The following is a 57167-nucleotide window of genomic DNA, read 5'->3' as shown; positions in this document are numbered from 1 at the left end:
GTGGCGTTGAGGGCGGTGACACGGCCGCTGTGCGTACCGGTCGTGGAGCCGTCCCGGATGACGGTGGTGCCCACACTCGGGGTGGCCGCGCGCGTGATGTCCACGCCGTTCGCGGTGCCGGGGCGGCTGACGGACCCGCTGTAGCGCACGAGACCGTAGTCGTTGCCGGGGAAGCTGGAGCCGGCGGTCGAGCCGATGACCGTGGTGCGGCCGGAGTTGGAGTACCAGGTGCCCGCGCCGTCGGTGCAGTGACCGGCAGTCAGGAAGTACTCGGTGCCGTTGCTGGCACGGACGTTGAAGCCGAGCGAGCAGCGCCAGCTACTCGCATAGATGGCGTCGCCGCCCTGGATGAGCTTGCTGAACTTGCCGGGGACGCGCTTGATCGTGAGCGCGTCGGCGTTGGCGCCGGCCTGCTGCTTGATCTTCGCTATCTCGGACTGGGTGACCGTGCTGTCGACGGTCACGAGCACACGGTCGGTCTTGCTGTCGACGGCCCAGGCGGTACCCGGGACGTCGGCCTTCAGCAAGGAACCGCTGGCGCTCTTGAGTTCGGCGGCGCTGAAGGTGGTGGGGGTGTCGGAGGCGTTCGCGCTGGGGATCGCGATCGCTGCGGCGGCGACGAGGCCGGTGGAAACGGCGATCAGCCGGGTCCGTCTCGAAATGCCACTGCGGGGGGTGGTGCGCTTGATCCTCACTTTTCGTTCCTCCACAAAGGAAGTCGGGGGCCCTCGTGGGGTTGCGGGCCCGTGAGGCGCAGTCAGAGACCAGCTGCCCGGATTCCGAACATGCCGTGCCCCTGACAAGCGCTGAGGGGGAGTATTCGGCCGAACGGCCGGTCGGCGCAAGAGTGCCTTTCGGACTTCAACCTTCGGAAGTTCCTTACGAAGTCGCCCCGCGGTCGGCTTCCGGGGCCCCGCCCACGCCTCACACCAGCGTGTGCTTCCCCGCCGCGACCTCGACCTCCAGCGTGTTCCCGGCGACGGAAAGGTCCAGACGAAGGGGCCGGCGCGGGGGCGGCGTTCGTCATCCTGACCGTGCGGCCGGTGCCGTACGGCGTGAAGCGCCCCGGCACCGCCCGGCGGGGGTCGTACGCGTGCCCCCGAGACCGCGGAACACCCGGCGCGCGTCGGGCTTTGGGGCGCAGTCGCACACGCCCCCGCCCCCTCGCGCACCAGCACGACCAGCCATGGCTCGCCGTGCGCAGGCCGAACACCGCTCACGGGGCCCGGGCCGGCCGCGAGCCGTACCTCACCGACGAAGAGCTGTCCGTCCACGGTGTACGCCCGCCTCCGGGGCGCTCAGCCGACAGCGCCGCCGTCGGCCCGCCAGGACCCGGGGATGTCCGGAAGTCGACCGTCCGGATAATCCTCGGGCCTGGGGGCGCCGACGAGCGCGAGCGGTTCGTACGGCGCCTGCATCGACGCGACGCGCCGCTCGGGCCACCACCGCCCGGCCCTGCGATGCGTCCGTCGTCACACGGGCGGCCCTGCCACACGGGGGCGGGTCAGCCGTCGCAGGGGCAGCAGCAGTCGCACCCGTCGCAATCGCAGTCCCGGCAGGCACCTTCGCGCTTCTTCCGGGACCACGGCCCCTCGTACTCCTTGGCGCAGCACAGCTTGCAGGTGCAGCACAGCAGCCAGAACATCCCGCAGCCGGCCCAGAACCCACGTCGGCGGGGCGGCTGCGGCACCGGCGCGCCGCCGCCGAAACCACCCCCGCCGAACCCACCCCCGCCGAACCCACCGCCACCGAACCCGTCTCCGCCGTACGCCCCTCCCCCACCGGCGTACGGATCTCCGCCGCCGCCCGCGTACGGGTGCTGCGGGGAGCCGTAGGGCCCCGGCGGCTGCTGTCCGTGAGGTCCTTGCCGTCCGTAGGGCCCGCCGCCCTGGTGGGAGGCACACACCGGCACCGTGCCGAAGGCCCGGTCCACCGAGCGCCGCAGTTCGTGCACGAGCAGCAGATGGACGAGCTGCCCGTCGGCGAACTCGACGTCGCGCAACGCCAGCCGGACGCCGTGCACCGCGTCGTCGGCGATCCGGCGGACCTCCGCGAGCGAGGTGCCGGTCGCGGCGACCGGGTTCCAAGCGCCTGACGCGGCGTCAGCGTGCCGGTCCTCCACGGCGTCCAGCAGATGTGCGAGGCGCCCGAAGAGCCGACCCGCCTCGGCGAGCGGCTGGGCGTTTTGCGGCCGGCCGGCGAGGATCGCCGTGTGCGCGAAGGCGGCGGCGGTCGCGGTCTCGGTCGGTTCGGTGACCGTCAGGAGCGGCGTCCCGGGGCCGGCCAGCGTCTCGATCCCGGCCTGCCGGTCCACCGCGTCGACCAGGAGGGCGGTGTCGAATCCCACGGCGGCGGCGGTCCGGGCGCCGGCCGTGTCCCAGCTCGCGGCCACCCGGCGCGCGGCACGCGCCACCGGCCTGTGGGCCAACAGCCCGTCACCGTCGGTGACGTGGTCGCGCACCTTCGCCGAGGCCAGCACCAGGGAGACGGCCGCCGCCAGCCGGGCCCCTTCGCCGTGCGCGACGGAGGCGGTGCGCATGCCGCGCAGCGGGCACGGTCCGGCCGTTCGGCGCCCGACACCGTCACTCTCCGTCTGAGCCTCCGTCAACACCGAAATGAGGAGTCCGTCATAGTTCGTCACTATCCGCGCGAACTGTCCATGGTCACCGCGCAGTGCGAGGCAGAGTCCGCACAAATGCGCCATCCACTGGCTTGTGAGCTTCTCTCCGAGCCGGTGTCTACAGGGCCTGACGATTCCGAACACAACGCTCCCCCGAGCTTGGTAACGATGCTGAGCTGCGGCAGCGTATCGGTCCGCCATTCACCCGTACGCCCCGGCCGTCACCCGTACGCCGAGAAGAATCATATTTCACTCACAGTCAGCAGCCGTTTGGGAAACGGCCCTTGGGACACACGGACTCTCGACGGATTCGCTGTGCACCAGTACCGTCACAAACCCCCCGTGCGGCGTCTATCCACTTGGCGCGCCATCCGCATCATGGACGACCATAGGGATGCGGAAAGCAGAAAGACCGCTGTGAGAGGAGGCGTCCATGGGATCGGTACGCAAGGCAAGTGCCTGGCTTGGCCTCGTCGACGACAACGAAGACGAGCGTTACTACGACGACGACTACTCCGACGGGACCGAGCCCGGGGAGGCCTGGGTCACTGATCCGCGCGTCAAGGTGGCCTCGGACGTCGCCGAGGAGAAGGGCCGTCGCATCGGCACGGTGACCCCGGACAGCTTCCGGGACGCACGCGCCATCGGCGAGCTGTTCCGCGAGGGCGTGCCGGTCATCATGAACCTCACGGCCATGGAGGCCTCCGACGCCAAGCGCGTGGTCGACTTCGCGGCCGGGCTGATCTTCGGCCTGCGCGGTTCGATCGAGAGAGTGTCGACCCGCGTGTTCCTGCTGACCCCGGCCAACACCGAGATCGTCAACGGCGACCCGGCCGCGCACCGCGCGGACGGCTTCTTCAACCAGAGCTGAGGCAGGGCCGCTCACCGGCCCTGCCCCCGCGCAGGGTTACCGGACCGGCCTACCGGAAGGCGTCGAGTCCGGTGAGCGCCTTGCCCAGCACGAGCTGGTGCATCTCGACGGTGCCCTCATAGGTGAGCACCGACTCGAGGTTGGTGGCGTGCCGCATCACGGGATATTCCAGCGAGATCCCGTTGGCGCCGAGAATGGTCCGGGCCGTGCGGCAGATCTCGATCGCTTCCCGGACGTTGTTGAGCTTGCCGAAGCTGACCTGCTCGGGACGCAGGCGGCCGGCGTCCATACGCCGCCCCAGATGATGGGCGAGCAGAATCCCCTTGTGCAGTTCGACCGCCATGTCGGCGAGTTTGGCCTGGGTGAGCTGGAAGCCGCCGATGGGCCGCCCGAACTGCTCCCGTGACTTCGCGTAGTCGACCGCTGCCTCGAAACTGCTGCGGGCCGCGCCCATGGCGCCCCACACGATTCCGTAGCGGGCGTGGGAGAGACAGCTGAGGGGCCCGCGCAGGCCGGTGACCTCCGGGAGGACGGCATCGGCGGGCAGCCGGACGTCGTCGAGCACGAGCTCACTGGTGACCGAGGCCCTGAGCGACCACTTGTGTGTGATCTCGGGTGCGGAGAATCCGGCACTGTCGGTGGGCACCGCGAAGCCGCGGATGCCGTCGTCGGTCTGTGCCCACACGACCGCGACTCCGGCGACCGATCCGTTGGTGATCCACATCTTGCGGCCGTTGAGAATCCAGTCGGAGCCGTCGCGCTTGGCGTACGTCCGCATGGAGGCCGGGTCGGAACCGTGGTCGGGCTCGGTCAGCCCGAAGCAGCCGATGACCTCGCCGGCGGCCATGCGCGGCAGCCACTGCTGCTTCTGGTCCTCGCTGCCGAACCGGTGAATGGCGTACATGGCGAGGGAGCCCTGCACGGAGACGAGGGAACGGATGCCGGAATCGGCGGCCTCCAGCTCCAGGCAGGCGAGTCCGTACTGCACCGCGGACGCCCCGGCGCAGCCGTACCCCTCCAGGGACATGCCGAGGGCGCCGATGCCGCCGAGCTCCTTGGCCAGCTCCCGGATGCCCGGCAACTCCCCCTTCTCGTACCACTCGGCGACATGGGGCAGCACCCGGTCGGCGGCCCAGGCCCGCACCGTGTCCCTGATGCCGAGGTCCTCCGGCTCCAGCAGGTCGTCCAGGCCGAGGGGATCGGCGGGATCGAAGGGAGGCAGCTTGGAAGAACCGGACATGATCGACACCCTCCGAGACTCTTTAACTAGCACCGCTCACCAGACGCTACGACGCCGGCACACCCCGGCACCACCCGTAGCCGCACAACGGAAGCGGGGCTGCTACACCGAGACGCGTGAGTCCGCCGCGTCCCTGGGGGCGGGCAGGTCCACCGGGCCCGGCTCGCACTGCATGACCCGCGGCAGCCGCAAGGCCATCACCGCACCGAGCAGCAGCAGTCCTGCGCTCACCAGCAACGTCACATGCAGCCCGTGCACGAACGCGTCCCGGGCGGCATGCCGCAACGCGGCACCGGCGGACCCGCCCAGCCGCGCGGACACCTCGTACGCCTCCCCCAGCGAATGCCCCGCGGACGCGGCCGCCGAGGCCGGGACACCCGCAACGCCCGACAGCCCGGGCGCGTAGGCCGCGTTCATCACCGTGCCGAGCAGCGCGATCCCGATCCCGGCTCCGAGCTGGTACGACGTCTCCCCGATCGCCGCCGCCCCACCGGCCTGCTCCTGCGGCGCCTCGCTCAGCATCGACTCGTACGCCCCGAACAGCGTCGTCTCCAGCCCGAAGCCGAGCAGCACGAACCCGCTCAGCATCAGCGCGCACTCGTCCGTCCGGCCCAGTGCCGTCAGCAGCACCACCGCGAACGCCGTGAGGCAGAAGCCGGTGCACACCATCCGCCGCGGCCCGAACCGCCGCAGCATCCGCGCCCCGGCCAGCCCGGCCGCCATCGCCGCGAACGTCAGCGGCAGCAGCCGCAGCCCGGTCTCCAGCGGCGACAGCCCGAGCACCAGCTGCAGGTACTGCGCCGCGATCAGTTCCAGGCCGACCAGCGCGAGCATCGCCAGCACGATGCACCCGACGGATGTGCTGAACGCGGGCCGGGCGAACATCTTGAGGTCCACCAGCGGATAGGTCCGCCGCCGCTGCCGCCGGACGAAGCCGGCCAGCAGTACCGCGCCCACCGCCAACGGCAGCACGGTGAGCAGGCTTCCCACCGACTCCCCGCTGCCGAGCCGCTTGACACCCATCACGACACCGAACAGTCCGGCCGCCGCCATCAGCGCACCCACGACGTCCCACGGGCCCTCGCGGTCGCCCTTCGACTCGGGCAGCAGCAGTCGTCCCACCGGAAGGCTGACCAGCATCAACGGGATGTTGATGAGGAAGACCGACCCCCACCAGAAGTGCTCCAGCAGGAAGCCGCCGAGCAGGGGCCCGACCGCCGCGCCCACCGCGGCCACGGCGCTCCAGACGCCGATCGCGAGTGCCCGCTCGCGCCGGTCCGGGAAGACCTGCCGCAGGATCGACAGGGTCGCGGGCATGATCATCGCGCCGCCCACGCCGAGCAGCGCCCGCGCCACGATCAGCACCTCGGCGCTCTGAGCCAGGGCGGCGAGGCCCGACGCCACCCCGAACAGTGTGTAGCCGAGGAGCAGGACTCTCCGGCGGCCGATGCGGTCGCCCAGGGTGCCGAACAGGATCAGCAGCGAGGCGCAGACCAGTGGGTAGACGTCGACGATCCAGAGCAGCTCCATCCCGCCGGGCTTCAGGTCCTCGGTGACGGCGGGGGCCGCCACGTGCAGCACGGTTGCGTCGACGGCGACCAGCAGCAGGCTGACGCAGAGGACGACGAGAACCACCCAGCGGTCGGCACCGGCCCCGGCCGCCCGACGGCGCAGCACAGCGGCGGCCGTGGTCGTCCCGGACATGTACGTACCTCCCAGATGTTCCCTCGCGATCGGCGGGCTCACGGGGTGGGGGACGCCCCCCGCGACTCGGCCGGAGAGGAGCGGTGGTCTCCGGCCCGCGCAAACGTAAAGCGAGTGACACGTCAGCGTACGCGAGTCCCCGCCGGAGGCCAGTGGCGGACCTCTCACACCGAGAGCGGACGGATGTGGTGTACGCCACTGCCCCCGACCTCGTCGACGCCCCGGGCGGCCGGACGGTTGCGCCCCGGGTCGATAATCGGGCCCGTGACCGATCTTGAGACGCGGGTGGCCCCGTCCCACGCCGGGGCGCTGCGCCGGGCGGCCCCGGCGCTCGCCGGGTACGCGGCCGTCCGCGCCCTGGGCCTGCTCGCCCTGTTCCTGTGGAGCGCGGCGCGGGACAAGAGCGCGTACACGCTGCTGACGGCCCGCTGGGACGCGCTCTGGTACGTCAGGGTCGCCGAGCTCGGCTACGGCTACGAGGTGCGCCTGGCGAACGGGGACGTGCACTCGAACCTGGCGTTCTTCCCGCTGCTGCCCTGGCTGGAGCGGCTGGTGGCGGCGGTGTCGCCGCTGTCGCACGCGGACGGGGGATTCCTGGTCAGCCTGTGCGCCTCGCTCGCCGCCGCCTGGGGCGTCTTCGCCGTGGCGGACCATGTGTACGGCCGCCGGGCCGGGGTGTGCGCGGTGCTGCTGTGGGCCGTCCTGCCGGTGGGGATCGTGCAGTCGATGGCGTACAGCGAGTCGTTGTTCACGGCACTCGCGGCCTGGTCGCTGTACGCGGTCCTGACCGGCCGCTGGGTGACGGCGGGCGCGCTGGCCCTGTCGGCGGGGCTGACGCGTCCGGTGGGCCTGGCCGTGGTGGCGGCGGTGTGGGTGGCGGCGGTGGCCTCCTTCGTGTGGGACAGAGGTGCGGCCCAGCCGAGCGGCGCGCAGAGCTCTCCGCGCGCCGGCGCGCCCGGGACTCGCGCCCGGCGCTTCCTCGGCATGTTCCTGGCCCCCCTCGGCGCCGCCGGCTACGTGCTCTGGGTCGGGCATCACACCGGCAGGGGCCCCCTGGGCTATCTCGACGTCCAGGCCGGGTGGCGCAACGGCTTCGACGGCGGTTATGCCTTCGGCCGGTTCGTCGTCGAGAAGTTCACGTCGTTCCCGTCGGCCCTGGCCGGTGTGGGGCTGGTCCTGGGGGTCGCGTCAGTCGTCTGGCTGTATGTGACCGGAGTACGTCAGCGCCAGCCGCTGCCGCTGCTGGTCTACACGGGGATCGTGACGGCGCTCGCCCTGTGCGCGTCGAGCTACTTCGGCTCGAAACCGCGTCTGCTGATGCCCGCCTTCCCTCTGCTGCTGCCCCTCGCGCTGGCCCTGGCGAAGACTCGAACGCGCAGGTCAGCAGCGATACTCGGGGCCATGGGGGTGGCCTCGGCGGTGTACGGGGCGTTCTGGCTGAACGGCACCGGACCGCCCTGACCCGCTGTGAGCGCCAGGGGAATTCCGCACCATGCCCGGGTGAACGAATTCAAAAGCACAATAAAACCCGCATCCGGAATGATCAAAGGAATTGAAGGCCGCAGCCCGCGGCGATAGCAGATTCGGTGGCAATAAACCTCCTCCTGAGAGGAATCCCACATCACATCGTCATCACAAAGCCGTTGATTCGCACGGGATCTGAGCTCACTCGCTGTAACGTCGATTGGGTGCGTACCGAACCGAAGCTCACCCGTCTGGACCGGGTGTTCGCCCGGCTGGACCGTGAGCCGGAACGACCGGCCCACATCGATGTGCCGAAGATGAGCAGGCACCGCATCGTGCTCTTCGCGGCGACCCTGGCCTTCTACGGGGCGATCGTGTGGGCCGTGGTGATCACGTCCTGGCTGGTCCGGCTCGACTGGCAGGTCATGTTCTTCCGCCCGTACCAGCAGTGGTCGGAGATCCACTGGTTCGTCGACTACTACGTGGTCCTCGGACAGCGCGGCCCGACCGCCGTGATGGTCGCGGCCTGGCTGGGCTGGCGCTCCTGGCGGCAGCACACCCTGCGACCGCTGCTCGCCCTCGGCGTCTCGCTGCTGCTGCTGAACATCACGGTCGGGGCCGCCAAGTACGGCATGGGCCGCCTGGGGCCGCACTACGCGACCACCATCGGCTCGAACGAGATGTGGCTCGGCGGCGATATATTTCCGAGCGGTCACACCGCCAACGCCGTGGTGACCTGGGGAATCCTGGCCTACCTGGCCTCGAGCGCGAGAGCGCAGCGCTGGCTGTCCGCCGTGTCCGCGGTGACCTCGCTCGGCGTCGGGATGGCCACCGTCTACCTCGGCACGCACTGGCTGAGCGACGTGCTGCTGGGCTGGACCGCGGGCCTGCTGATCCTGCTCGGCCTGCCGTGGTTCGAGCCGCTGATCGCCCGCGCCGAGGCCTGGATCTTCGACCTGCGCGACCGCCTGCGGGCCCGCGGGCGAGGCACCTCGGCCGTCACGGCCGGCGCGCCGCCCGTGGCGGTCACGCCGCTGCCCGAGCGGGAGGACGTCGCGGCCCGCTCCCCCCGGACGCCGATCTACCTGGCTCCGGGCCCGCACACGACCCGCTCCGAGCGCACTCCGGTCACCCCCGCCGGCAGTCGCCGCCCGCCGCACCCGGAGCGCCATCCGCGCGGTTCGACCCCGTCGGCCCGGCCCCTGACCGGCGGCTGAACCGGGACGGTACGCACCCCGTCCGGCCGCGCGAGGGCCCCGGTTCCGGGCGGAACCGGGGCCCTCGCCCTGTCTCAGCCCTTCCAGGCCCGCGCCACCCGGCCGCCCCTGACCTCGAAGTTCAGCCGGCCCACGCGGTACTCCATCGTGATGATCGCCCCCGGCGGCAGCGAGCGCACCGTCGGCCAGCCCCGCTCACGCGCGAGGTGTTCGGCCCGGTCGGCCTCCAGGCCGACATAGGTGTCCGGGCTGTCGTCGGGTTCCGCGGAAGGTGTCGGTTTGGGTGCCATGCCGCCACGCTATGTCCTGCCCGGCGACCGTGGAAGTCCGGCCCGTCCGGTCACTGTCCGCCCCCGGTCACGCTTCTGTCACAAGATCACGACAGGCGTTTCGGGCACAGCCCGTCACACGGACGAGCGGTTCCGTACGCCTTCCGCAGGCATTCGATCGTCATTTCCGCGTGTCACATGAGCTCATGGAAAAACCCTGCGGAAAGTGCCGGGAGAAGTGCCTTGGAACTCCTTCCCTTTCCGCTTCCGTACCCGCCCGGCGGAGCCGGCGCGCTTCGGGAAATGCATGGCTTCGGCGCGAAGAGGCCGGTACGCCCCCTGTCGGAGCGCGCGGTGACGCGAGCATCATGGCGTGAGCTCGCGGGTTCGTGAGGCGCGGGCTGCGGCGGGCCCGGTACGCGATGAGCGAAGGGGCGAGCGAGCGATGGGGACGCAGACCGTACAGGCGGTGGCACCGCCCGCGCCGCGCACGCGGCACGGCCGGGTGGTGGTCGACTGGCTGACGACGACGGACCACAAGAAGATCGGCCATCTCTACCTGATCACGGCGTTCCTGTTCTTCCTGGCCGGTGGGGTGATGGCGCTGCTGATGCGCGCCGAGCTGGCCCGTCCCGGCCTTCAGATCATCGACAACGAGCAGTTCAACCAGGCGTTCACGATGCACGGCACGATCATGCTGCTGCTGTTCGCCACCCCGACCTTCGCGGGCTTCGCGAACGAGCTGATGCCGTTGCAGATCGGCGCGCCCGACGTCGCCTTCCCGCGGCTGAACATGTTCTCGTACTGGCTGTTCCTGTTCGGCGGGCTGATCGTGCTCGGCTCGCTGCTGGTCCCCTCCGGGCCGGCGGACTTCGGCTGGACCGCCTATGCCCCGCTCAACAGCGCGGAGCGCACGCCGGGCGTCGGGGCCGACCTGTGGATCATGGGGCTGGCGCTGTCGGGCTTCGGCACGATCCTCGGCGCGGTCAACTTCATCACCACGATCATCGGGATGCGCGCCCCGGGCATGACGATGTTCCGGATGCCGATCTTCGTGTGGAACACCCTGTTCACGTCCATCCTGATCCTGATGGCGTTCCCGGTGCTGGCGGCGGCGCTGCTGGTGCTGGAGGCCGACCGGCGGTTCGGCTCGCAGGTGTTCGACGCGGCCAACGGCGGGGCGATCCTGTGGCAGCACCTGTTCTGGTTCTTCGGCCACCCCGAGGTCTACATCATCGCGCTGCCGTTCTTCGGCATCATCACGGAGATCATCCCGGTCTTCAGCCGCAAGCCGTTGTTCGGCTACCTGACGCTGGTCGGGGCGACGATGGCGATCACCGGCCTGTCGATGATCGTGTGGGCGCACCACATGTTCGCCACCGGCGCGGTGCTGCTGCCGTTCTTCTCCTTCATGAGCTTCCTGATCGCGGTTCCGACGGGCGTGAAGATCTTCAACTGGGCCGGCACCATGCTGAAGGGCTCGCTGTCGTTCGAGACGCCGATGCTGTGGGCGGCGGGCTTCCTGGTGACGTTCCTGTTCGGCGGGCTGACCGGGGTGATCCTGGCGTCGCCGCCGCTGGACTTCCATGTGACGGACACGTACTTCGTGGTCGCGCACTTCCACTACGTCGTCTTCGGCACGGTCGTCTTCGCGATCTTCGCGGGCTTCTACTTCTGGTGGCCCAAGTTCACCGGGAAGATGCTCGACGAACGGCTCGGCAAGATCCAGTTCTGGACGCTGTTCGTCGGCTTCCACACCACGTTCCTGGTGCAGCACTGGCTGGGCGCCGAGGGCATGCCCCGCCGGTACGCCGACTACCTCGCCGCGGACGGCTTCACCGCGCTCAACACGGTGTCGACGATCGGCGCCTTCCTGCTCGGCATGTCGACGCTGCCGTTCCTCTACAACGTGTGGAAGACCGCGAAGTACGGCGAGAAGGTCGCGGTCGACGACCCCTGGGGCTTCGGCCGTTCCCTGGAGTGGGCGACCTCCTGCCCGCCGCCGCGGCACAACTTCACGACGCTGCCCCGGATCCGCTCCGAGTCGCCGGCGTTCGACCTGCACCATCCGCAGTACGCGGCGGTGACTGCGCAGCCCGAGCCAGAGCGCCATCAAGCCGGTCCCGGGTCCTCCTGATCGCCTCGACCAGCCCGTCCGGCTCCAGCACCTCGAACTCGAAGCCCAGCATCACCACGTGGATGACCATCACGTCGAGGCTGCCGGCACCGCAGCGCAGCAGGCAGGTGTCCTCGGTCTCGGCCTCCAGCACCCCGGCGGAGGGCGAGATGCGCTGGAGCGCCTCCTCCAGGGGCGCCAGCAGCCGCACGACGGCGTGGGTGGCGTACGCGCGCGTGGAGACGCCCTGGGAGACATAGGCGGCCAGGTCCTCGGCGGGCGGGTCGCGCGGTACGAAGCGCGGGCCGTGCGGGGGCTTGGGCGTGACGCGGTCCACGCGGAACGTGCGCCAGTCGTCCCGGTCGAGGTCCCAGGCGACGAGGTACCAGCGGCGCTCGGTGCACACCAGGCGGTGCGGTTCGACACTGCGGCGCGTGGCGGTGCCGTCGTGGCCGCGGTACTCGAAGCGCAGTCGCTCGGCGTCCCGGCACAGGTGGGCGAGTTCGGTGAGCACGGCCGGGTCGACCGAGGAGGGCAGCGTGCTGCGCAGCATCGGCACGGTGACGGCGTTCAGGGCGCTCACCCGGTGGCGCAGCCGGTGCGGCAGCACCTGCTCCAGTTTGGCGAGGGCCCGGACCGAGGTCTCGCCGATGCCGTCGATGCCCTGGCCGGCGGCCGTGCGCAGTCCGACCGCCACGGCGACGGCCTCTTCGTCGTCCAGGAGCAGGGGCGGCAGTTCGGCGCCCGCGCCCAGCTGGTACCCGCCGCCGGTGCCGGGGCTGGCGTTGACCGGGTAGCCGAGTTCGCGCAGCCGGTCCACGTCCCGGCGCAGGGTGCGGGCGCTGATGCCGAGCCGGCCGGCCAGTTCGGGGCCGGACCACTCGCGATGGGCCTGGAGCAGGGACAGCAGACGCAGCAGACGGGCCGAGGTCTCCAACATGGGGCGAGTCTGTCAGGCCTTGCGGACAGTCGCTGTCCTCAAGGCCGGTAGGCCAGTTGCGGGACGGTGAAGCAGGTGCGGTTCATGTCCCCCTGGCCGACCCAGCCCTTCCCGTCCTGCCAGCGGGCCACCGACAGGCAGGACCTGCTGCTCCTGGGCGGTTCGGCCAGCCGTTCGAAGCGGACGGGGAGCAGCAGCCCCTCGGCGGTGTAGCCCTGGTCGCGGTTCATGAAGTCGTCGACGCACGCGCGCGTGATGCCCGTCCGCGCGCAGGACCTCGCCGCGTCGGTGAACCAGCGCGCGGCCGCCCACCCCTCGAGCTGCCACTGGGAGTGCGTCTTCAGGTCCTTGGTCGCCTCGCGGAACTCCCGTACGGCCGGGTGGCCGGTGTCCTCGAAGTTGCGGCTGGCGCCGGTCGCCCAGAGGGCGTTGCGGCAGCGCGGGGCGTCCTTGTAGTCGTCGGCGACGGTGGACGTCCAGTTCTGCACGTTGGTCACCTTGGCGGTGACGGCGGCGCCGGCCTCGTCCATGGCCCGGCAGAGCCGGGCGTTGCCGTGCCCGTCGAGGGCGTCGAACACCAGGTCGGCTCCCTGCTCCTTCAGGTCGGCGGCGACGGCACGGAAGTTGGGCAGGGCGAAGTCGACCTGCTCGGTGACGACCTGGTAGCCCTCGGCGCGCAGGCCCCGCTCGACGAGCCGGGCGTAGGCGGCCGAGGCGGACTGGTTGTAGGAGACGACGGCGGCGGTGCGGGCGCCGTGCTCGCGTTTGAAGTAGCGGTAGACCTCGGTGCCGCCGTACAGCGTGCCGTTCCAGCCGGGGGTGCCGTCGCGGGGGGCGAGGCTGCCGTAGATGCCGTAGAGGTGGGGGTAGGTGTCATAGGCGCTGCCGAGGGGCTGGCCGCCGATGTCCGGCACGCGCGCGCGGGAGACACGGGAGGCACCCGCGTAGTCGAGGGCGGTGGTGGCGACCAGGGCGACGACCTCGTCCTCCTCGACGAGCCGGTGCACGCACTCGTTGTTGCCGACGCCGCTGCCGCCGTCGTCGCACCGGCGCACCTCGACCCGGCGTCCGTCGATGCCTCCGAGCGCGTTGAGCCGGTCGAAGAAGGCCCGGGCGCCGTCGCGCGGGCCGGTGAAGGCGCCGCCACCGACCGGGCTGGTGGCGCTGGTGATGATCCCGACCCGCAGGGGCGCGGCATCGCGGGGCGCGGGGGTGCGGCCGTCGTGCTCGAAGTCGCTCTCCGGGAGCCGGCTGCCGCAGGCCGCGTTCAGGGCGAGCAGCAGCGCCGCGGCCAGGGCCTCAGCAGCCCGGGACCGGTGACGCATTGCCGCTCAGTTGCACCAGCGCGCACAGCGTCTTCGCGGACACCTTCCAGGTGCCGTCCTGCTCGACGGCGCTTCCGGAGGCGTCGGGCAGGGCGGTGGCGCCCCGCAGGGTCAGCGTGTACGTCACGTCCGCCTCGGTGGCCGAGGTGAACTCGACCTTGGTGACCTTCGCCTGGACCTGCCCGCCGCGCTCGTCACCGCTGAAGGCCCGCAGGACCGGGCCCATCCGGTCGCCGTTCTGCAGGACGGCCTGCTTCTCCTCGGTCGAGGTCTTCGGGTCGAAGAACCTCTGCCAGTTCTGTTTGATCTCCGCCTCCGCGGCGGCCCGGTCCGCGGGCGCGGTGGCCGGGGCGCTCGTGGTGCGCTCGGCGGTCGGTGCGGGAGGCGTGGACGCGCTGCCGCCGCCGCTGTCGTCGCTGCAGGCCGCCAGGGCCGGGGCGAGGGCCAGGACCAGGGCGGCGGCGATCACCGTGCCCCGTCCCGCGGCGTGTGGACCCCCCGTCGCGTTCCCCCTCTTGAGGTCGCTGCCGAGAACCATCTGGCTCACCACCGGGTGTCGGTCCGGGCCATGTGCGCCCGGTGCTTTCAGGGTCAGCTTCCACAAGGCATAGTGCAAGCGATCGGCGGACTTGAACAGGCAGCCAGGCGCGTGCACAGCGAATCCGACGTGTGGGAGCCAGCGATGCGGACCAGTCGACTGCGGAGCGCGCATCCCGTCCTGTGGGCCGGCTGGGCCGCGCTGGCCGCCGGCGCGGTGCTGTGCGTCGTCGGCTGGTACGGCGTCTCCGGCGAGCGTTACGCCGAACGGCAGCTGCCCTACCTGGCGTCCTGCACGATTCCCGGCGCCGCGCTGCTCGTCGCCGGGGCGGTGCTGCTGGCCCATGGACGGGGTGCGATCGCCGCCGCGCGCGTGGAGGAGCTGTACGGCCTGCTGGTGGCGGCCGGGCCGGACGAGAGGGAGGAGACCGGCCGGGCCGTGCTCGCGCCGCTCGCGGTCAGCGGCGATCTGCTGATGACACCGGGCGGCACGCTGTGGCACCGCGCGGACTGCCCGCTGGTGGCGGGGAAGGCGGAGGCGGTCCCGGTGGACTCCACGCGGGTGGCGAGCGGTGAGCTGGGCCCCTGCCCGATCTGCGAGCCGGCCGAAGAAACCGACTGATGTCGTCGCTGACGTACGACCTCACCCTCGCGGGGCTCTCCGTCGGCAGCGCGGCGGCGCTGACCGGGATCGGCCTGATCGTGACCTACCGCGCGACGGGCGTGCTCAACTTCGCGCACGGCGCGATCGCCATGGTGTGCGCGTACGCGCTGCGGCAGTGCGTGGTCGAGTGGGGCTGGCCCTTGTGGCTCGGGGCGGCCGTGACGCTGCTGGTACTGGCTCCCGGGCTGGGGGTGGTCCTGGAGCGGTACGTCTTCCGGCCTCTGGCGGTCCTGGGCGGGGATCCGGCGCAGACGCTGGTGGCATCCATCGGGGTGTTCGTGCTGCTGGTGGGCGGGGCGGCGCTGGTGTGGGGGCAGGGGGCGCGCGACGACGTCCCGGTGCTGGTGCCGGACGAGCCGTGGGGGCAGCTGGCGGTGGTGCTGGTGCTGGCCGCCGGAGTCACGGCGGTGGTCCGCCGGACGCGGTTCGGGCGGGAGTTGCGGGCCGTCGTCGACGACCGGCGACTCGCCGTGCTGGGCGGTGTCGACGCGGACCGGGTCGCGGCGACGGGCTGGGCGTTCGGCGCGCTCACGGCGGGCCTGACGGGCGTGCTGCTGGCGCCGTACGTGCGGCTCGACCCGTACGGTCTCCCGCTGCTCGTGATGGAGGTCGTGGCGGTCGCGGTGGCCGCGCGGATGCGGTACCTGCCGGTGGCGGTGGTGGCGGCGCTGGGCATCGGGGTGGCGCAGAGCCAGCTGACGCGGCTGCACCCGTCGGGCTGGGCCGAGCCCCTGGTCCGGGCGGCGGGCACGAACCTGTTCGTCGTCGCGCTGCTGGTCGCGGCGCTGGTGCTGCCGGGCGTCGGGGAGCGGGACGCGCTGCCGCGCACGGCATCGGCGCGGGTGCCGACGCCGCCGGGCGCCCGGATCGTGGTCCTCGTGCTGTTCCTGCTGCCGCTGGGCTTCGCCGGCCGGGACCTGCACACCTCCGTCCAGGTGCCTGCGCTGGCCGTGATCTTGCTGTCTTTGGTGGTGGTCACCGGCCGCGGCGGTCAGATCTCGCTGGGGCAGGCGGCGTATGCGGGGCTGGGCGCCCTGTTCACGGCGCTGCTGGCGGCGGGCCGCTTCCCGGGACTGCCCGCCCTGCCGGAACTGGCGGCACTCGCGGTGTCGGTGGTTGTGGTGGCGCCGCTCGGCCTGCTGACGGGCTGGCCGGCGATCCGCCGCCGGGGCCTGGCGCTGGCGCTGGCGACGTTCGCCGTGGGCGTGGGGGTGAGCCGCTTCGTCTTCGCCCAGCCGTACGCCACCTCGGGCCTGTCCCTGGACCGTCCGGCGGGCTTCGACGGGGACCGGGCGTACTACGTCCTGGAGCTCCTCTTGCTGGGGGTCGCGCTGCTGGCGACGCACGCCCTGCGCCGGGGACGGACGGGCCGGGCCCTCGCCGCCCTGCGGGACCACGAGGCGGGCGCGCAGGCGGCGGGCGTCCGGGTGCCGTCCCTGAAGCTGCTGGCCTTCGTCGCGGGTGCCGCGCTGGCGGCACTGGGCGGCGGCATGCTCGGCATGGGCCTGCGCGCCTTCGACGCCGCCGCCTACGATCCCGTGCGCGGCCTGCTGTGGTTCGCCGCGGTGGTCGTGCTGGGCGCCGACAGCACCCTCGGCGCCCTCGCCGCCGCGGCCCTCCTGGTCGGGCTGGACGCGGGTACCCGCGGCGGCGTCGCGGCGGCCCTGATCGGCGTCCTTGCGATCCTGGTGGGCCGCTTGCCGGGCGGACCGTACGCGGCTCTGCGCACCGCGGCGGAACGCCTGCGGCCGCGCCGCACACTGGCCCTGACGCCGGTGGGGGCCCGGGCCCGCGGATTGCTGCGCCCCGCGGAGCCGCGGGCGGACCGGACGGCACCCGTACCGGTGGGGGCGACCGGCGTGGCGCGGGGCACCGGGCGGGCCTTCGGTGTGAGCGGCACGCGGTACCGAACGGCCGCACCCGAGGCCGCCGCCGAACCCGGTGCGGCGGGCACTCGACCCTCCGCCGCCAAGGCCGCGCCCGTCCTGACCGCCCGCCACCTCCACGCCCACTACGGCGGCTTCACCGCCCTCGACGGGGTCGACCTGGACCTCTCCCCCGGCCGGATCACCGCGGTCGTCGGACCCAATGGAGCAGGGAAGAGCACCCTGTTCCACTGTCTGGCCGGGACACTGCGGCCTTCGCGCGGCACGGTGCGTCTTTGCGGGCGGGACATCACCACGCTCCCCTCCCACGCCCGCACCCGGCTCGGTGTCGCGCGGACCTTCCAGCAGCTGGCCGTTTTCCCCTCGCTGACCGTCGCCGAGAACGTCCGGGTGGGCGCCGAGCAGGGCCGGCTGACCGACCCGGGGGCCGTGGAGCGCACCCTCAGGCTGCTCGGACTCGACGGGCCGGTGCGCGCACGGCCCGCCGCCGGGCTGCCCACCGGGACGCTGCGCCGCGTCGAACTGGCCCGGGTCCTCGCGGGCAGCCCCCGCGTCCTGCTCCTGGACGAACCCGCCGCCGGTCTCGACACCGCCGAGGTGACCGCCCTGGCCCGGGTCCTGAAGGCCCTGGCAGGCGACGGCACGGCCCTCCTGGTCGTGGAGCACAACCTGGATCTGGTGGCGGGTCTCGCCGATGTCGTGCAGGTGATGGCCGCGGGCCGGATCGTCGCCTCCGGCCCGCCGGGCCAGGTCCTCGACGCCCTGGGAACGGGGGCCGGCCGATGACGATCGTCTCCCTGCGCGAGGCCCGGGTGCGCTACGGCCCCCTGGAGGCGCTGCACGGCGTCACCCTGGCGGCTCCCGGCCCGGGCCTCACCGTGCTGCTGGGCCGCAACGGCTCCGGCCGCTCGACCGCCTTGCGTGCCCTGGCCGGAACCGTTCCCCTGTCGGGCGGCGCGGTCGTGTGGGACGGCACGGACGTGACCCGCCTGCCGGCGTACCGACGAGCCCGGCGAGGGCTGTGCCTGGTGCCGGAGCGGCGGGCCGTGTTCGGGTCGCTCACCGTGCGCGAGAACCTCGAACTCGCCGCGCGCGACCACGCCACGGCGCTCGACGCCTACCCGCAGCTGCGGCCCCTGCTGGAGCGGCGGGCGGGCACTCTCTCCGGCGGGGAGCAGCGCATGCTCGCCCTCTCCCGGGTGTTGCTGACCCGCGCGCGCGTGGTGCTCGTCGACGAGCCCGCCCAGGGCATGTCGCCCTCGATCGCGGCCCGGACGTACGAGCTGCTGGGCGCGCTGGACGCGTGTGTGGTGGTCGCCGAGCAGCGACTGCCGCCCGCTTGGCGGGACCGTCCCGCGATCGTCTACGAACTGCGCCGCGGGATCGTCGTGTTCGCCGGGGAGGCGGGCGAGTTCACGGGGTGATCCAGGACGGTGGACCCCCGTCCGGTCGGCCGACCGGACGGGGTGCGTGTCCCGGCGGGGGGGGGCAGCGGCGGCTCAGATCTCCAGACGCAGGCCGGGCACGATCACGTCGGGATCCTCGCCGATGGCGGCCCTGTTGGCGGCGTAGAGGCGCTGCCAGGTGGTGCCGTACCGGGCGGCGACGTCGCTCAGCGTGTCGCCCCGGCGAACGGTGTAGCCGCCGCGGGACGCGCCGCGGTCCGCGTGCTCCGTGGAACGCGCCGGCGCCTTCGACGGCTTCGCCGGGGCCGGCGTGGCGGAGGTGACCGGGTCGGCGGCGGGTGCGCCGCCGCTCGCCCCGGCGCGTGCCGAGCAGGTCGGCCAGGCGCCCCAGCCCTGGGCACGCTGGACCTTGGTGGCGACGGCGATCTGCTGGGACCTGCTCGCCCGGTCGGCGGTGGGCGCGTAGGCCGTGCCGCCGTAGGCGTTCCAGGTGGAGGCGGCGAACTGGAGTCCGCCGTAGTAGCCGTTGCCGGTGTTGATGTGCCAGTCGCCGCCGCTCTCGCACTGGGCGATGCGGTCCCACACTCCGCTGTCGGCCGCCGCGGCGTTTCCGGTCGCGGCGAGCAGTCCGAGGGGCGCGAGCAGTGCCGCCCCGGCGAGGACCGCCGTCGTACGCACCCGGGTCTTCCGGGCGTCGAAGCGAGTGGTATCGGCGCATTCGGACATGTAGGTCCCTCTCGAAACACCCGGGGGTCCCCCAGGCGGAACGCCACTCCCGCGCCATGGGGCGCGTGGGTCGCGCTCGCCCCGTCCACCGGTGCGGTGCGGTGCCCGGTTCCTGGGAACCGGGCGGCCGGCGGACGTCACCCGAGCGGTGCTCGTTGCACACGGCGGAGGAATCTAAGGAGCCGACGGCCCGGCATCAAGCAGTCGCCTGTCGGAGCAGGCCAGTTCACCGATACCTTGGGTAACGGCGATTTCCGGACACCCACTTCATTCGCGGATTTCCGGATTTGTCAACCAACCGCCCCCTCGCCCTGTGACCCACTTCACTCTCCCAACTCCCTTCGGGCGGCGGGGAGTTGACGATGAGTGCGCGATTCCGCGCCGAGCGTGACCCTGCGCGCTGGATGGTTCGATTCCGTTCACCCCGGGGCGTGACTCCCGCCACAGATCGCCCGTTGTCTTCTTCATGAGCCGGGACCTACCCGGACCGCGGGCCGGGAGCCACCCGGCTTTGCCACGCACCGCATCCCGAGGGAGCCACCCGTGCCGCGCATGCTCGACGTCAGCGACGAGGTACGCGCCGAGATCGGCGACGAAGAAGCCGACCGCCTGCTCGCCGGAGAGACCGCCCCGGGCAGTTACGACTGCACGTCCTGCCGCACTCCGGGCGACTCCGAACAGGAACGCACCAGCACCGTGCTGTTCATCGGGGACGAGACCGCCGTCCTCGCCTTCGCCCACGCGGGCTGTCTGCCCTCGCAGGTCGTGCAGGTCACCGAGGAGCAGCTGCGGGGCGCTGTGAAGTCCATCGCCGGCGACACCGTCGGCCCGGAGCCCGACAAGGTGGTGCCCGAGCAGGCCGTGCTCGGCGTGACCAGCGGGCTCGTCCTGATCGCCGGCGAGCTGCACCCGGCCCTGGTGGTGGAGCCGACCGGACCCATCGCCCGGCCCGGCACGACCGGCGCCGGCGACGACTTCCTGCCGCTGCTCATCGAACAGGGCTTCATGCCGCTGACCGAGCTGTCGGCCGTACCGCCGGTGCTGCACGGCTGGTCGGTGCTGCTCGCCGTGGGCCAGCTGCACGCGGTGCTCCAGCCGGGCGGCAACGGCGGCCGGCCGGTGGCCTGGTGGCAGGCGCACCAGCCGCTCCAGGTGACCGAGGGCTGGCGCGCGGCCGCCAACAAGCACCAGCAGGTGCTGATGTTCGCCGCGCCCGCCGGCTCGATCGGCCGCCAGCCGCGCGAGGACCTGCTGCGGGACGCGCTGGACAAGGCGGCGGCGAACGGAAATCTGGTCGCCTCGGCGCTGCCGCTGGCCGGCACCTGAGCCGCACGTCACCCGCGCGCGCCGTACACCTGCGAAAGCCGTACCCCGGCCGCATCCCTTGACCCGCGGGGTCGTTTGGACATACGTGCACGCATACGACGTTTCCCGCCGCCAGTCCTTCTCGCCGATCCCGTCCGCGCGGTCGGCTCAGGACTCCCAGGGCGGCCCATCGGCCACGCCGATCTACGACGCGCTCTACGCCGAGTACGTCAAGTCCTTCCGCGCACTTCCCGGCGACCGCAGTGGCGAGGAGAAGCTGGGTTTCACCGCCTTCGGGAACCCCCCGCACGGCTCGGGCTCGTACGGAGGGACGTACGGCAGCTCGTACAGTGCCTACAGCGCGGGTGCCCAGAGCGCCCGCCATGCCGCAGGGCAGCAGCCGCAGTGGCAGCGCGTCGGGACCATCGCGCACGGCACCGGCATGCACTACGTACCGGCCGCGCTGCCGCCGGGGCGGCGCGGCGACGTCTGAGCGAGCACCGGACACCGGAAAGGGCGGCCCCGTTCGGGGCCGCCCTTTCCGGTGTTTCGCGCTACTTCTTCTTGCCGCGCTTCTCGCGCACCCGCACGGAGATGTGGATCGGTGTCCCGTCGAAGCCGAACTCCTCGCGCAGGCGGCGCTCGATGAAGCGCCGGTAGCCCGCCTCGATGAAGCCGGAGGCGAACAGCACGAACCGCGGCGGCTTGGTGCCCGCCTGGGTGCCGAACAGGATGCGCGGCTGCTTGCCGCCCCGGACCGGGTGCGGGTGGGCGGCGACCAGCTCGCCGAGGAAGGCGTTCAGCCGGCCGGTCGGCACCCGGGTCTCCCAGCCCGCCAGGGCCGTCTCGATCGCCGGGACCAGCTTCTCCATGTGCCGCCCGGTGCGCGCCGAGACGTTCACCCGCGGCGCCCACGCCACCTGGCCCAGCTCGGTCTCGATCTCCCGCTCCAGGTAGTAGCGGCGCTCCTCGTCGAGGGTGTCCCACTTGTTGTACGCGAGGACGATCGCGCGCCCGGCCTCGACGGCCATGGTCACGATCCGCTGGTCCTGCACCGAGATGGACTCGGAGCCGTCGATCAGGATGACCGCGACCTCCGCCTTCTCGACGGCGGCGGCGGTGCGCAGGGAGGCGTAGTAGTCGGCGCCCTGCTGGAGGTGGACGCGCTTGCGGATGCCCGCCGTGTCGACGAACTTCCAGGTGACACCGCCGAGTTCGATGAGCTCGTCGACCGGGTCACGGGTGGTTCCCGCCAGCTCGTTGACGACGACGCGCTCCTCGCCCGCCACCTTGTTCAGCAGGGAGGACTTGCCGACGTTCGGACGGCCGATCAGGGCGATGCGGCGCGGTCCGCCGGTGCCGCCCGCGCCGAAGGTCTGGCGCGGCGCCTCGGGGAGCACCTCCAGGACCTGGTCGAGCATGTCGCCGGTGCCCCGGCCGTGCAGCGCGGAGACCGGGTGCGGCTCCCCCAGGCCCAGCGACCACAGGTAGGCCGCGTCGGCCTCGCCGCTCGGGCCGTCCACCTTGTTGGCGCACAGCACGACCGGCTTGCCGGCCTTGCGCAGCAACCGGACGACGGCCTCGTCGGTGTCGGTGGCGCCGACCTTGGCGTCGACGACGAAGACGACCGCGTCGGCGGCCTCGATGGCGTACTCGGCCTGGGCGGCCACGGAGGCGTCGATGCCGAGGACGTCCTGCTCCCAGCCGCCGGTGTCGACGACCTTGAAGCGGCGGCCGGCCCACTCGGCCTCGTAGGTCACCCGGTCGCGGGTGACTCCCGGCTTGTCCTCGACGACGGCCTCGCGGCGCCCGATGATGCGGTTCACCAGGGTCGACTTGCCGACATTGGGGCGGCCGACGACGGCGAGCACGGGCAGCGGGCCGTGGCCCGCCTCCTCGATGGCGCCCTCGACGTCCTCGAGGTCGAAGCCCTCCTCCGCGGCGAGCTCCATGAACTCCGCGAACTCGGCGTCGCCGAGCGCCCCGTGGTCGTGCTCGTACGCGCCCTCGGACGCGTCCGAGCCGTCGGGCTGGATGTGGTCGTTCATGAAGTCCGTACCTCGTCGTTCATCGTGGTGGTCGGTGGAGTACCCGCTGTGTTCGGGCTGATCCACTACTCAGTGTCGCTCAGTGCCTGGTGAGGCGCCTGGCGTTTTCCAGGTGGGCCGCGAGCTGCTTCTGGATGCGCCCGGTCGCCTCGTCCAGCGCCTTGCGCGTGCGGCGCCCGCTGCCGTCGCCCGCCTCGAAGGGCTCGCCGAAGACGACGTCGACGCGCGAGCGCAGCGGAGGCAGCCCCTTTATCAACCGTCCCCGCTTCCCGGAACTTCCCAGCACGGCCACCGGGACGATCGGGGCGCCGCTGCGCACGGCGAAGTAGGCGAGCCCGGCGCGCAGCGAGGCGAAGTCTCCCTCGCCCCGGGTGCCCTCCGGGAAGATGCCGAGCACGCCGCCGCCCGCCAGGACGCCCAGCGCCTGGGTGATCGCCGTGCGGTCGGTGGTGGTGCGGTCGACCTTCACCTGCCCGATACCGAGCAGAAAGGGGTCCAGCGGCCCGATGAACGCTTCCTTCTTGATCAGGAAGTGCGTCGGCCGGGGCGCCACGCCCATGACCATCGGGCCGTCGATGTTGTGGGAGTGATTGACCGCGAGGATCACCGGGCCGCCGGCCGGCACGCGCCAGGCGCCGAGCACGCGCGGCTTCCACAGCCCGTACATCAGGCCGACGCCGATGCGCCGCCCGACCTCGGCGCCCCGCGCCGATGGCAGTTCGGTCACTTTCCGGCCCGCTTCTCCTCGACGAGGGTGACGACGCACTCGATGACCTGGGCCAGTGTGAGCGCGGTGGTGTCCACCTCGACGGCGTCGTCCGCCTTGGCGAGCGGAGAGGTCTTGCGGCTGGAGTCGGCGGCGTCCCGCTTGATCAGGGCTTCTCGGGTGGAGTGGACGTCGGCCCCCTTCAGCTCGCCGCTGCGACGGGCGGCGCGGGCCTCGGGGGAGGCGGTGAGGAAGATCTTGAGGTCGGCGTCCGGCAGCACCGTGGTGCCGATGTCCCGGCCCTCGACGACGATGCCCTGCTCCGCGGAAGCGGCGATCGACCGTTGCAGCTCGGTGATCCGGGCGCGCACCTCGGGCACCGCGCTGACGGCGCTGACCTTGGAGGTGACCTCCTGGGTGCGGATCGGGCCGGCCACGTCGACGCCGTCGACGGTTATGGTCGGCCCCTCCGGGTCCGTTCCGGAGACGATCTCGGGCTTGCCCGCCGCGGCGGCGATGGACGCCGGGTCGTCGATGTCGATGCCGTTGTTCACCATCCACCAGGTGATCGCCCGGTACTGGGCGCCGGTGTCCAGGTAGCTCAGCCCGAGCTGCGCCGCCACGGCCTTCGAGGTGCTCGACTTGCCCGTGCCGGACGGGCCGTCGATGGCGACAATCACTGGCGTGGCGCTTTCCACAGTGGGGACCTTCCTGAACCGGGCTCGGCGGGGGTGAGGGCGCGAGTGCCCCGCACAAGGTTACTGGGTGCGGGTCACTCGTCCGGCCGCGCGTCCACGGCAGCGCCCCGCGGCTGAGAGCGGCACCTGCCGCACCCGCCCCGTGCGGCGCGGGCCGACCGACACCGCCGGGCCGCCCCCGCCCCGTGCGGCGCGGGCCGACCGACACCGCCGGGCCGCCCCCGCCCCGTGCGGCGCGGCCTGACGACGATGCGCAAGCCCGCCGGCCCGGCCCGTCCGGCGCCCGAGGGACGACGGCACCGGCCCCATCCTGCCCCCTCGCACGGCCGACGGCGGCGCTCAGCCACCTCCGGTCCCTCCGGCACTTGAGGACGAAGCCGTTCAGGCCCAAGCGGGGACCGGGGCGGCAGCCCCCGGATGCGGCGCACGAACCGGCCGACCTCTCCTACTGCCGGAGCGCCCAGCCCCGTTCCCGCAGCGCAGCGCTCAGCACCGGAGCCGCCTTCGGTTCCACCATCAACTGCACCAGACCCGCCTGCTGACCCGTCGCGTGCTCGATCCGTACGTCCTCGATGTTGACGCCGGCCATGCCCGCGTCGGCGAAGATCCGGGCGAGCTGTCCCGGCTGGTCGTCGATGAGCACGGCCACGACCTCGTAGGCCCGGGCCGCGGACCCGTGCTTGCCGGGGACGCGGACCTGCCCGGCGTTGCCGCGCCGCAGCACGTCCTCGATCCCGTCGGCGCCCTCGCGGCGCTTGTGCTCGTCGCGGGACTGCAGGGCGCGCAGGGCCCGCACGGTCTCCTCCAGGTCGGCGGCGACGTCCGTGAGCAGGTCGGCGACGGGCGCGGGGTTCGCGGAGAGGATGTCGATCCACATCCGGGGGTCGCTGGCGGCGATCCGCGTCACGTCCCGGATGCCCTGCCCGCACAGCCGTACGGCGGCCTCCTCGGCGTGCTCAAGCCGCGCGGCGACCAGGCTGGAGACCAGGTGGGGCATGTGGGAGACGAGGGCGACGGCACGGTCGTGGGCGTCGGCGTCCATCACCACCGGCACCGCACGGCAGTGCGACACCAGCTCCAGGGCGAGGTTCAGCACCTCGGTGTCGGTGTCCCGGGTCGGGGTCAGCACCCAGGGGCGGCCCTCGAAGAGGTCCCCGGTCGCGGCCAGCGGGCCTGACTTCTCCCGCCCCGACATGGGGTGGGAGCCGATGTACGCGGACAGGTCGAGGCCGCGCTCCTCCAGCTCGCGGCGCGGCCCGCCCTTGACGCTGGCGACGTCGAGGTAGCCGCGTCCCGTACCGCGGCGCATGACGTCGGTGAGCACGTCGGCCACGTGCGCGGGCGGGGCGGCGACGATCACGAGGTCGACGGGCCCGTCCGGCGCCCCGTCCGTCCCGGCTCCGAGCACGGCCGCCGTACGGGCCTGCTCCGGGTCCGGGTCGGCGAGGTGCACGGTGACGCCCCGCCGGGACAGGGCCAGGGCGGCGGACGTGCCGATCAGGCCGGTGCCGATGACGAGTGCGGTCCTCACTGGGCGATGTCCTTGCGCAGGGCGGCCGCCTCGCCGAGGTAGACGTGGGCGATGTCGGCCCGGGGCCGGTCGGACTCGATGTGCGCGAGGACACGGACGACGCGCGGCATGGCGCCCTCGACGTCCAGTTCCTGGGCGCAGATCAGCGGGACGTCGATGATGCCCAGCTTGCGGGCGGCGGCCGCCGGGAAGTCGCTGTGCAGGTCGGGCGTGGCCGTGAACCAGATGCTGATCAGGTCGTCGGCGGCGAGATCGTTGCGCTCGATGATCTCCGTGAGCAGGGCTCCGACCTGCTCGTCCATGTGCCCGGCCTCGTCCCGCTCGAGTTGGACGGCGCCCCGGACCGCTCGTACCGCCACGGCGATGCTCCTTGCTCACGTACGTGTCGCTCTGCCTCCGGCCAGCCTAGTCAGCCCGCGCGGCCCGGGTGCGCGGCGCCCGCCCGGTGAGACACCGGGTTCGGGACCTTCGGGTAGTTTCGGTGCAAAATGAACCAACGTCTGATTCATCCTCTCCTCGGCCCTTCCGGAGTGACGACATGAGCTACGAGTCCACGCGCCGCACGGTCCTCCTCGGCACGGGCGCGACAGGTGCGGCGGCGCTCGTCGCGGCCTGCGGCGGGGGCGGCGGCAACGGTTCCGTGTCCACGGACTCCCCCACCGGCGAGGGAGCGTCCAGCGGGCCCGCCGGCCGGGTCCTGGCCACCATCGACGAGATCCCGGTCGGCGGCGGCAGGATCTTCAAGGACGAGGAGATCGTGGTGACCCAGCCGGAGCAGGGCCGGTTCAAGGCCTTCTCGGCGATCTGCACCCACCAGCGCTGCGCGGTGGGGTCCGTCTCCGACGGCACGATCAACTGCCCCTGCCACGGCAGCAGGTTCGAGATCGCCGACGGCGCGGTGGCTCAAGGCCCGGCGACCCGGCCGCTGCCCGCTGAGCGGATCACCGTGGAGGGGAACTCGATCCGCCTGGCGTGAGGGCCCGCCCTCCGCCTCACGCGTCCCACAGCGCCCCGAGGGTGAGCAGGTCGCTCCGGTACTCGACGCGGTCGGCCCACTCGGTGGGCCAGGCGCCCGCGCCCAGGTAGGCGCCCGCGAAAGCGCCCGCCAGGCAGGCGATCGAGTCCGAGTCGCCGACGGTGCAGGCGGCCCGCCGCAGGACCGTCACCGGCTCGTCGACGAAGAGCAGGAAGCACAGCAGCCCGGTCGCCAGGGCTTCCTCGGCGACCCAGCCCTCGCCGGTGACCAGGCACGGGTCGGTCTCCGGCGAGACGGTGCGCACGGCGCGCTGGAGCCGGTCGAGGGCCTCCAGGCACTCCTCCCAGCCGCGCGCGATGAACCGCTCGGGGCTCGGGTCCTCGGTCCGGCGCCACAGGTCGCCGAGCCAGCGCTCGTGGTAGTGACTGCGGTTCTCCAGGGCGTACGAGCGGAGCAGGCCGACCAGCCCGGTCGGCTCGGCACCTTGTGCGAGCAGGCGTACGGCGTGTGCGGTGAGGTCGGAGGCCGCCAGGGCCGTGGGATGCCCGTGTGTCAGCGCCGCCTGCAACTGGGCGGCACCGGCCCGCTGTTCGTCACTGAGGCCGGGCACCAGCCCCAGGGGCGCGACGCGCATGTTGGCACCGCAGCCCTTGGAGTGGATCTGGCTGGCGTCCTGCCAGGGGCGGCTCTCGTCCTTCAGCAGCATGCAGGCCTTCAGACAGGTGCGGCCCGGAGCCCGGTTGTTCTCCGGCGACTGGTACCAGTCCACGAACTCCTCCCGCAGGGGCCGGGCCAGCCGCAGCGGCGTGAGCAGCCCCCGGTCCATCGCCGTCCGGACGGCGCGGCCCAGCGCCAGCGTCATCTGCGTGTCGTCCGAGACGAAGGCGCGCTTCGGCAGCTCCATCTCCCGCCACGGTCCGCGGGTCGCGAGGATCGAGGGTACGTCGTCGAACTCGGTCGGAAAGCCCAGCGCATCCCCGAGGGCGAGGCCCGTGAGCGTTCCGGTGGCGGCTTGCTTCTGGACGAGCGTGGTCATGCGGGGCGTCCTTCCCGGGCGGGCCGGAGGAGAGGCGGATGGAGGGCGGCGGCGGTGCCGGCGCGGTACAGCGCGGCGGGTTTGCCCCGGCCGCCGGTCAGTCGCGCCGCGCCCGGGACGGGTTCGACGAAGCCCGGCGTGGCGAGCACCTTGCGCCGGAAGTTGGGCCGGTCGAGTGCGGTGCCCCACACGGTCTCGTAGACCTGCTGGAGCTCGCCGAGGGTGAACTCGGGCGGGCAGAAGGCGGTGGCGAGGCAGGTGTACTCGAGCTTGGCGCCGACGCGGTCGTGGGCGTCGGCCAGGATGCGGTCGTGGTCGAAGGCGAGCGGCCCCGCCGTGTCGTACGGCAGCCAGTCGGCCCGGGTCGCGTCACTGCCGCCGTGCGCCTCGGGTGCGTCGGGCAGCAGTGCGGCGAAGGCCACCGACACCACCCGCATCCGGGGGTCGCGGCCGGGCTCGCTGTAGGTCCGCAGCTGCTCCAGATGCAGCCCGGAGACGTCGGACAGGCCGGTCTCCTCGGCGAGTTCACGCCGGGCGGCCGCCTCCGCGGACTCGTCCGGCTGCACGAACCCGCCGGGCAGGGCCCGGCACCCGGCGTACGGCTCCTGCCCGCGCTCGACGAGCAGCACGTGCAGCGCACCCTCCCGGAGGGTGAACACGGCCAGGTCGACGGTGACGGCGAAGGGTTCGTGGGCGTACTTGTCGTAGCCGTCCATGCACCAGCACCCCCTTTTATAGTCGCTCTGACTATAAAAGGGGGTGCTGGTGCACACAAGCCCTCGGAGGCGGTGGTGCCTAGAGGTCGACCTCCTGCATCAGCATCCCGACCTCGGTGTTGGACAGCCGCCGCAGCCAGCCCGACTTCTGGTCGCCCAGGGTGATCGGCCCGAACGCGACCCGCACCAGCTTGTCGACCGGGAAGCCGGCTTCCGCGAGCATCCGGCGCACGATGTGCTTGCGCCCCTCGTGGAGGGTGACCTCGACGAGGTAGTTCTTGCCGGTCTGCTCGACGACCCGGAAGTGGTCCGCGCGCGCGTAGCCGTCCTCCAGCTGGATGCCGTCCTTGAGCTGCTTGCCCAGGTCGCGCGGGATGGGCCCGACGATGTGCGCGAGGTAGGTCTTCTTCACGCCGTACTTCGGGTGGGTCAGCCGGTGCGCCAGCTCGCCGTGGTTGGTGAGCAGGATGACACCCTCGGTCTCGGTGTCGAGCCGGCCCACGTGGAAGAGCCGGGTCTCGCGGTTGGTGACGTAGTCACCGAGGCACTGCCGGCCCTCCGGGTCCTCCATGGTCGACACGACGCCGGCGGGCTTGTTCAGCGAGAAGAACTGGTAGCGCTGCGTGGCGACGGTCAGTCCGTCGACCTTGATCTCGTCCTTCTCCGGGTCGACGCGCCGCCCCTGCTCCATGACGATCTCGCCGTTGATCTCGACCCGGGCCTCCTCGATCAGCTCCTCGCAGGCGCGCCGGGAGCCGAAGCCCGCGCGGGCGAGGACCTTCTGCAGCCGCTCGCCCTCCTGCTCGGCGCCGGGGAAGGTCTTGGGGAGCTTGACCTCCTTCTTGCCGGCGTACCGGTCACGGTTGCGCTCCTCGATCTGCGCCTCGTACTCACGGGGGCGCGCCGGGGCCGTGCGCCCCTGCCTCTGAGGCTGCTTGGGGCCGCCCTTGGCGCCAGCGCGGGCCGCGCCTCCGCGCCCGGCCTTGGGGCCGTCCTTGGTCGCCCCGGGGCCCACGTCGTAGCGGCGCTCCTCCGGGCGCGGCTTCTTCGGACGGCCACTGCCCTGCTTGTCGTCGCGGTTGTTGCCGGCGCCGCGGAAGTTGCCGCGACCACCACCACTCCCGCCGCGGCCGCCGCTGTTGCCACCACGGCTCCCGCCGTTGTTTCCGCTGCTGTTCCTGCCGCTGCTGCTTCGCATCAAAGTTCCGTCTGGTCGTCTTCGTCGTGGGTCCCCGGGCTCACCGGGCGGCCCGGCGCGTCCTCGGGCGCGTCCGGGTCGAACGACGGTACGCCTTCCTGGGTCTCGGCCTCGATCGCCTCCGCCTCCGGGAGGAAGGGCGCGAGTTCCGGGAGCTCGTCCAGACCGCGCAGGCCCATCCGCTCCAGGAAGTAGTTCGTCGTCGTGTACAGGATCGCACCTGTTTCGGGTTCCGTGCCCGCCTCCTCTATCAGACCGCGCTGGAGGAGGGTGCGCATGACACCGTCGCAGTTGACTCCGCGGACGGCCGAGACCCGGCTGCGGCTGACCGGCTGCCGGTAGGCGACGACGGCCAGGGTCTCCAGGGCGGCCTGGGTGAGCCGGGCCTGCTGGCCGTCCAGCACGAAGCGCTCGACGGCCGGGGCGAACGCCGCCCGGGTGTAGAAGCGCCAACCGTTCGCGACCTGGCGCAGCTCGAATCCGCGGCCCTGGACGGTGTACTCGTCGGCCAGCTCGCGCAGGGCGTCCGCGATCCGGCGTGCGGGCCGCTCCAGTATCTTCGCGAGGTGCTCCTCGGTCACCGGCTCGTCGACGACCATGAGGACGGCCTCCAGGGCCGGCTTGAGGTCGAGACCGGCGACGGTACGCGGCCCGGCCGGCAGGTCGGTGGTTGGCTCGCTCACGCCTTCTTCTCCTCCTTCGGCGGCTCGGGCGGCCGGTCGAACTCGTCGGTGACGGTCGGGGTCTCGTCCCCGTCCCCGCCGGTCCACCGTACGAGCAGGTCGCCGAGCGCGGTCTCCTGCTCCAGCGCGACGGCCTTCTCGCGGTACAGCTCCAGCAGGGCGAGGAACCTCGCCACGATGGTCAAGGTGTCGTGGGTGTCCGCCACGAGTGCCTGGAAGCCGGCCTCGCCGAGCTCCCTGAGCCGGGCCACGACGATCTGCGCCTGCTCCTGCACGCTGACCAGCGGGGCGTGGATGTGGTCGACGTAGACCTGCGGCTTGGGTTTGGGCTGCATCGCCTTCACGGCGAGCTTCGCGAAGCCCTCCGCGCCGATGCTGATGACGACGTCGGGCAGCAGCTCGGCATGGTGCGCCTCCAGCCCGACGGTCCTCGGGTAGCGCCGGGCCTCGTCGTCGAGGCGTCCGCTGAAGATGTCGGCGATCTGCTTGTACGCGCGGTACTGCAGCAGCCGGGCGAACAACAGGTCCCGCGCTTCGAGCAGCGCCAGATCGCCCTCGTCCTCCACCTCGGCGGCGGGCAGCAGCCGCGCGGCCTTCAGGTCCAGCAGCGTGGCCGCGACGACCAGGAACTCGGTCGTCTGGTCCAGGTCCCAGTCCGGCCCCATGGCCCGGATGTACGCCATGAACTCGTCGGTCACCTTCGACAGCGCGACCTCGGTGACGTCCAGCTTGTGCCGCGAGATCAGCTGCAGCAGCAGGTCGAAGGGCCCTTCGAAGTTGGCGAGCCGGACCTTGAAGACCCCGACGTCGGCGTCGGTGCCGTCGGCGGGTGCAACCGGGGGCGGCACGGAGGCGGCCTCGGGGGTAGCGGCCCTGGGCTCCCCGGCCGAGTGCTGCTCCGCGGCGACCGCGACCGGCGCCTGCACGGCGACCGGCCGCTCCACGGCGACCGGTTCCACCACCGCGGCCGGGCCCGCCGCGGCCTGTGCCGGCTCAGCCGGCGCGGGCGCCTGCGGAGCCGCCGCTCCCCGGCCCAGCACACGCCGGCGGCCGGACCGGCCGCCGGGGGGTGGTGGGGAAGCGTTCGAGGTCATGGCCCCCGCAGGCTACCGCTACCGCCCGCGCAGTCGTCGTACGAGGATGCTGGCGTCTCCGCGGGTCTCCAGGTCGGCGAGGACCACGGCGACGGCCTCTCGGACGATGCGTCCGCGGTCGACGGCCAGGCCGTGCTCGCCGCGGAGCACCAGACGGGCGTGCTCCAGGTCCATGAGCTCCTCGGCCGACACGTACACCGTGATCTTCTCGTCGTGCCGTTCACGGCCGCTGGGGCGGCGCGAGGGGTTGCGCCCGCGCTTGCGGGGCGCGGCCCCCGCGGTCCCGGCGGCAGAACCTTCCTGCGCCGTCTGCCGACGGGCGGAGCCGGAGCGCTCGGCGGCCGCGGAACGGCTGTGGGCCTCCCCGGCCTCGGCCGGTTCCGCATCCGCCGCGACATGCTCGGCGCCCTCGCCGTCGCCACCCTGCGCGGGCACCGACTGCGGCGCGTCCTCCGCGACCGCCGCGGCGTCGCCCTCCCCCGCCGGAGCGGGCACCCGGGCGTCACCGCCTGCCTGACGCCTGGGCTGGGACGACTGAAGCGCCATCCCCCCTGTCGTACGGAAGAGTTCGTCGGCCCCCGGCAGACTCACTCGGCGTGACACCGGGCGAGCACCTCCCTGGCGAGCTGGCGGTAGGCGGCGGCACCGACGGAGTTGGAGGCGTACGTGGTGATCGGCTCGCCGGCGACCGTGGTCTCCGGGAAGCGGACCGTGCGCCCGATGACCGTGTGGTAGACGTGGTCGTCGAACGCCTCGACCACCCGCGCGAGCACCTCACGGCTGTGCACCGTGCGCGAGTCGTACATCGTGGCGAGGATCCCGTCGAGTTCCAGCTCCGGGTTGAGCCGCTCCTGGACCTTCTCGATGGTCTCCGTCAACAGGGCCACACCGCGCAGTGCGAAGAACTCGCACTCCAGAGGCACTATCACCTTGTGGGCGGCCGTCAGGGCGTTCACCGTGAGCAGGCCGAGCGAGGGCTGGCAGTCGATGACGATGAAGTCGTAGTCGGGCAGCAGCGGCTTCAGGGCGCGCTGCAGCGTCGACTCGCGGGCGACCTCGGAGACCAGCTGGACCTCGGCCGCCGACAGGTCGATGTTGCTGGGCAGCAGGTCCATGTTGGGGACCGCCGTCTTCAGCAGCACCTCGTCGGCCGCCATCCCCCGCTCCATGAGCAGGTTGTAGACGGTGAGGTCGAGCTCCATCGGATTGACACCGAGTCCGACCGACAGCGCGCCCTGCGGGTCGAAGTCCACGAGCAGGACCCGGCGTCCGTACTCCGCGAGCGCGGCACCCAGGTTGATGGTCGACGTGGTCTTGCCGACGCCGCCCTTCTGGTTGCACATCGCGATGATCTTCGCGGGGCCGTGGTCGGACAGCGGCCCGGGGATCGGGAAGTACGGCAGCGGGCGCCCGGTCGGGCCGACCCGCTCCCGGCGCTGTCTGGCCGCGTCGGGCGCGAGAGTGGCCGCGTACTCGGGGTCGGGCTCGTACTCCGCGTCGGGGTCGTAGAAGTGCCCCTCGGGCAGTTCGTCGTAGTCGGCGAAGTGGTTGTGGGGCGCGCCACTTCCGTCGCCGGCCATGGCGTTCACGTGATGGCCATCCATCTTCTGGTGTGCTGTGTGAGTCGCCTGCTGACTCTGGTGGGCTGCGAAGGTGCGCACAGCGACGGAGCCGACAGCCTCGAACCCCGCGGGACCCTGGTCCCGTGCAGGCATTCCTGGTTGACCACCCCCGGGAGTAAATGTCGACTCATTCACAAGTCGTCTTACCTCCTTGGTGACCAGGAAACTTCTAGACAGGTCAGCGTGGCACCATGCCGACGATTGGCGACTCTATGGCGTGTCGGGCGTCCGCAGCAACACAATCCGCCGGACCCGGCCCGATGTGTCGGCAATGAAACATCCCGCTGTCAAGGGCGTACGGCCGTCGCACGGCAGGTTTCACCGGTGTGCGAATCGGTTGAAGGGTTACGTTCGAGGCGAGTTGCTCGAGAACCGCGAAGTGACCATACACACATCCGGCCGGACCTTGTCGGGCAAGGTCCGGCCGGGTGCGCTGCGTTGACGACCGGCGATGGGGGTCCCCCCGATCGAGCAAAGCCGAGGTGGGGGGTGTATCGCCTTTGCCGGTTGGTCGCTTAGCCGACTTTCGGGCTGCGAGGGTTCAGCCGAGCAGCGAGGACAGCTCCACGTGCTCCACGCCGTGCGCCTCGGCGACCTCCCGGTAAACGACCTTGCCGTCATGCGTGTTGAGACCCTTGGCCAGCGCGGGGTCGCGACGCAGGGCGCCCACCCACCCGTGGTCGGCCAGCTCGACGATGTACGGCAGCGTGGCGTTGGTCAGCGCGTAGGTGGAGGTGTTCGGCACCGCGCCGGGCATGTTGGCGACGCAGTAGAAGACCGAGTTGTGGACCTGGAAGGCCGGCTCGGCGTGGGTGGTCGGGCGGGAGTCCTCGAAGCAGCCACCCTGGTCGATCGCGATGTCGACAAGAACACTTCCGGGCTTCATCCGGGAGACGAGCTCGTTGGTGACCAGCTTCGGCGCCTTGGCACCGGGGATCAGCACCGCGCCGATGACCAGGTCGGCCTCCAGGCAGGCCTTCTCCAGCTCGAAGGCGTTCGAGACGACGGTCTGGATCTTCGTGCCGAAGATCTTGTCCGCCTCGCGGAGCTTGTTGATGTCCTTGTCGAGCAGGGTCACGTGGAAGCCCATGCCGATGGCGATCTGCGCGGCGTTCCAGCCGGAGACACCGCCGCCGATCACGACGGCCCGGCCGGCCAGCACACCGGGGACACCGCCGGGCAGCACGCCCCGGCCGCCGTTGGCACGCATCAGGTGGTAGGCGCCGACCTGCGGGGCCAGCCGGCCGGCGACCTCGGACATCGGGGCCAGCAGCGGCAGCGCGCGGCTGGGCAGCTCGACGGTCTCGTAGGCGATCGCCGTGGTGCCGGACTCCAGCAGGGCGTCCGTGCACTCCTTGGAAGCGGCCAGGTGCAGATAGGTGAAGAGCGTCTGGTCCTTGCGGAGGCGGTGGTACTCCTCGGCGATGGGCTCCTTGACCTTCAGCAGCAGGTCGGCGGCGGCCCACACCTCGTCGGCGGTGTCCAGGATCTGCGCCCCGGCGGCGACGTACTCGGTGTCCAGGATCGAGGAGCCGACGCCGGCGCCGCGCTCGATGACGACCTGGTGGCCGTGGCGCACCAGCTCGTGCACGCCGGCGGGGGTGATGGCCACCCGGAACTCGTTGTTCTTGACCTCGCGGGGGATGCCGACCTTCACGTCGATCACGGTCCTTGGCTCAGGGGGTATGGGGGTCTTACTAAGACATACCCGGGCACACGCGGGCACACCGGGAGAGACCGCAGGAGAACGTGCGGCAGAGCCAGTCTAATGAAGGTGTTCTCGCTGTCTAGCCTTTCATTGCATCAATCTTCAGCTGATGCGGTACGGATTTCGCAGGCGTCGGACTCATTTTGAAGGTTTGAGTCGCCGAGAATCCGCTCGGCGGCGCCCCGGTGCAGCCCGGCCGACGCGGGATCACCCAGGTGTTCGAGGGTGTCGGCGACCTGCAGATGCAGGGCGGCCTGCAGCCGCGGGTCCTCGGCGCGCCGCGCACACTCCACGGCCTCGCGGCAGGTGCGCACCGACTCCTCGGGCCGGCCCGCGTACTCCTGGACCCGAGCCAGCTCGCCCAACGCCCGTGCCTGGGCGGCCGCATCGCCGTTCTTGCGGTGCCCGGCGATCGCGGCGCGCCAGTTCCGCAGGGCCTCGCCGTAGCGGCCGGCGAAGGTGTGGGCCGCGGCGATCCGACCGTAGAGCCGGGCGGCCTCGGCGCGCTCGTCCCGGGCGAGCCGCTCGACCAGGGCGCGACCGAACCAGTCGGCTGCCCGGTCGTAGTCACCGAGCTCCAGGTGCGCGCCGCCTACGGATTCCATCGCGCGGCCGGTCGCGTACGGGTCGTTCACCTCACGCCCGGCGTCCAGCGCGACCCGGTAGCGCGCCAGGGCGTCGGCCGTGCGGCCGGTGCGGGCGTCGAGGTCGCCGAGGTTCAGCAGGGCGGCGGCCCGCTCGCGAGGCAGGTTCCGGCGCTCGGCGACGTCGAGGACCATGCCGTGGATGTCGTAGAGGTCGGGCGCGGCGGCCTGGGTGCCGATGTGCGCCGCCATCGCCCGGACCAGCTGCGACATCAGCCGTCGGGCCAGGGTGTCCAGCTCCCCGTCGGCGACCGCGAGCCGGGCCGAGGCCAGCAGGGCGGGCCGGGTCAGGCGCAGCCAGTCGGCGGCCGCCCGCGGGGTCGGGAAACGCAGGGCGGGCGGCATGTCGAGGAGCTTCTGGCGTGCCTGGGGGCTGTCGGTCTCGGTGATCGCCCGGCAGGCCTGGAGCAGCCGTACGGTCCGCTCCAGCATGCGGGCGCGGGCCAGCTGGAGCTCGGCCGGGCGTTCGTGGTGCTCGGCGAGGACCCGCAGATGGGGGTGCAGGCAGCCGGGCACCTCGTACTGCGGCAGCGGGGAGTCCACCGCGTGCAGGAAGCCGAGGGCGACGAAGTCGTCCAGGACGGTACGGGCTCTGCCGACGGAGCAGCCGACGAGCGCGGAGGCGGTCTGCGGATCGACCAGCCCCGCCGGGGCGAGGGCGAGCAGGCGCAGCATCCGGGCGGCGGTCGCGGGCAGGGCGGCGTGGGCGAGCCGGAAGACCCGGGTCAGGGCGGTGCCCTCGGTGTCCTCGGCGCGCAGCTGCTTGGCGAGGTCGGAGACGGCGGCCTTGGGACGGGCCGCGAGCCAGCCGCCCGCCAGCATCAGCGCGGCGGGCTGCCCCTGGCACTCCTCGGCCAGGCCCTCGGCGGCCCGGGGGTCGACGGTGATGCGGACCGAGCCGGTGTGCCGGGTTAGCAGTTCCACGCCGGACTTGGCGTCCAGGCCGCCCAGGGTGCAGGGGCGGACGTCCGAGATGCCGGTCAGCGGGCCTTCGGAGACCGCGACGACGAGACAGTCGGCGGTGTCGGGCAGCAGGGCGTCGACCTGCTCTGCGTCGGCCGCGTCGTCCAGCAGGAGCAGGGTGCGGCGGTCGGCCAGGGCGGTGCGCAGGGCGTCGGTGAGGTCGTCCTCACAGGCCCCGGCCGGCGCCTGCTCGTCCAGGGCGGTGAGGAGGTCCCGGGCGGCACGTCCGACGGGTACCGGAGTGCCGTCGGGGTCGGTGAGACGGGCGCGCAGGACCCCGTCGGGGTAACGGTCCGCGACCTGCCGTACGAGTTCCTCGGCGAGCGCGGTGCGGCCCGAGCCGGGCCGTCCCGCGATGAGCAGCACACGCGCGCGGGGGACCTTTCGGCCCGCCAGGGTGTCGAGTCCGGCGCGCTCGATGTCGGCGCGCAGTTCCTTCAACTCCCGTGTGCGGCCCAGGAACTCGATTTCCCCGGCAGCGCGCCCGGCCGGCCGCACGTCGCCTGTCTCCACGACCTGATCCGTCACGGGCCACACTCCCGTCCCACCGCACACGCAAGCCCGCCGGGACTCCGGTTCGGGCGTGCAACAGAGCCTAATTCACGCTCTGCAACGTCCCCGGGTGGAGCGCGGGGGGTGGGACGGCACTTCCCCCGATCGGATCAGCCGATCTTCACATCGCGGGGTTCCCGGTCGGCCGCACCACGAGGAGACCGTGCCGGACGGCGGACGGAGCCGGTCCCGCGCCCTGGACCCGCACCCACCCGGCAAGCAGGGGCGGCGCCGGACCCAGTGCCCACCCCGTACGTCCGGGCAGGGGCCACGCCCGACCACCCCGGCACCGGGTCGCGCAGCGGCGTGCCGTGGCGACGGCGGTTTCGCGGGGTGAGCTCGTCGAGGCCGTCGTCACCCCGGGGGAAGACCAGGGGTAAGGCCCTCTTGACGCAACGTGGCCCACAGACGCCGCTGGACCTCCGGCGGTTCGCGCCCGTCCGCGGCCCGGGCACGGGCTCCCCGCCCCCGAGCGGGGCACGAACCCCGCAGCCCGGGGGGGGGATCAGGAACCCCGCCCCCGGCGGGTGGTCAGGCCTCGAACGGGCGGGCCGGCCACGGGGCCTGGGCCGGGCGCAGGGCGTCCAGGCCGTCACCGCCCCGCGCGGCGACCAGGGAGAGGACACCCACGACCAGGCAGGTGTTGTGCAGCTCGCCGGCCAGCACCCCCCGCACGAGGTCCTCGACCGGCACCCGGTCGAGCTCCATGTCGGCCTCTTCCTCCTCGACCGCGAAGCGCTCGCCCTCCGCCTCGGACAGATCGCGCGCGAGGAAGATCCGGAGCGCCTCGTCGCAGCCGCCGGGCGTGGTGTAGACGTCGGTCAGCACCCGCCAGTCCTCGGCCTTGACGTGCGCCTCCTCGTACAGCTCGCGCTGCGCGGCGTGCAGCGGGTTCTCGCCGGGGACGTCGAGCAGTCCGGCCGGGATCTCCCACAGCTTGTGGCGCACCGGGTGGCGGTACTGGCGCAGGACCAGGACGCGGTCGGCCTCGTCGAGGGCGAGGACGGCCACGGAGCCCGGGTGGACCTGGTAGTCACGGCCGACCACGGTGCCGTCGGGCATGACCACGTCGTCGGTGCGAACGGAGGTCTTGTTGCCCACGAAGGGGGTGTTCGTCGCCCGGACTTCCCACTCCTCGGGAGTGTCCTTGATCGTCATGCCTGTCCTTCCACGTGCCCTGCGCGACCTGCCGAAACGAAACCGGGGTGCACACCCTTTGAAGGGATGCACCCCGGCCACCGTACAACTGGTGTGTTACTTCGAAGTCTTCCGCTCGACGGCGGCCTTGACGAGCCCGGCGAACAGCGGGTGCGGACGCGTCGGGCGCGAGCGCAGCTCCGGGTGGGCCTGCGTGGCGACCAGGTACGGGTGGACGTCGCGCGGGTACTCGACGTACTCGACGAGCTTGCCGTCCGGCGAGGTGCCGGAGAACAGGATGCCCGCCTGCTTCTCCAGCTCCGCCCGGTAGGCGTTGTTCACCTCGTAGCGGTGCCGGTGGCGCTCCTCGACGTACTCCTTGCCGTCGTACACCTCGCGCACGATGGAGCCCTCGGCCAGCTTCGCCGGGTACATGCCGAGCCGCATGGTGCCGCCCATGTCACCCTCACCGGCGACGATGTCCATCTGCTCGGCCATGGTGGAGATGACCGGGTGCCCGGTGGCGGGGTCGAACTCGGTGGAGTTGGCGTCGGAGATGTCGGCCAGGTTGCGCGCGGCCTCGATCACGATGCACTGCAGGCCGAGGCAGAGGCCGAGCAGCGGCACCTTGTTCTCGCGGGCATAGCGGATGGCGCCGACCTTGCCGGTCACGCCGCGCTCGCCGAAGCCGCCGGGGATGCAGATGCCGTCGACGTCGCCGAGCTGCGCCGCGGCGCCGGCCGGGGTCTTGCAGTCGTCGGAGGTGACCCACTTGATCTTCACGCGGGCACGGTTGGCGAAGCCGCCGGCGCGCAGCGCCTCGGTGACCGACAAGTAGGCGTCGGGCAGGTCGATGTACTTGCCGACCAGGGCGAGGGTGATCTCGTGGTCCGGGTTGTGGACGCGGTCGAGCAGGTCGTCCCAGGTCGTCCAGTCGACGTCCCGGAACGGCAGGTCCAGCTTGCGGACGACGTAGGCGTCCAGGCCCTCGCCGTGCACGGTCTTCGGGATGTCGTAGATCGAGCGGGCGTCGGGGCAGGCGACGACGGCGGCCTCGTCGACGTCGCACATCAGCGAGATCTTCCGCTTGATCGCGGTCGGCACCTCACGGTCGCAGCGCAGCACGATGGCGTCCGGCTGGATACCGATGTTGCGCAGGGCCGCAACCGAGTGCTGGGTCGGCTTCGTCTTCAGCTCACCCGAGGGACCGATGTACGGCAGGAGCGAGATGTGGACGACGAAGACGTTGTCACGGCCGACCTCGTGCCGGACCTGGCGGACGGTCTCCAGGAACGGCAGCGACTCGATGTCGCCGACCGTGCCGCCGACCTCGGTGATCACGACGTCGACCTCGTCCGTCGCCATGCGGCGGATGCGGTGCTTGATCTCGTTGGTGATGTGCGGGATGACCTGCACGGTGTCGCCCAGGTACTCGCCGCGCCGCTCCTTGGCGATCACCGTCGAGTACACCTGGCCGGTGGTGACGTTCGCGGAGCCGTCGAGATCGCGGTCGAGGAAGCGCTCGTAGTGGCCGATGTCCAGGTCCGTCTCGGCGCCGTCGTTGGTGACGAACACCTCACCGTGCTGGAAGGGGTTCATCGTGCCGGGGTCGACGTTCAGGTACGGGTCGAGCTTTTGCATCACGACGCGCAGGCCCCGGGCCTTGAGCAGCATGCCGAGGCTGGAGGCCGTCAGGCCCTTGCCGAGCGAGGAGGCGACACCCCCGGTGACGAAGATGTGCTTGGTCGTCGAGTTACGAAAAGCGGCGGGCGGCATGGCCAAGACGGGGCTCCCGTGGTCGCGGTCTGGGGGTGCGGTGCGGCTGGCCGCCGGAATGCTCCGGGGCGCCGTCGCTGCGGTTCGGGGGTTCCCTGTTCGGGAAGGGGCCCACCGGTCCACGGGCTACCAGCGTATCAGCGCCGCGAGGGGATGGCTTCCGGCCACGCTCCGCACACATCCCGACACGGAGACGTGTCACCGTCACCGGTCTCTCCCCCGCTGCTCACTCGTTCGGCGTACCCGCCTTGCCTGGACCGGCACCCGGATCATCCGCGTGCGTCGTATCCTGCTCGGACACTCGCTGCCGAGCCCGTCCGGCCCAACGGCACCACCCCCCGCCCGTGACCACCGGAACAACGTGAGCTCGTCAGTTCGTTGAGCAACAATTGGCGCTTTGCATCACGGCTGAGTGACCTGTTTTGCTTCATCGCTCAACGACGCATTGCAAGACCTGCTGAAACCCCCCTTGACCGCACTAGCGACAGCCCCCTTGCGGGGTGACGTGGCCGTTCGACTGGAGTTGCACGTGGCCGGGCGCATCGAAGATTACGCACTCATCGGAGACATGCAGACCGCTGCCCTGGTCTGCCGGGACGGGACAGTCGACTGGCTGTGCCTGCCCCGCTTCGACTCGCACGCCATCTTCGCCGGCCTGCTGGGCACCGAGGAGCACGGGTTCTGGCGGCTCGGTCCCGCCTACGCCTCCGACCAGGAGCCGCCCACCGCGGCCCGGCGCAGCTACCGGGGCGACTCGCTGATCCTGGAGTCCGAGTGGGACACCCAGCGGGGCACGGTCCGGGTGACCGACTTCATGCCGCCGCGTGACGGCGCCCCGCAGCTGATCCGGATCGTGGAGGGCGTCTCGGGCCGGGTGCCGATGCGCTCCGCGCTGCGGATGCGGTTCTCCTACGGGCGGGTGGTGCCCTGGGTGCACAAGCACGAGGGGCGCACGGTGGCCGTCGCAGGTCCCGACTCCGTGTGGTTCGACACATCCGCAGAGACGTACGGCAAGTCGCTGACGACGTACGCGGACTTCACGGTCGCGCCGGGCGAGCGGATCGCGTTCACGATCTCCTGGGAGCCCTCGCACAAGGAGCCGCCGCCGCTGCCCGAGCCGGAGCAGTCGCTGGAGGCCACGGAGGACTTCTGGCGCGAGTGGGTCGACCACTGTACGTACCACGGCCCCTACCGGGAGGCCGTGGTCCGCTCGCTGATCACGCTGAAGGCCCTGACGTACGCCCCGACCGGCGGCATCGTCGCCGCGCCGACCACCTCCCTGCCGGAGGACATCGGCGGCGTCCGCAACTGGGACTACCGCTACACCTGGCTGCGCGACGCGGCGATCACGCTGTCCTCGCTGCTGCGCACCGGCTACCGCGAGGAGGCCCGCGCCTGGCGCGAGTGGCTGCTGCGGGCCGTCGCGGGCGACCCGGAGAACCTGCAGATCATGTACGGCATCGCCGGCGAGCGCGAGCTGGGCGAGGCGGAGCTGGACTGGCTGCCGGGCTACGAGAGCTCCGGCCCGGTCCGGGTCGGCAACGGCGCGGCGCACCAGCTCCAGCTGGACGTCTACGGCGAGGTCACCGAGGCCCTGCACCTGGCCCACATGACGGGTCTCGCGCGCAACGACTACGCCGCGCTGCTCCAGCTGAAGCTGATCCGCTACCTGGAGGACCACTGGCAGGAGCCGGACGAGGGCATCTGGGAGGTGCGCGGCCCGCGCCGCCACTTCGTGCACTCCAAGGTGATGGCCTGGGTGGCGGTCGACCGCACGATCAAGCTGATCGAGTCCGGTGACGCGGACGGCCCGCTGGAGCGCTGGCGCGAGCTGCGCGACGACATCCACCGGGACGTGTGCGACAAGGGCTACGACAAGGAGCGCAACACCTTCACGCAGTCGTACGGCTCGAAGGAGTTGGACGCCTCGCTGCTGCTGATCCCTCAGGTGGGCTTCCTGCCGCCCGACGACAAGCGGGTCATCGGCACGATCGAGGCGATCCAGCGTGAGCTGTCCACGTCGGACGGCTTCATCCTGCGCTACCCGACCTCGGGCGGCGACGAGGGCGTGGACGGCCTGCCCGGTGACGAGGGCGCGTTCCTGGCCTGCTCGTTCTGGATGGCCGACGACCTGGCGATGATCGGCCGCGTGGACGAGGCCCGCAAGCTGTTCGAGAAGCTGCTGTCCCTGCGCAACGACCTCGGTCTGCTGGCCGAGGAATGGGACCCCCGGCTGCAGCGTCAGGTGGGCAACTTCCCGCAGGCGTTCAGCCACGTGCCGCTCATCGACACGGCGCTGCGCCTGACGGCCTCGGGCGCGTACGGCGGCTGAGCAGGGCGTCCCGCGGGGGTGTCATTGCGGCTTGAGGGCCGTGAGCGTGCGCTCCCCCGCGGGATCGCCCGCCGTGGCCGGGACGAGGGCGATCTCGTCGAGTCCGGCTTCGGCGTAGGCGGCGATACGGGCGCGGACGGTGCCGGCGTCGCCGACCAGGGCGACCGTGCCGGCGGCCTCGGGCGGCAGCGCCCTCAGCAGGGTGTCCGGGTCGGCGCCCTTGGCCGCCAGCTCGACGACCTCGGCGAACCCGGCGTCGACGAACATGTCGCTGTAGCCCGGGACGGCGAGGTAACCCACGACGCTGCGCAGGACCTGGGTGAGCGACTCCGGATCCGGGTCGACGGCGGCGGGCAGCCACGCGGTCAGCCTCGGCGGCCTGCGGCCCGCCTTCTCGGCGGCCGCGAGCATCCGGCCCCGCAGCATGCGGACCTGCTCGGGCGAGACGATGTCGAGCAGCATCCGGTCGGCGTGCGCGACGGCCGCGGCGACCGCCCGTTCCCCGAACGCCGCGACGGTGACCGTGCCGCCGGGCGGTGGCAGCCGGCGCGGAAAGGCGCTGCCGGGCACGATCGGCTCGCCCGGGACGCTGTGCATCAGCGCCCGCACGGCCGCCGCCGACTCCGCGAGGGCGGCGGCGGGCCGGGTCCGCGACCGGCCGTGCACGCCCTCCACGACCCGTTTGCTGGAGGTGCCCAGGGCCACGCCGACGGGGCGGCCGGTGACGGCCGCGGCGGAGGCGGCGCCCCGGACGATGGTGAGCGGGTCGCGCACCGACACCGGCACGGGCCCGGCGGTCAGCGCGACCTGCTCGGTGGCCGCGCCGATCGCCGCCGCCAGGACGAACGAGTCCCACGTCGGTCCCTCGCCCGCCCACACCTCCCGGTACCCGAGCCGGTCGGCGAGCACCGCGACCCGCAACGGCTCCTCGACCGGGCTGTCGTCTTCCCGCCCCACCGCGACCACGCTCATGTCCATGAGGGCGCCCGTACCCGGTCGATCACCGGGTATTCCAGGGCGTGATCGTCCTCGTGTCCCTCCGGAGATGTCCGCGAGGCACCCGCGCGGGTAGCGTCCGGCACATGGACAGCGCGACGGACAGCGGTTACGACACCCACGGCGCAGGGATCACCGTGCAGCGGGCGCTGGAGCTGCCGGGGCTGCGCAGTGGGCTGCCCGAGGTGCTGGCGGGAGCCGAGCGGCTCGGGCGGACCGTGCGCTGGGTGCACGCCGGGGAGGTGCCGCACATCGCCTCCCTGCTCAAGGGCGGCGAGCTGCTGCTGACCACCGGCTACGGCCTCGGCACCCGTCCCGCCGAGCAGCGGGCGTTCGTGCGCACCCTGGCCGAGCGCGGCATCGCGGCCCTGGTCGTGGAGCTGGGTCCGCGTTTCACCCGGCTGCCCGCGGCCCTGGTCGACACGGCACGCGCGGCCGGGCTGCCGCTGGTCCAGCTGCACCGCGAGGTGCCGTTCGTGACGGTCACGGAGGAGGTCCACACCGAGATCGTCAACGGCCACTACGCCCTGCTCCAGCGGGCCGAGGAGGTGCACCGGCGGTGCACGCAGGCCGTGCTGGGCGGCGGCGGAGTGCCCCAGGTGCTCGGCATCCTGGCCGACTTCGCCGGCAACCCGGTGTTCCTGGAGACGGCGGACGGGCAGTTGCTGTACGCGGCGGGGTCCGGTCCCGAGGGGGCGGACCCGCTCCAGGTGTGGGAGGGGTTGCGGGGCCAGCACAAGGAGGAACCGCCGCTGGCGGGTTCGGTCCTGGTGGACGTGCCGGGCGGCGGGCCGGGCAGTGGGGGCGTCCGGGCACGGCTCGTTCTGCTGCCCGTACGGTCCGCGCCGGCGCCGGTGCACCGGATGGCGGCCGAGCGGGCCGCGGGCATCCTGGCCGTGGTGCTGATGCAGGCCCGCCAGGAGGAGGAACTGGCGGCGCGTGGACGCGGCGACTTCCTCACCGACCTCGCCGAGGGCCGGGTCACGGCCGAGGACGCCCCGGCGCAGGCACGCGTGCTGGGCTTCCGGCCGGGAGAGGGCCCGCTGCTGCCCGTGGTCATGCGGGTCGGGGACGCCCTGTCCTCGGGCGGGGGCTGGGCCGTGCTGGCGCGGGCGCTCTCGGAGGAGCTGGCGTCGGTGGGCGTGCCGGTGCTGCTGGGGGTGCGGCCGGTGGAGGGCCGGGTGCTGGTGCTGCTCGGCCTGCGCGCGGAGCCGGAGCGGGAGACGGTCGCGGACCGGGTGGCGGCGGCGCTGCGGGCGGGGGTGGGCCGGGCCGGGATGCCGCGGATGGGCGGGCAGCCGCCCGTGGTGGTCGTGGGCGTGGCCGGGGGCTGGACGGCGGCGGCCTCGGGCCTGCGGCACGCGGCCGAGACGGCCACGGCGGCCCAGGGCCTGCCGGACCGGCCCTGGTACGACGCCCGGCGCCTCGACATCGACCTGCTGCTGTGGCGGCTGCGTGACCAGCCGGACCTGGCGGCCTTCGTCGACCGCGCTCTCGGCCCGCTCCTGGAGCACGACCGCCGCTCCCGGCCGCCGCTGCTGCCCACGCTCACGACGTATCTCGCCCACGCGGGCCGCAAGGCGGAGACGGCCCGGGAGCTGCACCTGAACCGGCAGACCCTTTACAACCGCCTGGCACGCATCGGGGAGTTGCTGGGTACGGACCTCGACGACCCGCAGACGGTCCTGGCCCTGAGCCTGGCCCTGCGGGCCCGCAGACACGTCCCGTAGGGGCCTCTACGGCAGCGGCAGAGGCTGGGTCAACTCGTCGTAGACGCTGAGGACTTGCGCGACCGTCTCGTCCTCGGTCGGCCAGGTGGCGGCCTGCCGGGCGCCCCTGGCCGTCAGCAGTTCCCGGCGCGCCCGGTCGCCGAGCAGCCCGACGACGGCGTCGGCGAGGGCCTTCGCGTCCCCGTACGGGACGAGTTCGGCGGCGTCGCCGACCAGTTCGGGGATGCCGCCGACCTCGGTGGCGACGAGCGGCACGCGCGCGTGGAGGGCCTCCTGGGCGAGGACGGAGCGGGCCTCCCAGCGGCTCGGCAGCAGGGCGAGGTCGGCCGCGGCGAGCAGGTCCGTGATGTCGTCGCGCCGCCCGATGAGCCGGACCGGCAGTCCCTCCTCCTCGATCCGCGCCTGGAGTTCGGCGCGCAGCGGCCCCTCCCCGGCGATCACGACCAGGGGCACGGGGTCGAGCCGGCGCCAGGCGCGCGCGGCGTCCAGCAGTACGTCGTATCCACGGTGCCGGTCCAGGGAGCCGACGGCCATCAGCAACGGCCGTCCGATGGCGCCGATTTCGGCGCGCACCTTGGGCCGCAGCCGGTCGGGATCGTCAGGGTCCGGGGGCCTGCGGGAGCCGGGCAGCGCGACGGCCGCGAGCCGGGCGTCCCGCGCGCCGGTGAGCCTGGCCCGGTCCACGAGCGCCGAGGTCGTGCCCAGCACCACGGTGGACGCCTTCACGACCCTCCGCTCCAGCACCCGCAGCATGTGGGCACGCGCGCCGTCGGCATGGGCCCGGTCGTGCCACGTCACGACCAGCGGAGTGCGCACGCGCCGCCCGCTGAGGGCGAGGACGGTACGGAAGGAGGCGTGCAGCCCGTGCGCGTGGACCAGATCGGCGTTGGCGCAGGCCGCCCGCAGGGCCGCCACCGACACCGGGTCGCTGCTGCGCGGCACATGCACGTGGTTGGCGCCGACTCCACTGAAGTCATAGGCGCGGTCGGCCTCATAGGGGGCGCACACCGTGACTTTCACGCCCCGCGCGACGAGCCCCGCGGCCAGCGAGCGCACATGCGCACTGCTGGTGGCGTTGCCTCCACCGAGCACCTGCACGGTGCGCAGCGGCAACTGGCCATGCGGTGAGTGGCTGCTCACGGGGGTCACGTGGCCGGGCTCCTGGTTCGGGTCGGGCGGTCACGACGCGATTCGCACGCGTACTCCGCCAAGGATGCCAGGACATACGGGGGTTCCGGGAACGCCGGAACGCCGACGGCCCGACAGCGGGTCGCGGCACCGGGGGAATGCGCCGGGCCGGGTCACCCACACGAGTGAACTTGGGCGATCGGCCCGTGCCCCGCCGACACCCCGCCGCTACGCCGCCCCGGCGCGGGCCCGCTTCGGATCAGGCCGGCTGTGAGCCTCGGCTCCTGTCAGTCCACCCGAGGCGTGCCGGGCCCGGCGACGCCGGGATGATCCGGACGACAGGCCCTAACCGTCCGCCCGCGCCGTCGCCAGCAACTCCTCCGCGTGTGCCCGGGCCGTCTCCGAGTCCTCCTGGCCGGCGAGCATGCGGGACAGCTCGCGGACCCGCTCCTCCCCTTCCAGGACCTTGACGCCGGAGCGGGTCACGGACCCGTCGTTGGTCTTCTCGACCAGCAACTGCCGGTCGGCGAAGGCGGCCACCTGCGGCAGATGCGTCACCACCACGACCTGCGCGGTCTTGGCCAGCCGCGCGAGCCGCCGGCCGATCTCGACCGCCGCCTTGCCGCCGACTCCGGCGTCGACCTCGTCGAAGAGGTACGTCGGCACGGGATCCGTCCCGGCGAATACGACCTCCACGGCCAGCATCACCCGCGACAGCTCACCGCCGGACGCGCCCTTGGCGATCGGCCGGGGCGGCGCGCCCGGGTGCGGCGCCAGCAGCAGCTCGACCTCGTCGGCGCCCGCGGGCCCGTAGGCGACCGGACGCCCGCCGACCTCGACGCCGTCGGGGTCCTCGGTCTGCCGGATGTCGAAGGACACGCGCGCGTGCGGCATGGCGAGCGAGGCCAGCTCGGCGGTCACGGCGGCGGCGAACCGCTCGGCGGCCTCCGCCCGGGCGTCCGTCAGGGCCTGCGCCAGCCCGCCCAGTTCCGACCGCAGCGCGTCCCGCTCGGCGGTCAGCTCCCCTATCCGCTCGTCGTCACCGTCGAGTTCGGTCAGCCGGGCGGCACTCTGCTCGGCCCAGGCCAGCACGGTGGCGATGTCCTCGCCGTACTTGCGCGTCAGCCCGGTCAGCGCGGCCCGCCGCTCCTCGACGGCCGCCAGCCGCAGCGGGTCGGCGTCCAGGTCGTCGGCGTATCCCGCGAGGTCGCCGGCCGCGTCGCGCAGCAGGATCCCGATCTCCCCGATGCGGTCGGCGAGCGTGGCCAGCGCCGGGTCGTGCGACCGTACGGCGTCCAGGGCCCGCTGGGCGCCCGCGACGAGCGTCCCGGCGTCGACGCCCTCCGGGTCCTCGGGGTTGCCCGCGAGGGCGGCGTGCGCGGCCGCGGCGGCGGACGCCAGTGCCTCGGCGTGCCCCAGCCGCTCGGCCTCCTCGGCCAGCTCCACGTCCTCACCGGCACGGGGTTCCACGGCGGCGATCTCGTCGAGCCCGAAACGCAGCAGATCGGCCTCCTGGGCCCGCTCGCGCGCCCGGGTGGTGATCTCGTCGAGCTCGGCGGAGACGGCCCGCAGCCGCCTGTAGGCCTCGCCGTACTTGGCCAGCGGCCCGGCGACCGCGTCGCCCGCGTAGCGGTCGAGCGCCTGCCGCTGCCGGGACAGCTTGAGCAGCCCCTGCTGGTCGGTCTGCCCGTGCACGGCCACCAGCTCGTCGGCGAGCTCGGCCAGCACGCCCACGGGCACGCTGCGCCCGCCCAGGTGCGCCCGTGAGCGCCCTTCGGCGGAAACGGTACGGCTGATCAGCAGGGCCCCGTCGTCGAGCTCGGCCCCGGCCTCCTCGGCACGCACCGCGGCCGTGGCGTCCCGGGGGACGGTGATCCGCCCCTCCACGACCGCCTTGCCCGCCCCGATCCGCACGAGCGCCGGGTCGGCCCTCCCGCCCAGCAGCAACCCCAGGCTGGTGACCACCATGGTCTTGCCCGCACCCGTCTCACCGGTGACCGCGGTGAACCCGGGCGACAGCTCGACGACAGCGTCGTCGATCACGCCCAGCGACCGTATCCGCATCTCCTCCAACACGGACACGACCTTACGAGGTCCGAGCCGGGGATTGCGACCGGCCTGCCCTTGTCACCCACGCGAGTGGACGTGGGCTAGTGGGGAGCCCCCCGCCAGCCGGAGACCGGCAGCGCGAACTTGGCCACCAGCCGGTCCGTGAAGGACGCGTGGTGCAGCCGGGCCAGCCGCACCGGCACGGCCCCTCGCCGCACCTCCACCCTCGCCCCCGGCGGCAACTCCACGGTCCGCCGGCCGTCGCACCACAGCACACCCGGCGGAATGTGCGGCAGAACCTCCACGGCCAACACGGAATCCGGCGATGTCACCAACGGCTTCGCGAACAGCGCGTGCGCGGAGATCGGCACCATCAGCAGCGCCTCGACCTCCGGCCACACCACCGGCCCGCCCGCGGAGAACGCGTACGCCGTCGACCCCGTCGGCGTCGCGCACACGATCCCGTCACAGCCGAACCCCGTCACCGGCCGCCCGTCGATCTCCAGGACGACCTCCAGCATCCGCTCGGCGGACACCTTCTGCACGGCCGCCTCGTTCAGCGCCCAGTCCGTGTGCACGATGTCCCCGTTGCGGTGCACGACGACGTCGACGGTCATCCGCTCCTCGACCTCGTACGCCTTGGTCACCACCCGGTCGACAACCTTGTCGAGGTCGTCCCGCTCGGCCTCCGCGAGGAACCCGACGCGCCCGAGATTGACGCCCAGCATCGGCACACCCGACGCCCGCGCGAACTCGGCCCCGCGCAGCAGCGTGCCGTCACCACCCAGCACGATGAGCAGCTCACAACCGTCCAGAGACTGCGGAGTGGCCTCCTTGATCAGCTCCACTTCCACCGGCAGCGGCAGGTCGCGTGCCTCGGCCTCCAGGACGCGCACGCCGAGACCGGAGCGCAGCAGCCCCTTCACCACGAGCTCGGCACTGCGCACGGCGGCGGGCCGCCCCGTGTGGGCGAGCAGGAAAACAGTACGAGCTCGGTTCTCGGTCAACGCGGCCCCTCCGCCACTGCACGGTCAACGTCGGCCGGGTCCAGTGCCGGTGCCCCGGCCCGCAGCCACAAGAAGTATTCGACATTCCCCGACGGCCCGGGCAGCGGACTGGCCGTGACGCCCTTCACCCCGAGCCCCAGCCCCCAGGCCTTCTCGGCCACCCCCCGTACCGCCTCGGCGCGCAGCTGGGTGCTGCGTACCACTCCCCCGCTGCCCAGCCGCTCCTTCCCCACCTCGAACTGCGGCTTGACCATCATCACCAGATCGGCGTCCGGTTTCACGCACCGCACCAAGGCGGGCAGGACCAGCCCGAGCGGGATGAAGGACAGATCCCCCACGACAAGATCCACTGGCTCCCCATCGATCGCTTCAAGCGTCAACTCGCGTACGTTCGTACGGTCCTTGACGGTGACGCGTTCATCCTTCTGCAGGGACCAGGCGAGTTGTCCGTATCCGACGTCCACGGCGACGACGTGGGCGGCACCCGCTCGCAGCAGCACATCGGTGAAGCCGCCGGTGGACGCACCCGCGTCGAGTGCCCTGCGCCCCTCCACGGGCAGCCCCTGCGGCCCGAAGACCGCGAGCGCCCCGGCGAGCTTGTGCCCGCCCCGGGAGACGTAGTCGGGGTCGCTGTCGTCCTGGGCCACCACGATCGCGGCCGCGGTCTCCACCTGCGTGGCGGGTTTGGTCGCGACGGTCTTGCCGACAAAGACGCGTCCGGCGGCGATCAGCTGGCCGGCGTGCTCACGCGAACGCGCGAGCTTCCGGCGGACCAGCTCCGCGTCCAGACGACGGCGTGCGACTCCTGCCACGTTCGGTTCAGCTCCTAGGTCCAGGCGGCGTCGGGGGCGCGGGAGGTCCCGGGCGTGCATCGAGCGCGGTGAGCGCGTCGCGCAGCCCCCGGTGTACATCCTCGTACACCTCGATGTGTCCGTCCGTGGCGAGGTGGTCCGCGTCGCCGAGCCGGTCCAGCGCCGCGTCCACATCGGCGTCGCCGGTAGGGGTGCGGGGCACGTTCAGCGAAGCCGGGGCGGCGGGGTCGTACGCCGGCTCTTCCTCCGCCGCCGGCGGGATCTCGGGAACTGCGTCGTCCATGCCACGACGCTACCGCGAACCGCTGCGGTACCGTCGACCGCGATGGCCACGATCGAGGAGTGCCGCAGCGCACTCGACAAGCTCTCGGACAACATGCAGCGCGCCGAAGGGGACGTCCGCGACGCCGCGGCCCTGGACCGCTCGGTGAGCTGCCACATCACGGACCTCGACATCACCTTCGTCGGCCGCATGCGCGGCGGGCGGATCGACGTGCACGACACCGTGCCGGGGCCGCCGCCCGGCAGGGCCGAGATCAGACTCGCCATGATCGGCGACGACCTGGTGGCCCTGGTCGGCGGTGAGCTGAACTTCGCCAAGGCCTGGGGCTCCGGCCGGGTCAAGCTGCACGCGGGCGTGCGGGACCTGTTGCGGCTCAGGAAGCTTCTGTAGCCGCGACCTTGCCGCCCGTCCCCCGAGCGCGGGCCTTGCGCGCCGCCGGCACGACCAGCGGCGTGCCCGTCTCCGGGTCGTCGATGACCTGGCAGCGCAGCCCGAAGACCTCCTCGACCAGTTCCGCCGTGACGATGTCCTTCGGTGCGCCCTCGGCGATGACCCGGCCCTCGCGCAGGGCGATGAGGTGAGTGGCGTAGCGGGCGGCGTGGTTCAGGTCGTGCAGCACTGCGACGAGCGTGCGCCCCTGCTCCTCGTGCAGCTGCGCGCACAGGTCCAATACGTCGATCTGGTGCTGGATGTCCAGGAAGGTCGTCGGTTCGTCGAGCAGCAGCAGCGGTGTCTGCTGGGCCAGCGCCATGGCGATCCACACGCGCTGGCGCTGACCGCCCGAGAGCTCGTCGACGTAGCGGTCACCGAGTTCGGCCACGCCGGTCTGACGCATGGACTCCTGGACGACCCGCTCGTCCTCCGCGGACCACTGGCGCAGGATGCCCTGGTGCGGGTAGCGGCCGCGGCCGACCAGGTCGGCGACGGTGATCCCGTCGGGCGCGACGGACGACTGGGGCAGCAGCCCGAGGGTCCGCGCGACCTTCTTCGCCGGCATCGACTGGATGACCTGCCCGTCGAGCAGCACCCGGCCCTCGCTCGGCTTGAGCATCCGCGACAGGGCCCGCAGCAGCGTCGACTTGCCGCAGGCGTTGGGGCCGACGATCACCGTGAACGACTGGTCGGGTATCTCCACCGACAGCTGCTCGGCGATGACCCGCTGGTCGTAGGCGAGGGTGACCTTCTCGGCGGACAGGCGGTTCACGGGGCTCCTTCGGTTGGTCAGTCCGCTGCTGGTACTGCTCTCGGGGCGTGTGCCCGCCCTCATATCCGGCCCGCCCTGCGCTCGCTGACCAGCAGCCACAGCAGGTAGAGCCCGCCGAGCACGCCGGTGACCACGCCCACGGGCAGCTGCTCGGCGCCGAACGCCCGCTGCGAGACCCAGTCGGCGACGACCAGCAGGGCGGCGCCCATGCACAGCGAGGGCAGCAGGTTCGGACCGGGCGAGCGGGTGAGGCGCCGGGCAAGCTGCGGCGCGGTGAGCGCGACGAAACTGACGGGGCCGGCCGCGGCGGTGGCGGACGCGGTGAGCAGCACCGCCGCCACCATGAGCAGCAGCCGGACGCGCTCGACCCGCACCCCTAGGGCGTACGACACGTCGTCGCCCATCTCCATCATCCGCAGCCCACGCGCGTTGACCAGGACGAGCGGCACCAGCACGGCGGTCAGCGCGAGCAGCGGCCACACCTGGTCCCAGTCACGGCCGTCGAGGGAGCCGGTCATCCACACGACCGCACGGGCCGCGTCCACGATGTCGGACTTGGTCAGCAGATAGCCGTTGACCGCCGTGACGATGGCGGAGACGCCGATGCCGACCAGGACCAGCCGGTAGCCGTGCACGCCCCGTTTCCAGGCGAGCACGTAGATGGCGAGTCCGGTCACCAGGCCGCCCACCAGCGCCCCGACGGCCACCTGGTTGGCGCTTCCCGAGGTCAGCACGATCACCACGAGCGCGCCGGCCGTCGCCCCCTGCCCGAGGCCCAGCACGTCCGGACTGCCCAGCGGATTGCGGGAGATGGCCTGGAACAGCGCGCCGCCGAGTCCGAGCGAGGCACCGACCAACAGCCCGACCAGGACCCGGGGCAGCCGCAGTTCGTTGACGATGAACTCCTGGCCCGGGTTGCCCTCGCCGGCCAGGGTCCGCAGCACGTCGGCGGCCGGGATGGGGAAGTCGCCGGTGCCGATGAGCACGACACTCGCCGCGAGCGCCGCGACGAGCAGCAGGAACACGACGGTGACGGTCCGCACGTCCAGGCGTATCGAGAGCCCGCCGGTCCGCACGGCACGGTTGGTGGTCTTCACAGCTGCGCCGTCCTCCGCCGTCGTACGAGAAAGATGAACACCGGGCCGCCGAGGATCGCGGTGACGATGCCCACCTGGAGTTCCGAGGGCCGGGCCACGATCCGGCCGATGACGTCGGCGCCGAGCAGCAGCACGGGCGACAGGATCGCCGCGTACGGCAGGATCCAGCGCAGGTCGGGCCCGGTGAAGGAGCGCACGACGTGGGGCACCATCAGCCCGACGAACACGATCGGCCCGCAGGCCGCGGTCGCCGCCCCGCACAGGACGGTCGCGGCCAGCATGGACAGCGCCCGGGTGCGGTTCAGGTTGGCGCCGAGAGCCCTGGCGGTGTCGTCACCCATGGCCATCGCGTTGAGCGGCCGGGCCAGAGCCAGGGCCAGGACCGTGCCGGTCAGCAGGAACGGCAGCACCTGCGTGATGGTCGAGTCGGTCGCCGAGGCCAGCGAACCGACCGTCCAGAACCGCATTTTGCCGAGGGCCGCCTCGTCCATGATCATCACGGCTTGGAGATAGCCGTAGAGCGCGGCGCTGATCGCCGTACCGGCGAGCGCGAGCCGCACCGGTGTCGCGCCCCGGCTGCCGCCGAGGAACCAGACCAGCGCCCCGACCGCGGCCGCGCCGAAGAACGCGAACCAGACATAACCGCTGAGCGAGGTGACCCCGAAATAGGTGATGGCCGTGACGACCGCGGCGGACGCGCCGGCGTTGATGCCGAGCAGTCCGGGGTCGGCCAGCGGATTGCGCGTGAGGGCCTGCAGCACCGCCCCGGCCAGGCCGAGGGCGGCACCGGCGAGCAGCCCGAGCACGGTCCGCGACATCCGCTCCGCGACGACGACGTCCCCGTAGGTCCCCGAGTCCTCGAACAAGCCGTGCCAGACCTGCCCGAGGGGCAGCTCTTTCGCTCCGATCGCGGTACTCGCCAGCGCGACGAGCACCAGGATCGCGACGGACAGGAGCAGTCCGAAGGCTCGTACCGCCCGTCGGTTCGGGGGCGCGGGGACGGTCTCCGCGCGCTGTTCGGGGGGACTCTCGACCAACACGCAGTTAGGTTAGCCTACCCTCGCATCCGAGCAGGATTCGGCCTTCCGGCCCCGCCTCGGCACCGGCGCGTGCACTGACAGACGCTCAGATACCCAGCCGTGCGAGCGCCTTCCCCCCATCCAGCCCGCACGCACCCTCACCGGCGGCCGTCCACGCCACGGCGCACAGCGCCCGCAGCCCGTCCAGAGCCTCGCCCTCGCCGTCGAGCTCGAGCCGGTCCGCGCCGGCCCTCGCCGTCCAGCCACCACATCGGAACCCGCCCTCGCCCGCCTCGACGACGTCCGGCTGACCGCCGAGCATCCCGCGCAGATCGGCGTCCACGAACGTCGGCCGGTGCTGCGGCGGCGCGGCCAGCAACTGCGCGCCGTCGGTGACACCGGTCAGGACGAGCAGCGAGTCGACCTCCCCGTTGAACGCGCCCTCGATGTCCGTGTCCAGCCGGTCCCCCACCACCAGGGGCCGCTTCGCGCCGGTGCGCAAAATGGTCTCCCGGTGCATCGGCGGCAGCGGCTTGCCCGCCACCTGCGGCTCGGCGCCCGTGGCGATCCGGACCACCTCCACCGCGGCCCCGTTGCCCGGCGCGATGCCGCGACCGCTCGGGATCGTCAGGTCGGTGTTGGACGCGAACCACGGCACACCGCGCGCCACGGCGTAGGAGGCCTCGGCGAACCGGCCCCACGGCAGATCCGGCCCACCGAACCCCTGCACCACCGCCGCCGGATCGTCGTCCGCCGACTCCACGGGCACCAGCCCGCGCTCGCGCAGCGCGACCCGCAGTCCCTCACCGCCGATCACCAGCACCCGGGCGCCCTGCGGCACCTGCTCGCTGATCAGCCGCGCGACCGCCTGCGCCGAGGTGATGACGTCCTCCGCGCCGGTCGGTATCCCCAGCTCCGTCAGATGCTCCGCCACGGCGGCGGGAGTCCGCAGCGCGTTGTTCGTCACGTACGCCAGACGCATCCCGCCCTCCCGGGCCGTGGCCAGCGACTCGACCGCGTGCGCGATCGCCTCACCCCCCGCGTACACGACACCGTCCAGATCGAGCAGCGCCGTGTCGTACGCCTCGCTCAGGGCCTGCCCACTGCCCTCGGGCCTCGTCCTGACGCTCCGGCTCATCCCGCATCGCTCCTCGTTCGACGGCTTTCCCCCGATCATCCCCCATGCCACCGACAGCCGTACGATGCCGGGATGAACTCAGCAGGTCACTCGGAGGCAACGACGCACCGAGGCCTGGAACTCACCCCGTTCCGAGGCCTTCGTTACGACCCCGACCGGGTCGGCAGCCTTGCCGCCGTCACATCTCCGCCGTACGACGTCGTGGTGCGCCCCGACGGCCTGCACCACCTCGAGTCCGCCGACCCGTACAACATCGTTCGCCTGATCCTCCCCCAGGCCGCCACCCCCAGCGCCCGCAACGAACAGGCCGCCGACACCCTGCGCCGCTGGCTGTCCGAGGGCGTCCTGACCACCGACCCGGAACCCGGCCTCTACGTCTACGAGCAGCAGGACGGCAACGGCATGCTGCAGCGCGGCATCATCGGCGCCCTGCGCGTGTCCGACCCCGACGAGCAGGTCGTGCTGCCGCACGAGGACGTCATGCCGCACATCGTCGCCGACCGCGCTGCCCTGATGCGGGCCACCTGCGCGAACCTCGAACCCCTCCTGCTCACCTACCGGGGCAACGGTTCGACGACCGCCACGGCGGACCTGATCGAGCGCACCGCCGACCGGCCCCCGCTCCTCGCCACCACCACCGAGGACGGCTTCCGCCACCGCCTGTGGTCGGTCACGCACCCCGACGACCTGGCCACGATCCAGAAGGACCTCGGCCGGCACCAGGCCCTCATCGCCGACGGCCACCACCGCTGGGCGACCTACCGCCGCCTCCGCACGGAGCACCCCTCCCCAGGCCCCTGGGATCACGGCCTGGTCCTGCTGGTGGACACGGCCCGCTATCCCCTCCGGGTCCGCGCCATCCACCGCCTGCTGCACGGCCTGCCGGTCGGCGATGCCGTGGCCGCCCTGGATGGCCACTTCCGCGTGCGCCGCCTCGACGTCCCGCTGGCCGAGGCCCTGGGCACCCTGGCGGACGCGGCTGGCGCCGGCAACGCGTTCCTGCTGGCCGGCGACGGCGCCTTCCATCTGGTCGACCACCCGGACCCGGACCTCCTGACCCGTACGATCCCCGCCGACCGCCCAGCGGCCTGGCGCACCCTGGACGCGACGGTCCTGCACGCCACGCTCCTGGAGCACGTCTGGCACATCCCCGAGGACTCCCCCGCCCACATCGCCTACATCCACGACACGGCCGCCACGGTCGAGAAAGCGGAACGCGACGGCGGTACGGCCGTCCTGATGCACCCGGTCCGCGAGGAGGTCGTCCGCGACCTGGCCCGCCAGGGCGTGACGATGCCCCGCAAGTCCACCTCGTTCGGCCCCAAACCGGCGACAGGCCTGGTGCTGCGGGCGCTGGACCTCTGACCGAACGGACCGGCCGGACACGACAAACCGGGCACGACAAAGGGGCGGGACCCCGAGGCCTCACGGCCGGGATCCCGCCCCTTCCCCTACGAACGTCAGTCAGTCCCTGTCGTCCTCGTCCTTGTTGTCCTCGTCCTTGTCGTCCTCGATCTCGTCGCGCTCGATCTCGTCGCGCTCGTCCTCGGCCGGCTCCGGCGAGGCGGAGGCCGCAACGACGTCGTCCTCGTGGTCCTCGTCCTCGACCAGGGCGTCCACGAACTCCACGCCGTCCAGCTCGGCGAGCCGGTCCGAGGCGTCGGTGCTGCCGTCCCGGTCGGCCTCGACGGCCTTGGCGAACCACTCCCGCGCCTCGCTCTCCCGCCCGGCGGCGAGCAGCGCGTCGGCGTACGCGTACCGCAGTCGCGCCGTCCACGGCTGTACGGAGTTCGCGGCCAGCTCCGGGCTCTGCAGCGTCACGATGGCCGCGTCCAACTGCCCCAGGTCTCGCCGCGCGCCGGCCGCGACAAGCCGCATCTCGACCTGCCCGGCCTTGTCGAGCTTGTGCACCTCGGGCGCCCCGGCCATGTCCAGCGCCTTCTCCGGCCGCCCGAGCCCACGCTCGCAGTCGGCCATGACGGGCCACAGGTCGATGTTCCCGGTCATCCGCTTGGCGGCCCGGAACTCGGCCAGCGCCTCGCCGTATTTCTGGGTGGCGTACGCGGCGAATCCGGCGGCCTCCCGAACGGCGGCGACTCGCGACGCCAGTCGCAGCGCCACCCTGGAGTAGCCGTAGGCGCCCTCGGGGTCCTCGTCGAGGAGTCGCGCGACCATCACCAGGTTCCTGGCGACGTCCTCCGCGAGCGTCTTGGGCAGGCTCTGCAACTCCTGACGTACATCCTTGTCGATCTCGTCACCCGTGACGTCCTCGGGGATCGGCAGCCGCTTGATGGGCTCCCTGTCCCGCTCACGCTCCTCACGGAACCGGCCGGGGGCACCCCGGTCGTCCCGGCCGCGGAAACCGCCCCGGTCGCCGTCACGCCGATCACCGTCGCGCCGGAAACCGCCGCCGCGCTCACCACGGTCGTCACGCCGGGGACCACGCCCACCGCGGTCGTCGCGGCTGTCACGGCCGCGGAAGCCACCGCGCTCACCACCACGGTCGCCGCGGTCGTCCCGACGGAATTCGCCACGGTCACTGCGGGGGCCGTCCTCACGCCGGAAGCCTGGACGCCCGCCCCGGCCCGCGTCGTCACGCCGGAAACCGCCGCCGCGCTCACCACGATCGTCCCCACGGCGCTCGTCACGGCCGCGGAAATCACCGCGGTCGTCGCGACGGAACCCGCGGTCGCCGTCGCGGGGGCCGCGGTCACGACTGTCGTCGCGCCGGAAACCGCCGCGGTCGCGGTCGTCGCGACGGGCGAATCCGCCGCGGTCGCTCTCGCGCCGCTCGCCACGACGGTCATCGCGCCTGTCGTCCCGGCGATCGTCACGCCGGAAGGCAGGACGTTCACCACGGCTGTCACGGTCGTCACGCCGGAAGGCAGGACGCTCACCACGGCTGTCACGGTCGTCACGCCGGAAGGCAGGACGCTCACCACGGCTGTCACGGTCGTCACGCCGGAAGGCGGGACGCTCACCACGGCTGTCCCG

General features: G+C 72.5%; 49 protein-coding genes and 1 pseudogene (1 of these 50 only partly in view). 14 read left to right on the top strand and 36 right to left on the bottom strand.

From position 1 onward, the window contains the following. Positions 1 to 695, bottom strand: partial view of a S1 family peptidase gene (locus ACIQHQ_RS34640; protein ID WP_402619909.1) — the 5' portion only. The gene continues 211 nt to the left of window position 1, outside the view; the window shows 695 of its 906 coding nt (coding positions 1–695); it begins with the start codon at positions 693 to 695; the stop codon falls past the left edge of the window. A gap of 809 nt (positions 696 to 1504) precedes the next feature. Next, complete coding sequence (locus tag ACIQHQ_RS34635) at positions 1505 to 2764, bottom strand: DUF5685 family protein (protein WP_402619906.1); 1260 nt, start codon at positions 2762 to 2764, stop codon at positions 1505 to 1507. Between the two features lie 289 nt (positions 2765 to 3053). Between ACIQHQ_RS34635 and ACIQHQ_RS34630 the strand changes: the two genes are divergently transcribed. After that, on the top strand, positions 3054 to 3491 hold the full coding sequence (locus tag ACIQHQ_RS34630; RefSeq protein ID WP_352120019.1) for a cell division protein SepF: 438 nt from the start codon (positions 3054 to 3056) through the stop codon (positions 3489 to 3491). A gap of 49 nt (positions 3492 to 3540) precedes the next feature. On the opposite strand, the gene ACIQHQ_RS34625 is transcribed toward ACIQHQ_RS34630, so the two are convergent. Together ACIQHQ_RS34625 and ACIQHQ_RS34620 are read right to left on the bottom strand one after the other, a co-directional pair. After that, positions 3541 to 4731, bottom strand: a complete 1191-nt coding sequence (locus tag ACIQHQ_RS34625; RefSeq protein WP_402619902.1) for an acyl-CoA dehydrogenase family protein — start codon at positions 4729 to 4731, stop codon at positions 3541 to 3543. Positions 4732 to 4833: 102 nt separating this feature from the next. Next, positions 4834 to 6435, bottom strand: coding sequence for an MFS transporter (locus ACIQHQ_RS34620; RefSeq protein WP_402619899.1), 1602 nt, complete (start codon positions 6433 to 6435; stop codon positions 4834 to 4836). A 264-nt stretch (positions 6436 to 6699) separates the two neighbouring features. On the opposite strand from ACIQHQ_RS34620, the gene ACIQHQ_RS34615 reads away from it, so the two are divergent. Continuing rightward, positions 6700 to 7896 carry a hypothetical protein gene (locus tag ACIQHQ_RS34615; RefSeq protein WP_402619896.1) on the top strand — a complete coding sequence of 399 codons (1197 nt, stop codon included), beginning with the start codon at positions 6700 to 6702 and terminating at the stop codon, positions 7894 to 7896. Positions 7897 to 8123: 227 nt separating this feature from the next. Further along, positions 8124 to 9116 (top strand): phosphatase PAP2 family protein, encoded by a 993-nt coding sequence (locus ACIQHQ_RS34610; protein WP_402619893.1) that lies wholly within the window; start codon positions 8124 to 8126, stop codon positions 9114 to 9116. A 74-nt stretch (positions 9117 to 9190) separates the two neighbouring features. On the opposite strand, the gene ACIQHQ_RS34605 is transcribed toward ACIQHQ_RS34610, so the two are convergent. Further along, positions 9191 to 9406, bottom strand: coding sequence for an I78 family peptidase inhibitor (locus ACIQHQ_RS34605; RefSeq protein ID WP_402619890.1), 216 nt, complete (start codon positions 9404 to 9406; stop codon positions 9191 to 9193). A gap of 424 nt (positions 9407 to 9830) precedes the next feature. On the opposite strand from ACIQHQ_RS34605, the pseudogene ctaD reads away from it, so the two are divergent. Continuing rightward, positions 9831 to 11507: pseudogene (gene ctaD / locus ACIQHQ_RS34600) on the top strand (cytochrome c oxidase subunit I); the annotation flags it as partial. On the opposite strand, the gene ACIQHQ_RS34595 reads toward ctaD, so the two are convergent. Genes ACIQHQ_RS34595 through ACIQHQ_RS34585 form a run of 3 tightly spaced genes read right to left on the bottom strand, consistent with a single transcriptional unit; the run spans position 11401 to position 14304 of the window. Beyond that, positions 11401 to 12441, bottom strand: coding sequence for a helix-turn-helix transcriptional regulator (locus ACIQHQ_RS34595; protein WP_402619888.1), 1041 nt, complete (start codon positions 12439 to 12441; stop codon positions 11401 to 11403). The pseudogene ctaD and the gene ACIQHQ_RS34595 overlap by 107 nt on opposite strands. 38 nt (positions 12442 to 12479) lie before the next feature. Continuing rightward, entirely contained in the window at positions 12480 to 13766 is a 1287-nt protein-coding gene (locus ACIQHQ_RS34590) for an ABC transporter substrate-binding protein (RefSeq protein ID WP_402619885.1), read from the bottom strand. After that, positions 13741 to 14304, bottom strand: a complete 564-nt coding sequence (locus ACIQHQ_RS34585) for a hypothetical protein (RefSeq protein WP_402619883.1) — start codon at positions 14302 to 14304, stop codon at positions 13741 to 13743. The genes ACIQHQ_RS34590 and ACIQHQ_RS34585 overlap by 26 nt, the downstream gene beginning before the upstream one ends. Positions 14305 to 14448: 144 nt before the next feature. Here ACIQHQ_RS34585 and ACIQHQ_RS34580 point away from each other — a divergent pair, with 144 nt between their 5' ends. The 3 genes from ACIQHQ_RS34580 to ACIQHQ_RS34570 are packed head-to-tail and all read left to right on the top strand — an operon-like array spanning position 14449 to position 18277. Further along, positions 14449 to 14925, top strand: a complete 477-nt coding sequence (locus ACIQHQ_RS34580) for a hypothetical protein (RefSeq protein ID WP_402619880.1) — start codon at positions 14449 to 14451, stop codon at positions 14923 to 14925. Further along, entirely contained in the window at positions 14925 to 17639 is a 2715-nt protein-coding gene (locus ACIQHQ_RS34575) for a branched-chain amino acid ABC transporter permease/ATP-binding protein (RefSeq protein ID WP_402619877.1), read from the top strand. The genes ACIQHQ_RS34580 and ACIQHQ_RS34575 overlap by 1 nt, the downstream gene beginning before the upstream one ends. Then, entirely contained in the window at positions 17636 to 18277 is a 642-nt protein-coding gene (locus tag ACIQHQ_RS34570) for an ABC transporter ATP-binding protein (protein ID WP_402619874.1), read from the top strand. The genes ACIQHQ_RS34575 and ACIQHQ_RS34570 overlap by 4 nt, the downstream gene beginning before the upstream one ends. 75 nt (positions 18278 to 18352) lie before the next feature. Here the strand turns inward: ACIQHQ_RS34570 and ACIQHQ_RS34565 are convergent, their stop codons facing one another. Beyond that, complete coding sequence (locus ACIQHQ_RS34565; protein WP_402619872.1) at positions 18353 to 18985, bottom strand: transglycosylase family protein; 633 nt, start codon at positions 18983 to 18985, stop codon at positions 18353 to 18355. A 543-nt stretch (positions 18986 to 19528) separates the two neighbouring features. Between ACIQHQ_RS34565 and ACIQHQ_RS34560 the strand changes: the two genes are divergently transcribed. Both ACIQHQ_RS34560 and ACIQHQ_RS34555 read left to right on the top strand, forming a co-directional pair. Beyond that, entirely contained in the window at positions 19529 to 20311 is a 783-nt protein-coding gene (locus ACIQHQ_RS34560; protein WP_402619869.1) for a hypothetical protein, read from the top strand. Positions 20312 to 20396: 85 nt separating this feature from the next. Next, entirely contained in the window at positions 20397 to 20783 is a 387-nt protein-coding gene (locus ACIQHQ_RS34555) for a hypothetical protein (protein WP_402619866.1), read from the top strand. Between the two features lie 61 nt (positions 20784 to 20844). Here ACIQHQ_RS34555 and der read toward each other — a convergent pair whose 3' ends face one another. From der to aroH, 5 genes are all read right to left on the bottom strand, one after another. Then, positions 20845 to 22338 (bottom strand): ribosome biogenesis GTPase Der, encoded by a 1494-nt coding sequence (der, locus tag ACIQHQ_RS34550; RefSeq protein WP_402619865.1) that lies wholly within the window; start codon positions 22336 to 22338, stop codon positions 20845 to 20847. A gap of 79 nt (positions 22339 to 22417) precedes the next feature. Then, complete coding sequence (locus ACIQHQ_RS34545; RefSeq protein ID WP_390992019.1) at positions 22418 to 23065, bottom strand: 1-acyl-sn-glycerol-3-phosphate acyltransferase; 648 nt, start codon at positions 23063 to 23065, stop codon at positions 22418 to 22420. Further along, complete coding sequence (cmk, locus tag ACIQHQ_RS34540; protein ID WP_402619861.1) at positions 23062 to 23724, bottom strand: (d)CMP kinase; 663 nt, start codon at positions 23722 to 23724, stop codon at positions 23062 to 23064. Before cmk ends, ACIQHQ_RS34545 begins: the two co-directional genes overlap by 4 nt. A gap of 463 nt (positions 23725 to 24187) precedes the next feature. Next, positions 24188 to 25273, bottom strand: a complete 1086-nt coding sequence (locus tag ACIQHQ_RS34535; RefSeq protein ID WP_402619858.1) for a prephenate dehydrogenase — start codon at positions 25271 to 25273, stop codon at positions 24188 to 24190. Continuing rightward, positions 25270 to 25632, bottom strand: coding sequence for a chorismate mutase (gene aroH, locus ACIQHQ_RS34530; protein WP_402619856.1), 363 nt, complete (start codon positions 25630 to 25632; stop codon positions 25270 to 25272). Before aroH ends, ACIQHQ_RS34535 begins: the two co-directional genes overlap by 4 nt. 179 nt (positions 25633 to 25811) lie before the next feature. Between aroH and ACIQHQ_RS34525 the strand changes: the two genes are divergently transcribed. Then, on the top strand, positions 25812 to 26249 hold the full coding sequence (locus ACIQHQ_RS34525) for a Rieske (2Fe-2S) protein (protein WP_402619853.1): 438 nt from the start codon (positions 25812 to 25814) through the stop codon (positions 26247 to 26249). A 16-nt stretch (positions 26250 to 26265) separates the two neighbouring features. On the opposite strand, the gene ACIQHQ_RS34520 is transcribed toward ACIQHQ_RS34525, so the two are convergent. The 11 genes from ACIQHQ_RS34520 to ACIQHQ_RS34470 form a co-directional block, all read right to left on the bottom strand. Beyond that, positions 26266 to 27285 carry an ADP-ribosylglycohydrolase family protein gene (locus tag ACIQHQ_RS34520; protein ID WP_402619850.1) on the bottom strand — a complete coding sequence of 340 codons (1020 nt, stop codon included), beginning with the start codon at positions 27283 to 27285 and terminating at the stop codon, positions 26266 to 26268. After that, complete coding sequence (locus tag ACIQHQ_RS34515; protein WP_402619847.1) at positions 27282 to 28001, bottom strand: NUDIX hydrolase; 720 nt, start codon at positions 27999 to 28001, stop codon at positions 27282 to 27284. Before ACIQHQ_RS34515 ends, ACIQHQ_RS34520 begins: the two co-directional genes overlap by 4 nt. Positions 28002 to 28080: 79 nt before the next feature. Next, positions 28081 to 29199 (bottom strand): pseudouridine synthase, encoded by a 1119-nt coding sequence (locus tag ACIQHQ_RS34510; RefSeq protein ID WP_402619844.1) that lies wholly within the window; start codon positions 29197 to 29199, stop codon positions 28081 to 28083. Then, positions 29199 to 29882 (bottom strand): SMC-Scp complex subunit ScpB, encoded by a 684-nt coding sequence (gene scpB, locus ACIQHQ_RS34505; RefSeq protein ID WP_402619841.1) that lies wholly within the window; start codon positions 29880 to 29882, stop codon positions 29199 to 29201. Before scpB ends, ACIQHQ_RS34510 begins: the two co-directional genes overlap by 1 nt. After that, positions 29879 to 30976 (bottom strand): segregation and condensation protein A, encoded by a 1098-nt coding sequence (locus ACIQHQ_RS34500; RefSeq protein ID WP_402619838.1) that lies wholly within the window; start codon positions 30974 to 30976, stop codon positions 29879 to 29881. The genes scpB and ACIQHQ_RS34500 overlap by 4 nt, the downstream gene beginning before the upstream one ends. Before the next feature lie 18 nt (positions 30977 to 30994). After that, positions 30995 to 31579 carry a hypothetical protein gene (locus ACIQHQ_RS34495; protein ID WP_402619836.1) on the bottom strand — a complete coding sequence of 195 codons (585 nt, stop codon included), beginning with the start codon at positions 31577 to 31579 and terminating at the stop codon, positions 30995 to 30997. Further along, positions 31564 to 32691 (bottom strand): ParA family protein, encoded by a 1128-nt coding sequence (locus ACIQHQ_RS34490; RefSeq protein WP_402619833.1) that lies wholly within the window; start codon positions 32689 to 32691, stop codon positions 31564 to 31566. The genes ACIQHQ_RS34495 and ACIQHQ_RS34490 overlap by 16 nt, the downstream gene beginning before the upstream one ends. A gap of 448 nt (positions 32692 to 33139) precedes the next feature. Beyond that, a complete protein-coding gene (ald, locus tag ACIQHQ_RS34485) occupies positions 33140 to 34264 on the bottom strand; it encodes an alanine dehydrogenase (protein ID WP_402619830.1) in 1125 nt (374 codons plus the stop codon). A gap of 137 nt (positions 34265 to 34401) precedes the next feature. Continuing rightward, on the bottom strand, positions 34402 to 36441 hold the full coding sequence (locus tag ACIQHQ_RS34480) for a tetratricopeptide repeat protein (protein WP_402619828.1): 2040 nt from the start codon (positions 36439 to 36441) through the stop codon (positions 34402 to 34404). A 555-nt stretch (positions 36442 to 36996) separates the two neighbouring features. Next, on the bottom strand, positions 36997 to 37623 hold the full coding sequence (locus tag ACIQHQ_RS34475) for an NUDIX domain-containing protein (protein WP_402619825.1): 627 nt from the start codon (positions 37621 to 37623) through the stop codon (positions 36997 to 36999). A gap of 96 nt (positions 37624 to 37719) precedes the next feature. Next, entirely contained in the window at positions 37720 to 39378 is a 1659-nt protein-coding gene (locus ACIQHQ_RS34470) for a CTP synthase (RefSeq protein WP_352119912.1), read from the bottom strand. Between the two features lie 529 nt (positions 39379 to 39907). Between ACIQHQ_RS34470 and ACIQHQ_RS34465 the strand changes: the two genes are divergently transcribed. Next, on the top strand, positions 39908 to 41710 hold the full coding sequence (locus ACIQHQ_RS34465; protein WP_402620099.1) for a glycoside hydrolase family 15 protein: 1803 nt from the start codon (positions 39908 to 39910) through the stop codon (positions 41708 to 41710). Positions 41711 to 41731: 21 nt separating this feature from the next. On the opposite strand, the gene ACIQHQ_RS34460 is transcribed toward ACIQHQ_RS34465, so the two are convergent. After that, positions 41732 to 42688, bottom strand: coding sequence for an LLM class F420-dependent oxidoreductase (locus tag ACIQHQ_RS34460; RefSeq protein WP_402619823.1), 957 nt, complete (start codon positions 42686 to 42688; stop codon positions 41732 to 41734). 104 nt (positions 42689 to 42792) lie between these two features. On the opposite strand from ACIQHQ_RS34460, the gene ACIQHQ_RS34455 reads away from it, so the two are divergent. Next, positions 42793 to 44436, top strand: a complete 1644-nt coding sequence (locus ACIQHQ_RS34455; RefSeq protein ID WP_402619820.1) for a PucR family transcriptional regulator — start codon at positions 42793 to 42795, stop codon at positions 44434 to 44436. Positions 44437 to 44442: 6 nt separating this feature from the next. Here the strand turns inward: ACIQHQ_RS34455 and ACIQHQ_RS34450 are convergent, their stop codons facing one another. The 5 genes from ACIQHQ_RS34450 to ACIQHQ_RS34430 all read right to left on the bottom strand — a co-directional run bounded on the left by ACIQHQ_RS34450 (position 44443) and on the right by ACIQHQ_RS34430 (position 49715). Then, positions 44443 to 45585, bottom strand: a complete 1143-nt coding sequence (locus ACIQHQ_RS34450; RefSeq protein ID WP_402619818.1) for a glycosyltransferase family 4 protein — start codon at positions 45583 to 45585, stop codon at positions 44443 to 44445. Positions 45586 to 45909: 324 nt separating this feature from the next. Beyond that, the gene (gene recN, locus ACIQHQ_RS34445) at positions 45910 to 47628 is read right to left on the bottom strand and encodes a DNA repair protein RecN (protein WP_402620096.1); all 1719 of its coding nucleotides are present in this window, start codon (positions 47626 to 47628) and stop codon (positions 45910 to 45912) included. An 86-nt stretch (positions 47629 to 47714) separates the two neighbouring features. After that, complete coding sequence (locus ACIQHQ_RS34440) at positions 47715 to 48620, bottom strand: NAD kinase (RefSeq protein WP_402619815.1); 906 nt, start codon at positions 48618 to 48620, stop codon at positions 47715 to 47717. Further along, complete coding sequence (locus ACIQHQ_RS34435; RefSeq protein ID WP_402619812.1) at positions 48617 to 49432, bottom strand: TlyA family RNA methyltransferase; 816 nt, start codon at positions 49430 to 49432, stop codon at positions 48617 to 48619. Before ACIQHQ_RS34435 ends, ACIQHQ_RS34440 begins: the two co-directional genes overlap by 4 nt. Before the next feature lie 7 nt (positions 49433 to 49439). After that, the gene (locus ACIQHQ_RS34430) at positions 49440 to 49715 is read right to left on the bottom strand and encodes a hypothetical protein (RefSeq protein ID WP_402619809.1); all 276 of its coding nucleotides are present in this window, start codon (positions 49713 to 49715) and stop codon (positions 49440 to 49442) included. A gap of 42 nt (positions 49716 to 49757) precedes the next feature. Here ACIQHQ_RS34430 and ACIQHQ_RS34425 point away from each other — a divergent pair, with 42 nt between their 5' ends. Next, positions 49758 to 50105 (top strand): sterol-binding protein, encoded by a 348-nt coding sequence (locus tag ACIQHQ_RS34425; RefSeq protein WP_402619807.1) that lies wholly within the window; start codon positions 49758 to 49760, stop codon positions 50103 to 50105. Here ACIQHQ_RS34425 and ACIQHQ_RS34420 read toward each other — a convergent pair. The 4 genes from ACIQHQ_RS34420 to ACIQHQ_RS34405 form a co-directional block, all read right to left on the bottom strand. Further along, positions 50089 to 50982, bottom strand: coding sequence for an ABC transporter ATP-binding protein (locus tag ACIQHQ_RS34420; protein WP_402619804.1), 894 nt, complete (start codon positions 50980 to 50982; stop codon positions 50089 to 50091). The genes ACIQHQ_RS34425 and ACIQHQ_RS34420 overlap by 17 nt on opposite strands. Continuing rightward, positions 50979 to 52016, bottom strand: coding sequence for a FecCD family ABC transporter permease (locus tag ACIQHQ_RS34415; RefSeq protein ID WP_402619802.1), 1038 nt, complete (start codon positions 52014 to 52016; stop codon positions 50979 to 50981). The genes ACIQHQ_RS34420 and ACIQHQ_RS34415 overlap by 4 nt, the downstream gene beginning before the upstream one ends. Continuing rightward, complete coding sequence (locus ACIQHQ_RS34410) at positions 52013 to 53056, bottom strand: FecCD family ABC transporter permease (RefSeq protein WP_402619800.1); 1044 nt, start codon at positions 53054 to 53056, stop codon at positions 52013 to 52015. Before ACIQHQ_RS34410 ends, ACIQHQ_RS34415 begins: the two co-directional genes overlap by 4 nt. An 85-nt stretch (positions 53057 to 53141) precedes the next feature. Then, on the bottom strand, positions 53142 to 54173 hold the full coding sequence (locus ACIQHQ_RS34405) for an HAD hydrolase-like protein (protein WP_402619797.1): 1032 nt from the start codon (positions 54171 to 54173) through the stop codon (positions 53142 to 53144). 72 nt (positions 54174 to 54245) lie between these two features. On the opposite strand from ACIQHQ_RS34405, the gene ACIQHQ_RS34400 reads away from it, so the two are divergent. After that, a complete protein-coding gene (locus ACIQHQ_RS34400; protein ID WP_402619795.1) occupies positions 54246 to 55538 on the top strand; it encodes a DUF1015 domain-containing protein in 1293 nt (430 codons plus the stop codon). Positions 55539 to 55637: 99 nt separating this feature from the next. Here ACIQHQ_RS34400 and ACIQHQ_RS34395 read toward each other — a convergent pair whose 3' ends face one another. Then, a complete protein-coding gene (locus tag ACIQHQ_RS34395; RefSeq protein WP_402620094.1) occupies positions 55638 to 56456 on the bottom strand; it encodes a tetratricopeptide repeat protein in 819 nt (272 codons plus the stop codon). Between the last annotated feature and the right edge of the window lie 711 nt (positions 56457 to 57167).

This window comes from Streptomyces sp. NPDC092370 (genome assembly GCF_044755265.1).
Lineage (GTDB): Bacteria > Actinomycetota > Actinomycetes > Streptomycetales > Streptomycetaceae > Streptomyces.
This window is presented reverse-complemented; position numbering and strand designations above follow the sequence as displayed.

Coding starts and splice junctions, on each gene's coding strand:
- ACIQHQ_RS34595 (WP_402619888.1), bottom strand. CDS start 12,441: ATGTTGGAGACCTCGGCCCGTCTGCTGCGTCTGCTGTCCCTGCTCCAG.
- ACIQHQ_RS34425 (WP_402619807.1), top strand. CDS start 49,758: ATGGCCACGATCGAGGAGTGCCGCAGCGCACTCGACAAGCTCTCGGAC.
- ACIQHQ_RS34515 (WP_402619847.1), bottom strand. CDS start 28,001: ATGGACGGCTACGACAAGTACGCCCACGAACCCTTCGCCGTCACCGTC.
- ACIQHQ_RS34585 (WP_402619883.1), bottom strand. CDS start 14,304: ATGGTTCTCGGCAGCGACCTCAAGAGGGGGAACGCGACGGGGGGTCCA.
- ACIQHQ_RS34500 (WP_402619838.1), bottom strand. CDS start 30,976: ATGACCTCGAACGCTTCCCCACCACCCCCCGGCGGCCGGTCCGGCCGC.
- ACIQHQ_RS34625 (WP_402619902.1), bottom strand. CDS start 4,731: ATGTCCGGTTCTTCCAAGCTGCCTCCCTTCGATCCCGCCGATCCCCTC.
- ACIQHQ_RS34570 (WP_402619874.1), top strand. CDS start 17,636: ATGACGATCGTCTCCCTGCGCGAGGCCCGGGTGCGCTACGGCCCCCTG.
- ACIQHQ_RS34455 (WP_402619820.1), top strand. CDS start 42,793: ATGGACAGCGCGACGGACAGCGGTTACGACACCCACGGCGCAGGGATC.
- ACIQHQ_RS34420 (WP_402619804.1), bottom strand. CDS start 50,982: ATGAGGGCGGGCACACGCCCCGAGAGCAGTACCAGCAGCGGACTGACC.
- ACIQHQ_RS34400 (WP_402619795.1), top strand. CDS start 54,246: ATGAACTCAGCAGGTCACTCGGAGGCAACGACGCACCGAGGCCTGGAA.
- ACIQHQ_RS34460 (WP_402619823.1), bottom strand. CDS start 42,688: ATGGACATGAGCGTGGTCGCGGTGGGGCGGGAAGACGACAGCCCGGTC.
- recN (WP_402620096.1), bottom strand. CDS start 47,628: ATGCGGATACGGTCGCTGGGCGTGATCGACGACGCTGTCGTCGAGCTG.
- ACIQHQ_RS34575 (WP_402619877.1), top strand. CDS start 14,925: ATGTCGTCGCTGACGTACGACCTCACCCTCGCGGGGCTCTCCGTCGGC.
- ACIQHQ_RS34475 (WP_402619825.1), bottom strand. CDS start 37,623: ATGACGATCAAGGACACTCCCGAGGAGTGGGAAGTCCGGGCGACGAAC.
- ACIQHQ_RS34510 (WP_402619844.1), bottom strand. CDS start 29,199: ATGCGAAGCAGCAGCGGCAGGAACAGCAGCGGAAACAACGGCGGGAGC.
- ACIQHQ_RS34630 (WP_352120019.1), top strand. CDS start 3,054: ATGGGATCGGTACGCAAGGCAAGTGCCTGGCTTGGCCTCGTCGACGAC.
- ACIQHQ_RS34565 (WP_402619872.1), bottom strand. CDS start 18,985: ATGTCCGAATGCGCCGATACCACTCGCTTCGACGCCCGGAAGACCCGG.
- ACIQHQ_RS34605 (WP_402619890.1), bottom strand. CDS start 9,406: ATGGCACCCAAACCGACACCTTCCGCGGAACCCGACGACAGCCCGGAC.
- ACIQHQ_RS34470 (WP_352119912.1), bottom strand. CDS start 39,378: ATGCCGCCCGCCGCTTTTCGTAACTCGACGACCAAGCACATCTTCGTC.
- ACIQHQ_RS34430 (WP_402619809.1), bottom strand. CDS start 49,715: ATGGACGACGCAGTTCCCGAGATCCCGCCGGCGGCGGAGGAAGAGCCG.
- ACIQHQ_RS34590 (WP_402619885.1), bottom strand. CDS start 13,766: ATGCGTCACCGGTCCCGGGCTGCTGAGGCCCTGGCCGCGGCGCTGCTG.
- ACIQHQ_RS34520 (WP_402619850.1), bottom strand. CDS start 27,285: ATGACCACGCTCGTCCAGAAGCAAGCCGCCACCGGAACGCTCACGGGC.
- der (WP_402619865.1), bottom strand. CDS start 22,338: ATGAACGACCACATCCAGCCCGACGGCTCGGACGCGTCCGAGGGCGCG.
- ACIQHQ_RS34405 (WP_402619797.1), bottom strand. CDS start 54,173: ATGAGCCGGAGCGTCAGGACGAGGCCCGAGGGCAGTGGGCAGGCCCTG.
- ACIQHQ_RS34525 (WP_402619853.1), top strand. CDS start 25,812: ATGAGCTACGAGTCCACGCGCCGCACGGTCCTCCTCGGCACGGGCGCG.
- ACIQHQ_RS34620 (WP_402619899.1), bottom strand. CDS start 6,435: ATGTCCGGGACGACCACGGCCGCCGCTGTGCTGCGCCGTCGGGCGGCC.
- ACIQHQ_RS34580 (WP_402619880.1), top strand. CDS start 14,449: ATGCGGACCAGTCGACTGCGGAGCGCGCATCCCGTCCTGTGGGCCGGC.
- ACIQHQ_RS34490 (WP_402619833.1), bottom strand. CDS start 32,691: ATGCCTGCACGGGACCAGGGTCCCGCGGGGTTCGAGGCTGTCGGCTCC.